This window comes from Streptomyces sp. NPDC014889, from assembly GCF_043081205.1.
In the GTDB taxonomy this organism is placed as follows: domain Bacteria; phylum Actinomycetota; class Actinomycetes; order Streptomycetales; family Streptomycetaceae; genus Streptomyces.
Genome location: NZ_JBIBWH010000017.1, coordinates 1 through 54,547, shown reverse-complemented (window position 1 = coordinate 54,547; position 54,547 = coordinate 1). Strand labels below are relative to the sequence as shown.

Here is a 54,547-nt window from a genome sequence, read left to right as displayed (position 1 = left end):
CCCCTGGGTCGGTTACGTCGCCCAGGACAAGCCGCTCTACCCCCAGCTCACCATCGCCGACACCCTGCGCATGGGCGCCGGGCTGAACCCGGGACGCTGGGACGCGGCCGTCGCCGAGCGGGTCGTCGCGAGCGGTGACCTGGACCCCGGCGCCCGGATCCGCACTCTGTCCGGCGGCCAGCGCACCCGGGTCGCGCTCGCCCTCGCCCTCGGCAAGCGGCCCGATCTGCTGCTCCTGGACGAGCCGATGGCCGACCTGGACCCGCTGGCCCGGCACGAGCTGATGGGCACGCTGATGGGACAGGCCGCCGAGTACGGCACCACCATCGTGATGTCCTCGCACGTCGTCGCCGAGCTGGCGGACTCCTGCGACCACCTGCTGCTGGTCGGCGGCGGCCGGGTCCGGCTGGCCGGTGAGATCGACGAGCTGCTCGCCGCCCATCTGCGGATCTCCGGCGCCGCCGCGGACGCCGACCTCGGCCCGCACACCGTGGTGGAGTCCCGGATCACCGGCCGCCAGCTCACCGCGCTGATCCGCCCCGCCGGACCGCTCGCCACCGGCTGGCGCGCCACCGCGCCCTCCCTGGAGGAACTGGTCCTCGCCCATCTGCGCAGCCCCGGCGCACCGACCCTGACCGAGGAGCGTGCCGCGTGACCGCCGCGACCCCGACCGCCCCGGCCGCCGACCGGCCCCGACTGACCCGCTGGCTGCTGCGGCTGCACCGCCCGGCGCTCTGCCTCTGGTCCGGCCTGGCGCTCGCCCTGGCCACCCTGCTGCTCGCCCTGGCAGGCCCGCTCGCGGACGCGGCGGCCGAGGGCTGGCGCCAGTACAACGCCTGCGCCATGTCCCCGCGGTGCAGCTACGGCCAGGACGCGATCCTGCGCTACAAGGACTACTACAACTACGCCACCATCGCGCTGAACCTGCTGCCCTTCGCGGTGGCCGCCTGGGCGGGCGCCGCGCTGACCGGCAAGGAACTGGAGTCCGGCACCGCCCGGCTGGCCTGGACCCAGGCCACCTCCCCGGCCCGCTGGCTGGCGGTACGGCTGGCCGTCCCGGCACTCGCCGTCGCCCTCTGCGCCGGGCTGCTGGGCTGGCTGCACCACCGCGCCTGGGCCGCGAGCGAGGGCCGGATCGACAGCGCCAAGGAGTGGTACGACCGCTTCACCTTCCACGCCAACGGGCCCACCCTCGCCGCACTCGCCCTCGCCGGACTCGCGGCCGGCGCCCTGGCCGGACTGCTGCTGCGCCGGGCGCTGCCCGCGCTGATCGTGGGCGTGCTGGTCACGGGGGGTGTGCGGGGACTGGCGGAGCTGGCGCTGCCCCATCTGTGGCCCGCGGTGACCCGCACCAGCGCCGTGGACAAGCTCGTGCCCGGCTCCGGTCTGGCGGTCGAGCAGGGCATGGTGACCCGGGACGGCGCCCATGTGCCGGTACCGTCGTGCAACACCCCCGTGGAGTGCGACGCGGCGTTCCGGAACTTCACCGGCCGCTACAACACCTTCCATCCGCTTTCCCACTTCTGGCCCCTCCAGCTCACCACCACCGCGCTCGCGCTGGCCGTCGCCGGGCTGCTGGCCGCGGGCTGCTTCCTGGCACTGCGCCGGGTGACGGGCGAGCTGCGGCCCGGGCGCACCGCGAAGGCTCCGAAGGGCACGGCGAAGGCACTGAAGACCGCCGCCTGACGCCTCTTCCGGCCGACACCCTTCTCCGGCCACGCCCTCCTCCGGCCGACCGGTCCCTCCTCCGGTCGGCCGACGCCCTTCCTCCCGCCGGGGCGGGACCGTACGCGAGCACTCGGACGGCGGTCGACCGCAATGGGCGGGTACACGGAAGGACGTGCCCTCCCAAAAATGCCCCGCAGGCCGCCGCCGGCCGTGGTATGAGACGCGTGGCCTTGTGGTCGTTCCGCTTGCGCTGATCGTCGTGATCACCACCGTCAACCTGGCCACTCCCGGCCACCCGCACGTCGGACCGCTCCTGATCGTCGCGCCGGTGCTCGCCGCGGTGACCCTGGGGCCGAAGCTGACCGCACTGACCGGAGTGCTGGCCCTGACGGACCAGCTGATCTTCGCCGTCCTTCTCAAGGACCTGCACTCGGCGCAGCGCATGGCGCAGATCTTCGCCGTGGTGGCGGCCTCGGCATTCGCCGCGCTTTTGTCCGGGATGCGGGAGCGGAAGGTACGGGAGCTGACGCGGGTGCGTCAGGTCTCCGAGATCGCCCAGAACCTGGTTCTGCGCCCACTGCCCCCGCAGATGGGGCCGTTGCGCCTGGCTGCGGTATACCTGGCGGCGGAGCGGGAGACACATATCGGCGGCGACCTGTACGCGGCCGCCCGCACCGCCCACGGCACCCGGCTGCTCATCGGGGATGTCCGTGGCAAGGGTCTGACCGCCGTGAGCGACGCCGCGCTCCTGCTGAGCGCCTTCCGAGGGGCCGCGCACCGGCAGACCGGCCTGGCGGAACTCACCGCCTACCTGGACGCGAGCGTGTGCTGGAATTTGGCCGAGCCCGGTGAGGACGAACTGGCGCAGGAGTGCTTCGTCACCGCGATGCTCGTCGACATCCCCGACCACGCCCCCTCGGTCCAGATCGTCCACTGCGGTCACCCCCCGCCGCTGCGGCTGCGCCAGGGACAGGCCACCGCGCTGTGCGCCGACCATGCGGGCCTCCCGCTCGGCTTGCAGCTGGGCAAGCCCAGTCACTGTGTCGACACGTTCGACTTCGGGCAGGGCGACCTGCTCCTGCTGTACACCGACGGCGTGGCCGAAGCCCGCAACTCCCGCGGTGACTTCTATCCTCTCGTCGAACGCACCGCGGCCTGGAGCGGGCAGCACCCCGAGGAGTTCCTGGAGCACTTGCGCACCGACCTGCTCGCACACGCGGGCGGCCGGCTGGAGGACGATGCCGCCATGATTGCCCTCGAACGCCCGCAGGAAGGATCCGGCGCAACAGCCGCGGCACCCCCTATAAGCCTCCGCGTGCTACCCCAAGCCGTCGGCACCGCTTCCTGGCAGCACCGCCGCCACCAGCCGTCGATTGTGGCGATCCGCTCGACCAGAGGCACCAGTCGACCCGCTCGCGAGGTCGATCATTCGGCCAGGCCCGGGTCGACCACGGCTGCCCCGGCGGCGAGTAGGCCCGGCAGCACCGTGTGCGACCGCTCCACCGGTGTGCCCGAGCCGAGCAGGTCGTGGCGGCATTGACCGCGAGCCGGCCAGGCGCCCTCGTTCTTGCCTCCGCCAACAGCCCCCGGAAGGGCATCTACGGCATCACGCGGGGTTCAACCCACTCCTCGCGCAGCATTCCAAAGAGCACGCGGTCGTAGCGCTCCCCCTCCACCAGCACAGCCGACCGGCGGCGGCCTTCCTCGCGGAAGCCCAGCCTGGTGAAGGCGCGCACGGCGCGCTCGTTGCCGCTCCAGGTGTCCAGCTCCAGCCGGCTCAGGCGGTACGCGCCGAACAGGTGGCCCACGAGCAGACGCAATGTGTCGCTGCCGTGGCCGCGGCCCCAGAACTCCCGCTCGCCGATGGTGACTCCCAGCGTGGCCACTCCGACGTAGGGGTCGAGGTCCCGGTAGTCGGCCATGCCTATCACCTTTCCGCCTGCCAGGTCCTCGACCGTGAACACGGCCGACTCCCTCGGGCTCAGTCGCAGCATGGTGTCGAAGCCGAGACCGACCGCTTCCGCTGTGACCGGACCGAAACACGGGTCACCACCTGCGGCCCAGCGCACCACTTCTGGGTCGTTGCGCCACCGCACATGGTGCTCAGCGTCTTCGGAGCGCAGCGCACGCAGTCTTACCAGCTCTCCTTCGAACATTGAGCCACCCTAATCGATCATTCAGGACTGGCAGCGCGTACGCAGATGTCCACGGCCGGCTGTGACCGCCTGCGGCCACGCTCATGCCGCCCGGTCGGGCCCGTGCCGGACGGAGGTGCCGGTATGGGGCAGGCGGGCGGTGCGGACCTGCGAGAATGAGCGCCATGGCAGGGTCCGATCGTTTTGAGTCCGAGTCCGAACGCGTCACGCGACAGTTGCGCGACCAGATCCTCGACGGTGACCGTCGGCCCGGCAGCAAACTCGTCGAACGGGAGCTCGCCGCGGAACTCGGCGTGAGCAGGCTCCCGGTCCGGGAGGCGCTGAAGGCGCTGGTGTCGGAGGGACTCGTCACGCCGCGCCCCCGCACCTGGGCCGTCGTGCGCGAGTTCACCTCCACCGACATCTCCGACCTCGACGAGGTCCGCACCGCCCTGGAGACGCTGACGTTCCGGCTCGCGGCCCAGCGGCGCAACCGCGCCGGCCTGGAGAAGCTGCGCGCGGACCTGGACTCGGAGCTCGAAGCGGCGCGCCGGGGAGACGCCGTCAAGGCCCGGCGGGCCGCGGCCGACTTCCATGAGACCGTGACGGCGATGGCCGCCAACGAGCTGCTGAACGAGCTGGGCACCACGCTCCGAAGCCGTATGCGCTGGCTGCTGGCCCAGCACGACGACCTCGTGACCGTCGCGAAGGAGCACGAGGCGCTCTACGAGGCGATCGAGGACCGGGACGTGCCGAGGGTCGAGGAACTGGTCATGAAACACCTGGCCACCAGCCGGGACGTGGCGGCGACCCACCGCCGGCAGCCGCCGCGCTAGCCGTTCGGGTACGAATGGGGTGGGAGCTGGAGCAGGGAGCCGGGGCGTTCCAGGGTGCTGAGGTCGTCGGATGACCGAGATGAGGGGCGGATGGAAACGGTGCGGCGTGTGTCGGTCGTCGATGCCGTGATCACTGAGCTGCGGGCGGAGATCGCCCGGGGCGCGTGGCGGGTCGGCGAGCGGATCCCTCCGGAGGGCCGGCTCGCCGAGTCCCTCGGCGTGAGCCGGCTCTCGGTCCGCGAAGCCGTCCGAGTGCTGGTGCACTCCGACTGCTGACCACCCGCCAGGGCGTCGGCACGTACGTGACCGCCACCGACGAGGGCCAGGTCGCGCTCCGGCGCCACCTCGGCCGCGTGACGGCCGGCGACATCCTCGACGTGCGGCGCGGCCTGGACGTCGTCTCGGCCCGGCTGGCCGCCGCCGCGCGCACCGAGGAGGACCTCACCGCGCTCGGCCAGGCCATGGAACGGCGCACCGCCGCGGCGCGGGTGGCCGACCTGGACGCGTTCACCGACGCCGACGTCGACTTCCACCTGAGCGTCGCGGAGGCCGCGCACAACCCGCTGCTCGGGGACCTGTACCGGAACATGAGCGAGGCCCTGCGGGAGACCGTCAGGGCCGGCCGGTGCATGGACGAGGCCGGCGACGACCTGTACCACGGTGCTCTGTTCGAGGCGGTGCGCGCGGGCGACCCGGTCGCCGCGACCAGGGCGGCGCTGGCGATCCTCGAAGGGGACGCCGCCATCTGAGAACGGCCCGCGCCAACTCCGCGGGAGGGGAGAGGGCGACGTGCACCCCGCCGCCCCGGACCGCGCCGTGCGAAGCGCCCGGGACCGCCGACCGCGTGCCGACCGGCGCCGTCGGCCGGGCCCGGTGGGGGAGTGGAGGCGCGGGCTGTCCAAAATCGCCGATAATGGGGGACGAGCCTGTCGGGCGGCTCGGCCGTCAGCGAGGAGCGAGATGAACGGGTTCGACCCCGCCGGCGCCCTTGCCCTCGGCGCCGTGGCAGCCGCCGTGCTCGACGAAGCCGGGACCGTCGTGCGCTGGTCCCGCGCGGCGGCCGACCTGCTGGGAGACACGGCCGAACACGTCTGCGGCCGCCCGGTCGTGGACCTGCTCGCGGACGCCCCCGACCGGCCGCAGCCCTGCGCCTTCGCGGCGGACGGGTTTCCGGCCGTGGGCAGGACCCGGTTGCGGCACCGCTCCGGGGGTGCGGTGGAGGTCGCCTACCGGATCGAGCGCCTGGAGGGTTCCGCCGAGCTGCTGGCCCTGGCCGCGCCCGCGGCCGAGGCGGGCGAGCGGGAACGGGGACTGTCCCTGCTGCGCGCGCTCTTCTCCCAGGCCCGGATGGGGGTCACCGTCCGCGACACGGACCTGGCACTCGTACGGACCAACGTCACCTTCGAAACGCTCGGCGGACCTCCCGACGCCGTCGGCGTGGACATGGGGGAGGTGGCTGACGCCAGGAGCGCCGAAGCCGCCGAGGCGGCCCTGCGCCGGGTGCTGGAGACGGGCATCCCGCTCATCGGGGAGGCGCAGGAGGTGCACTCACCGCACCTGCCCGGGCGGCACAGGACGCTCTCCCTGTCCGCCTTCCGGCTGGAGGACGCGCACGGGGAGCCCGCCGGCGTCGTCACCCTGGTCACCGACATCACCGAGCAGCAGCGGACCCGCCGCCACCTGGACCTGCTGCGCGACGCCTCCACCCGGATCGGCGGCTCACTGGACGTCACGCAGACCGCGCAGGACCTGGTCGACGTCCTCGTCCCCGCTCTCGGGGACCTCGCCTGGGTGGAGCTGGCGGAGCCGGTGATCGAGGGGGACGAACCGGCCAACGTGCTCGGCGGCGCCCGGCTGAGCTGGCGCCGGGTGGCGGTCGCCTCGGCCGCCGGGCCGTGGCCCTCCCGGCTGCTCCAGAAGGGCGCGGTGGCGCCTCCGCAACCGGACATGCCCACTCTGCTCGCCGTCCAGCGCGGCGAGGTCATCGTCGCCGACGGCGAGACCCTCAGCGCCATGTTCGGCGAGCCGCACCTGATCGAGTTGCTGGTGCCCGACAACGCGCGCTGGATCGCCGTGGCGCCGCTGGCCGCACGCGGCACGGTGCTCGGCGTCGTCGGGATCTGCCGCACCGGACAGGGCGAGCCCTTCGACGAGGACGAGGGCGACCTGCTGAAGAAGATCGCGTCCAGGGCCGCGCTCAGCGTCGACAACGCCCGCCGTTACACGCGGGAGAGCCGTGCGGCCGTCGCGCTGCAAAGGCGCCTCCTGCCGCGCGCGACCACCGAGACTCCGGCCGCCGAGACCATCGGCGTCTACCGGCCCGCGGGCGGCGGGGCGGAGATCAGCGGCGACTGGTTCGACGTCCTCTCGCTGCCCTCGCTGCGGGCCGCGTTCGTCGTCGGCGACGTCTTCGGGCACGGTCTGCACGCCTCCGCCACCATGGGCCGGCTGCGCACCGCCGTGCAGACCCTGGCCGACCTGGAACTCGACTGCGACGACCTGCTCACCCACCTCGACGACCTGGTGCAGCGGCTCGCGGGCGAGGCCGCCCCCGAGAACCGGGACACCGTCGGCGCCACCTGCCTGTACGCGCTCTACGATCCGGTCGCCCGCCGCTGCACCCTCGCCAGCGCGGGGCATCCGGTGCCCGTCGTCGTCCCCTGCGACGGTCCGGCCCGGCCGGTGGACCTCTCCCCGGGCCCGCCCCTGGGCGTCGGCGGCATGCCCTTCGAGGCCGTCACGCTCGATCTCCCGCCCGGCAGCGTCCTCGCCCTGTACACCGACGGACTGATCAAGGGCGCCGACGGCGACACCGACGCCGGACTGCGCCGGCTGACCGACCGCCTGGCGGCCTGCTGCCGTCCCGGCCGGCCCCTGGATGAGCTCGGCCGGGTACTCCTCGCCGACCTCGACGGCCATCCGCCCAGCGACGACGTCGCGCTGCTGCTCGTCCGCACCCGCGGGGTCCCCGTGGACTGTGTCGCCGACTGGGAGTTCCCCGCGGATCCCGCCAGCGTGGCCGACGCCCGGCAGGCCGCCACCCGCCAGCTCGCCGAGTGGGGGCTCGACGACATCGCGTTCAGCACCGAACTCGTGGTCAGTGAACTGGTCACCAACGCCATCCGCTACGCCGGCGGCCCCGTCGGGCTGCGGCTGATCCACGAGGACGTCCTGGTCTGCGAGGTCAGCGACCCGAGCAACACCCAGCCCCGCCTGCGCCGCGCCCGCACCACCGACGAAGGGGGCCGGGGCCTGTTTCTCGTGGCCCAGCTCAGCATCCGCTGGGGCAGCCGTTACGGCCGGCGCGGGAAGACCATCTGGACCGAGCAGGCGATCAGCCCGGGCCCGGACCGGCTCATGTTCTCCTCCGTGCTTCCGATCTGACCGGGTACCAGCACCGACGAGGCCGCGGGGCGTCGTCCGGCACCCGCGGGGCGGCGCGTTGCCGCGCCTGCCGGTGCCCCTTCGCCCGGCGTCGTACGGTGTGGGCATGGCCCCTCCGCTTCCGGGTCCGCTGGAGCATTTGGCACCGCTGCTCAGCCACTACGGGTACTGGGCCGTGGGCGGCGTGATCCTCGTGGAGGACTTCGGCGTCCCCGCGCCCGGCGAGACGATCCTGATCGCGGCCGGGGTGTACGCCGGGGCCGGACAGCTCGACGTCGCGGCCGTGGCCCTGATCGCGTTCGCCGCGGCCGTCGTCGGCGACAACATCGGCTACCTCGTCGGCCACCTCGGCGGACGGCCCTTCGTGCACCGCTGGGGCCGGTACATCTTCCTGACGCCGGAACGGTTCGCGGCGGCGGAGCGGTTCTTCGGCCGGCACGGCGGCAAGATCGTCGTGGTGGCCCGGTTCATCGAGGGCCTGCGCCAGGCCAACGGCATCATCGCGGGGACCACGGGCATGCACTGGCTCCGCTTCCTGGCCTTCAACGCGCTCGGCGCGGCGCTGTGGGTCGGCGTGTGGGTGGGCCTCGCCTACGCGGCGGGCACGCACATCGGCGCGGTCTACGACGAGATCAGCCGCTATCAGCTGTACGTGCTCGTCGCGCTCGCGGTCCTCGTGGTCGCGCTGATCGCGTGGCACCTGCTGCGGCGCAGGCGGCGCCGGAACTGACGGCGGCGTGCGCGCTGCCGCGCGGGCGCACGTGATCCCCGCGGGGACAGATGGCCGGCACCCGCACCCACACCGGCCGCGGGTGTCAGCGGCCGTCCCGGCCCGTGGGCTCGTTGAGCGTGCCGGTGTCCCGCCGGCCGCCGAAGCGGCGCGGGGACCGGTGCACGTGCCGGTGGTGCGACGCCGCGCCGGCCATGAGGCTCGCGCCCAGGCAGAAGAGCAGAGCGAGGGCGAGGCCGGCGCTGAAGACTTCGAGCGTGTTCATGGTGGCGATGTGGTTGCCGAGCACCGACACCGGGTAGTGCGGGCCGCCGGACAGGTTGTCGGCGATGGCCAGACCGGTGAAGGCAGCCGTCGCCGCGAGAAGGAGCAGGCCGATGAGCAGCATGGAAGTCATCCCCTCGAAGAGTCCCCGGAGAGTCACTCATCGAGGCGGGTACCCAGCGCTCCACCGGCCAGGCGACCCGTCCGGGCTCTTCGAGTGCCGCGCCGCCCGGACCGCGACGCACACCGCCCAGGAGCCCGGCGGTGTGCGTCCGGCGACGGTGTCCGTCAGGCGGTCAGCACCTTCTCCAGGGAGGCGAGCGCCGAGCGCAGTTCCTCCTCGGTGATCGTCAGCGGCGGCGCCAGCCGGATCGTGGAACCGTGCGTGTCCTTGGCCAGAACGCCCTCCCGCATCAGACGCTCGCCGATCTCCCGCCCGGTGCCGATCGCCGGATCGACGTCCACGCCCGCCCACAGGCCCCGCGAGCGGAAGCCGACGACACCCCGGCCGACGAGCTGGACGAGCCCCTCGTGCAGCACCTTGCCCAGCTCCGCCGCCCGGAGCTGGAACTCGCCCGTCTCCAGGAGCTCGACCACCGCCGTACCGACCGCCGCGGCCAGCGGGTTGCCGCCGAACGTCGACCCGTGCTCACCCGGCCGCAGCACCCCGAGCACCTCCCGGGACCCGACGACCGCGGACACCGGCACGATGCCGCCGCCGAGCGCCTTGCCCAGCAGCAGGACGTCCGGGACGACGTCCTCGTGCTCGACGGCGAGCGTGCGCCCGGTGCGGCCGAGGCCCGACTGGATCTCGTCCGCGACGAACAGGCAGCCCTTGCGGCGGGTCAGCTCCCGCACACCGGTGAGGTAGCCGTCGTCGGGGATGAGCACGCCGGCCTCGCCCTGGATGGGCTCGATCAGCACCGCCGCCGTCGTCTCGTCGATCGCCGCCTCCAGGGCCGCGAGATCGTTGTACGGGACGACCCTGAAGCCCGGCGTGAACGGCCCGAAGCCCGACCGTGCCGTCTCGTCCGTGGAGAAGCTGACGATCGTCGTCGTACGGCCGTGGAAGTTGTCCGCCGCGACCACGATCGTCGCCCGGTCGGCCGGGACGCCCTTGACCTCGTACGCCCACTTGCGGGCGACCTTGATGCCGCTCTCCACCGCCTCGGCGCCGGTGTTCATGGGCAGCACCATGTCCTGCCCGGTCAGCGCCGCCAGCCGCTCCGCGAACTCGGCGAGACGGTCGTTGTGGAACGCCCGCGAGGTGAGGGTGAGCCGGTCGAGCTGGCGGTGGGCCGCCTCGGTCAGCGTGGGGTGGCGGTGACCGAAGTTCAGTGCCGAGTAGCCGGCCAGCATGTCGAGGTAGCGGCGTCCCTCGACGTCCTCCACCCAGCTCCCTTCGGCGCGGGCCACGACCACGGGCAGCGGATGGTAGTTGTGCGCGAGGACCGGCTCCTCGGCCTCGATCAGCTCCGCGGAGGTACGGGTACGGGCGGGTGCGGTCATCAGCGGATCTCCTGGGTGCAGCACTTGATTCCGCCGCCGGCCTTGTGGAACTCGGACAGGTCGACGGGGACGGGGACGTAGCCGCGGTCGGCGAGCTGTTCGGCCAGGGCGGTGGCCCCGGGCGAGATGAAGACGTGGTGGCCGTCCGAGACGGAGTTCAGGCCGAAGGCCATGGCGTCCTCGCGGGTGGCGATCAGCGCGTCCGGGTACAGCCTGGCGAGCACCTCGCGGCTGCCCGGCGAGAACGCGTCCGGGTAGTACGCGATGTTCCCCTCGCCCTCGTCGTCGAGGACGAACAGCGCCGTGTCCAGATGGTAGAAGTACGGGTCCACCAGGGTCAGGCCGATCACCGGGGCGCCGAGGAACTCCTGCGCCTCGCGATGAGCCTCACGGGTGGTGCGGAAGCCGGTGCCGGCGAGGATCCAGCGGCCGGCCGGTACGAAGTCGCCCTCGCCCTCGCACACCGACTCGGGGCGGTAGACGTCGAAACCGGCCGACTTGAACCACGTGTCGTAGGGAAGGGACTCCGGACGGCGCTCGGGCGCGCGGAACAGGGAGCCGAAGACGCGGCCGTCCACGACCACCGCCGCGTTGGCGGCGAAGACCATGTCGGGCAGTCCCGGCACGGGCTCCACGGTGTCGACGGTGTGGCCGTGGGCGCGGTAGACGCGTGTCAGCTCGTGCCACTGCTCCTGGGCCAGGGACACGTCCACGGGGACGTCGGGATGCATCCAGGGGTTGATCGCGTACTGCACGGCGAAGTGTCTGGGTTCGCAGACGAGGAAGCGCCGCCGGCGCGGCACACGGGATTCGGGCACAGAGGGGTTCCTCCGCTTCCTGGGTGTCGACTGGGTTGGCACAAAGGTAGGAAGTGGCGAAGACGGACGACAAGAAACAAAAGCTGCGCGTTGGAGCAGCGATGCTGCGTCTTTCGGGGCCTCAGCGCACGTCTGATGCGTCCGGCGGGGCAGGCTGGCTGGCGCCCGCCTCAGGACTGTCCGGCAGCAGGTGGGACAGCACCATCACGCTGATCGTCTTGCGGATGAACGGCTCGGTACGGATGCGTTCCAGCACCTCCTCGAAGTGCTCCACGTCCCGCGCCCGCACGTGCAGCAGCGCGTCCGCGCCGCCGGTCACCGTCATCGCCGCAGTGATCTCCGGATGGTGGCGCACCACCTCGGCCAGCCGCCGTGGCGGGGCCGCGCCCTCGCAGTACACCTCGACGTACGCCTCCGTGCGCCAGCCCAGCGCGGCCGGTTTCACCGTGGCCGTGAACCCGCTGATCACGCCGGTCTCGCGCAGCCGGTCCACGCGCCGCTTGACGGCCGTCGCGGACAGGCCGATGGCGGCGCCGATCTCGGCGAAACTGCTGCGGGCGTTCGCCATCAGAGCGGTGAGGATCTTCCGGTCGAGTTCGTCGAACGGTGCCGGCCTGCTGTTCATGGCCGCACTGTATCCAGCGCGGACGCCGGTGCCCGGCACATGTCACACCGTGCTTTTCGCCCCTACACTCCACGTTCATGCTGCGCGCCCTCGCCGTCGACGACGAACGCCCCTCGCTCGAGGAACTGCTGTACCTCCTGAACGCCGATCCCCGGATCGCCGGCGTGGAGGGCGCCGGCGACGCGACCGAGGCGCTGCGCCGCATCAACCGGGCGCTGGAGTCCGGCCCGGACGGACCCGACGCGATCGACGTCGTCTTCCTCGACATCCACATGCCGGGCCTCGACGGCCTCGACCTGGCCCGGCTGCTCAACGGGTTCGCCCAGCCGCCGCTGATCGTGTTCGTCACCGCCCACGAGGACTTCGCCGTGCAGGCCTTCGACCTCAAGGCCGTCGACTACGTACTCAAGCCCGTCCGCAAGGAACGCCTCGCCGAGGCCGTACGCCGCGCCGCCCAACTGCGTGGCGCCGCCCCGCGGATACCCGTCAGCGAGCCCGACCCCGACCATCTGCCCGTCGAACTCGGCGGGGTGACCCGCTTCGTGGCCGTCGAGGACATCACCCATGTCGAGGCGCAGGGCGACTACGCCCGGCTGCACACCGGCAGGGGCAGCCACCTCGTGCGCATCCCGCTGTCCACCCTGGAGGAGCGCTGGCGCGCCCGCGGCTTCGTCCGCATCCACCGCCGGTACCTGGTGGCCCTGCGCCACATCGGTGAACTCCGCCTGGACGCGGGCACGGTGAGCGTCCTGGTCGGCACCGAGGAACTCCAGGTCAGCCGACGGCACGCGCGGGAACTGCGCGAGCTCCTGATCCGCCGGACCGCGCGCTAGGGGGTGCGTACGTCATGCCGCAGGACCCGACCGAACGCCGTGTCGTCGTCACCGGCCCGCCCCGGCGCACCCGCCGGGCCCCGGTCCACTACCGTCCGCGCACGGAGATCGACGAGCAGACCACCCTCGGCCACACCTATGTCCGCTCCCTGATGCGCAGCCAACTGCGTGCCGGCCTCACGGTGTTCGCGGTGCTCGTGCTTCTCGTCGGCCCGCTGCCGCTGGTGTTCGCCGCGGCCCCCGACGCCCGCCGGCTGAAGTGGGCGGTCCTCGGCTTCGGCCTCTACGCCCCGCTGGTGCTGCTCGCCCGCTGGTACGTGCGCCGCGCCGAGCGCAACGAACGCGACTTCGTACGGCTCGTAGGAGACCGCTGACCGTCGTGAACTCCGCCTACACCGTCCCCGCCGTCGCCCTCGTCGTGGTGGCCACGGTCCTCGTCGGCGCCTTCGGCCTGCGCATCTCCCGCACCACCTCGGACTTCTACGTCGCCTCCCGCACCGTGGGCCCGCGCCTGAACGCGGCCGCCATCAGCGGGGAGTACCTCTCCGCGGCCTCGTTCCTCGGCATAGCCGGACTGGTGCTCGTCCAGGGCGCCGACATGCTGTGGTACCCGGTCGGCTACACGGCCGGCTATCTGGTCCTGCTGCTGTTCGTCGCCGCCCCGCTGCGCCGGTCCGGGGCCTACACCCTGCCCGACTTCGCCGAGGCCCGGCTCGCCTCCCAGGGCGTGCGGCGGCTCGCGGGCGCCTTCGTCGTCGGCGTCGGCTGGCTGTACCTGCTGCCGCAGCTCCAGGGAGCCGGACTCACCCTGGCGGTTCTGACCGGGGCGCCTGACGCGCTCGGCGCGGTGATCGTCGCCGTCGTCGTGGTGGCCATCGTCGCGGCGGGCGGAATGCGCAGCATCACCTTCGTCCAGGCCTTCCAGTACTGGCTGAAACTGACCGCTCTGCTCGTCCCCGCCCTCTTCCTCGTCCTCGCCTGGCAGGGCGACGGGGCACCACACGCCTACGACGAGCCGGCCGCCTTCCGCGAACAGCGCACCGTGCGCGTCGCGGAGACCCTCGACCTCAGGCTGGAGCGCCCGCTCACCGTCACCGTGACCGGCACCGTCGACGGCCGGGCCCACCGCGAGCGGCAGGTGAGCCTGCCGGCCGGGACGCACCGCGTCGACGGCGGCACCCGGCTCACCTTCGCCCGGGGCGCCCAGGTCCCGGTGGCCGCCGCACACGGCGGCAGCGGCGGCATGTCCACCTCACTGGCGGCGGGCCGCGAGGAACGCCCGCTGTACGCCACCTACGGGCTGATCCTCGCCACCTTCCTCGGCACCATGGGCCTGCCGCACGTCGTCGTCCGCTTCTACACCAGCCCGCACGGCGTGGCCGCCCGCCGCACCACGGTGGCCGTGCTCGGCCTGATCGGCGCCTTCTACCTGCTGCCCCCGGTGTACGGCGCCCTCGGCCGCGTCTACGCCCCCGAACTCACCCTCACCGGCAGCGCGGACGCCGCCGTGCTGCTGCTGCCCGACCGGGTGATCGGCGGACTCGGCGGCGACCTGCTGGGCGCGCTGGTCGCGGGCGGCGCGTTCGCGGCGTTCCTGTCGACCGCCTCCGGCCTGACCATGGCGGTGGCCGGGGTGCTCACCCAGGACGTGCTGCCCTCCCGCGGCGTACGCCACTTCCGGCTCGGCACGGTGCTCGCCATGGCCGTACCGCTCGCCGCGAGCGTCCTGGTCGGCGGGCTGCCCGTCGCCGACGCCGTCGGGCTCGCCTTCGCGGTGTCCGCGTCCTCGTTCTGCCCGCTGCTCGTCCTCGGCATCTGGTGGCGGAGGCTCACCCCGCCCGGCGCGGCCGCCGGGATGCTGGCGGGCGGCGGCGCCGCGCTCGTCGCCGTCGCCGTGACCATGGCAGGCTTCCCCGGCAACGGGCCGCTGCACTCCCTGCTCGCCTGGCCCGCCCTGTGGTCGGTGCCGCTGGGCTTCCTCACGATGGTGCTGGTGTCCCTGGCCACGCCCGGCCGGGTGCCGGCCGGGACGGCCGCCGTCCTGGCCCGGTTCCACCTGCCCGAGCAGCTCCGGGCGGAGGTGACGGGATGAGCGGCTTCCTCGCCGGGCTGTGCGTGGCCGCGCTGCCGCTGCTCGCCGCCGGATACTGGCTCGGCCGCCGCACCGCCCGCCCGCAGAGCCTCGGCGGGCTCGGCACCCCCGTCGAGCACGCCACCTTCCAGACCCTGCACGCCGCCTCGCTCGCGGCGCCCCCGCTGCGGGCCGGGCTGACGGAGGAGACCGCCCGCAAGTCGGCCCGCCGGCTGCGCTCCCTGCTCGGCACCGATGCCCTGTGCCTCACGGACGACGAGCGGGTCCTCGCCTGGGACGGCGTGGGCGGCCACCACCGCACCGAGATCATGGAACGCCTCGCCGGGCCCCTGGAGACCGGCCGCGGCGAGGCGTTCCGGCTCACCTGCCGTACCCCGGACTGCCCCGTGCGCTGGGCCGTCGTCACCCCGCTCACCGTCGACGACCGGGTCCACGGCGCCCTCGTCGCCTGCGCGCCCCGCGAGTCGGCCGTGCTGGCCCGCGCCGCGGCCGAGGTCGCCCGCTGGGTCTCCGTGCAACTGGAGCTCGCCGACCTCGACCGGTCCCGCACCCGGCTCATCGAGGCCGAGATCAAGGCCCTGCGCGCGCAGATCTCCCCGCACTTCATCTTCAACTCGCTCGCGGTGATCGCCTCGTTCGTCCGCACCGACCCCGAGCGGGCTCGGGACCTGCTGCTGGAGTTCGCCGACTTCACCCGCTACTCGTTCCGCAGGCACGGCGACTTCACCACGCTCGCCGACGAACTCCACGCCATCGAGCACTACCTCGCGCTCGTACGGGCCCGCTTCGGCGACCGCCTGTCGGTCACCCTCCAGATCGCGCCCGAGGTGCTTCCCATCGCGCTGCCGTTCCTGTGCCTGCAACCGCTGGTGGAGAACGCCGTCAAGCACGGCCTCGAGGGCAAGACCGGCACCTGCCACATCCGGATCACCGCGCGGGACGCGGGCGCCGAGGCGGTGGTCGTCATCGAGGACGACGGCGCCGGCATGGACCCCGGCCTGCTGCGCCGCATACTCGCGGGCGAGGACAGCCCCTCGGGCGGCATCGGCCTGTCCAACGTCGACGACCGGCTCCGCCAGGTCTACGGCGACGACCACGGACTCGTCATCGAGACCGCGCAGGGCGCGGGCATGAAGATCAGCGCCCGGCTGCCGAAGTACCAGCCGGGCGTCCACTCGGCGACGCGGCTCACCGGGGAGTGAGCCCCCTCAGGTGCCGCGGGTGACCACAAGACCCAGCGTCACCAGGCCCAGCACGACCCAGCCGAACCACAGCCAGCCGTTTCCGCCGAGCGCCACCGTGTAGGCCGTCACCGCGACGAGCGCGCCGACGGTGAGCGCCCCCATCGTCTTCGTGGAACCGTCCGTGGAACCGTGCATCGCGGCACCCTCCTCCTGGTCCGTTCCCTCCATGGTGCCCCGGTTCGGCCCCTTGGCATCCCCTACAACAGGCCGCTTCCACGCTCACCCCCACCCCAGGCCACCGCCCCGGGCCGGATTTCCGGGGCCCGGCAGCGCCCGGAGCCGGGCGACGGCGGCCGGGCACGGGCCGCGGCGGGGCCTCCGGAAGGCGACGCGGGACTGCCGGCCGGGAGCGAGGGGTCCGCGGGGGACCGGCACGGACCTCGGCGGCGAGCCGCAGGCCCGGGCGGTGTGCCGAGGCCCCACGGCCGGTCGCCGCCAGGAACCCGAGCAGCAGCTCGGCGTCGCGGACGATGGAGTCGGCGCGGAAGTGCCCGCGGTACCCGGCCGTGGCTTCGGGGGAAGGATGGACCGCGAGGGTGTGCCGGTCGGCGGGGGTGGACCGACCGCGGCGTCGGGCCGGGCTCTCGCGGCTGATGGCCCGCTGCGCCGGGCGGCGGGCCGGACGGGGCGCCGGCCGGGGCCGCGGGTCCGCGTGGACGTGAATGGTCCGGGGGGCGCGGCAGAGATGCCGCGCCCCTGGGCCGTCCGGATGCTGCCGGGCTCAGTTGCCCCGTGCGTTCAAGGACGCCAGGTACGCGTTGTACGCCTCGAGTTCCTTGTCGCCGTCGCGGTCCGCGGCGCGGTCCTTGCGGCGGGCCTGGCGCTGTTCGGAGCTGTACCACTGGAAGAGCAGCGCGAGCAGCACCAGGACCGAGGGGATCTCGCTGAACGCCCAGGCGATGCCGCCGGCCGCGTTCTGGTCGGTCAGGGCGTCGATGCCGAGGGAGGCGGGCGGGTTCATGAACGTGCCGACCATGGGCGTGGTCCCCATCATCAGCGCGATGCCGAAGAACGCGTGGAACGGCATGCCGGCGAACAGCTCCAGCATCCGCATGAGATAACCAGGCCGGTTCGGGCCCGGGTCCACGCCCATGATCGGCCAGAAGAACACCAGGCCCACCGCGAGGAAGTGCACCATCATCGCGATGTGCCCGGCCCGCGAGCCCATCAGGAAGTCGAAGATCGGAGTGAAGTACAGGGCGTACAGGCTCGCCACGAACACCGGGATGGTGAAGGCGGGGTGCGTGACCACCCGCAGGTACCGGCTGTGCAGCAGCACGAGGAGCAGCTCACGCGGCCCCTTGCGGCCCCGCCCGGCCACCGGCAGCGCGCGCAGCGCCAGCGTGATCGGGCCGCCGAGCAGGATCAGGATCGGCGACAGCATGCTGATGATCATGTGCTGGACCATGTGCACGCTGAACATGACCATGCCGTAGTCGTTCAGCTTGGTGCACATCACCAGGGCCACGGTCAGCACACCGATGACGTAGGCCACCGTCCGGCCCACCGGCCAGGCGTCCCCGCGCCGCCGCAGCCGCACCACACCCCAGCCGTACAGGCCGAGCCCCAGCAGGCAGGCGACCAGGAAGAACGGGTCCGGAGACCACTCCAGACCGCGTCCCAGCGTGAACGGCGGCAGATCGTGCATCATGCCGTGCCCGCTGTGATCCATCCGCCGGCTCCTGATTCGTGGGGATTGTGCGCTGTCTGTCCACAGCTGTCTGTCCGCACCCAGACTAGAGCCGCCCCCGGCCGCGTCTGCGACCGGGGGCGGTGGGGACGTGCCGCGTGTTCTACAGCACGCACTCCGCCTCGGCGTACCGCTCCGCGGGGACCGTCTTGAGGGTCGCCACCGCCTCGGCCAGGGACACCATCACGATGTCCGTGCCGCGCAGCGCCGTCATCCGGCCGAACTCCCCGCGGTGCACCGCCTCCACGGCGTGCCAGCCGAAGCGGGTCGCCAGCACCCGGTCGTACGCCGTCGGCGTGCCGCCGCGCTGCACGTGCCCGAGGATCACCGGCCGGGCCTCCTTGCCGAGCCGGTCCTCCAGTTCGAGGGCGAGCTGCCGGGCGACGCCCGCGAACCGCTCGTGGCCGTAGACGTCCTTGCCGCCCTCGTCGAAGTCCATGGAGCCCGCCCTGGGTTTGGCGCCCTCCGCGGCCACGACGATCGCGAACCGCTTGCCCGCCGCGAACCGCTCGCCGACCTTCGCCGCCAACTCCTCGATGTCGAAGGGGCGTTCGGGGACGACGATGGCGTGGGCGCCGGCGGCCATGCCGGAGTGGAGCGCGATCCAGCCGGTGTGACGGCCCATGACCTCCACGATCAGCACCCGCTGGTGCGACTCGGCGGTGGTCTTCAGCCGGTCCAGGGCCTCGGTGGCGACGGTCACGGCGGTGTCGAAGCCGAAGGTGAGGTCCGTGACCGCGATGTCGTTGTCGATGGTCTTGGGCACGCCGACGATCGGCAGGCCGTTGTCCGAGAGCAGCCGGGCCGCCTTGAGCGTGCCCTCACCGCCGATCGGGATGATCGCGTCGAGCCCCAGTTCCTCGACATGGCCCCTGGCCCGCTGCACGCCGTCCCGCAGATGCTCGGGACGGACCCGGGAGGAGCCGAGGATGGTCCCGCCGCGGGCGAGGATGCCGCTCACCGCGTCGAGGTCGAGCTTGAGGTAGTCGCACTCCAGGAGACCCTTCCAGCCGTCGCGGAAGCCGATGACCTCGTCGCCGTGATCGACGACGGCACGGTGCACGACGGACCGGATGACGGCGTTCAGGCCGGGACAGTCGCCGCCGGAGGTGAGGACGCCAATGCGCATAGCCCGAATAACCTTCTCAACATGGGCGCGGGGACCGGACCACACTGTCCGGTCGGTCCCCGCCACCCTAGCGGCACCGGGCGGTGGGGCCGAACCGTGCGTCCGCCTGCTGGACGGGCCCGCTCACCTGTGCGGACACCGTGTCAGACGGGCTCTCGCCGGGGCCGTCCCCGCGGGCCGCCGCGGCCCTGTTCCGGCGCGCGCGACGGTCCCGCACGGGGTGCTGAGCGGCCGTTCCTACGCGGGCTGCTGCTGCGCCGCCGCGATGCGCTCGTTGCGCAGCGCCTCGTACCAGTGGTCGTCGATCGGCGGCAGCGCGTTCACGTCGAGCGCCAGCTTCAGCAGCAGGTCCGCGATCAGCGGGTTGCGGGCCAGCACCGGCCCGTGCATGTACGTGCCGAAGACGGTGTCGTTGTACGCGCCCTCCGTGCCGTCGCCCGTGCCGTTGCCCCGGCCCATGCGGACCTGCGCGAACGGGCGGGCGGTGGGGCCGAGGTGGGTGACGCCCTGGTGGTTCTCGAATCCGGTCAGCGGGGGCAGGCCGAGCCGCGCGTCGACGTCGCCCAGCACGTCGCCCACGCACCGCTCGCCCTCACCGCGCACCGACACGACGTCGAGCAGACCGAGCCCCGGCTCGCGCTGGCCGAGGTCGTTGACGAACTCGTGGCCGAGGATCTGGTACCCGGCGCAGACCGAGAAGACGATCGCGCCGTTCTCCACCGCCTTGTGCAGACCGCCGTCGCGGCGCAGCCGCTCCGCCGCCAGCCGCTGCGGCCGGTCCTCGCCGCCGCCGATCAGGTAGATGTCGCCGGAGGTCGGGATCGGCTGGTCGCTGCGCACGTCGAGACGGGCCACGTCCAGGCCGCGCTGGCGGGCCCGGCGCTCCACCACGAGGGCGTTGCCCTGGTCGCCGTACGTGCTGAGCAGGTCCGGGTAGATCCACACCAGCCGCAGTTGGTTGTCGCTCATGAAGTGGTCGTCCTTTGTGGTCAGTTGCCGACGCGGCGGCGCAGGTCCTGGAACGCGGTGTAGTTGGCGATGACCTCGATCCGGCCCGGCGGGGCCTGCTGCACGGCCTGGTCCAGGCTCTCGCAGACCTGGAACTGCTGGCCCGCGACCTCCAGACGCACCGCGAGGTCCAGCTTCCGGTCCCCGAGCACGAAGAGCGGGTGACCGGTCAGCCGCGTGTAGTCGACGTCCCACAGCCAGGAGGTGTCGGTGCCGTCGGCGCTGCGCGCGTTGACCGACAGGATGACCGGGGTGGGCGGCGGGTCGATCAGGGAGAACGTCTCCAGCCAGCCGGCCGGGTTCTTCGCCAGCAGCAGGCGCAGGTCGCGGCCCTGGAACTGCACGACGTCGTAGCGGCCGGCGACCGCCTGCACCTGGTACATCCGCTCCAGGGCGACCTGCGGCGGCACCCCGAAGACGGCGGCGACGGCCGCCGAGGAAGCGGCGTTGGCCTTGTTGGCGCGGCCCGGCAGCTGCAGGTGGATCGGCCAGGCCGAGCCGTGCGGGTCGAGGACGTGGTCGCCGGACAGGGCCCAGGTGGGGGTGGGCCGGCGGAAGCCGCACTCGCCGCAGTACCAGTCGTCGCCCGGGCGCTGCATCACTCCGCCGCAGGCGGGGCAGGACCAGGCGTCGTCCTTCCACATCTGCCCGGCCGCCACCCAGACCACGTTGGGGGACGAGGACGCCGCCCACACCACCAGCGGGTCGTCGCAGTTGGCGACGAGCACGGACTTGGAGCCGCTGAGCGCCTCACGCCAGTTCTCGGCGAGCATGCGGGTCTCGCCGGCCCGGTCGAGCTGGTCGCGGGAGAGGTTGAGCAGCGCGATGCACTTGGGGTCGGTGTCACGGGCCACGCCCGCGAGGTACTTCTCGTCGACCTCTATCACGCCGAACTTGGCGTCCGAGCCGCCGGCCAGCGCCGAGGTGATGCCCGCGGGCATGTTCGCGCCGAGCGCGTTGGAGACGACCGGGCCCGCGGCCCGCAGCGCCTCGGCGATGAGCCGGGTGGTGGTGGTCTTGCCGTTCGTCGCCGAGACCAGGATCACGTCCAGGTGCTGGGCGAGCCGTGCGAGCAGATCGGGGTCGAGCTTGAGGGCCACCCGACCGCCGATCACCGAACCGCTGCCGCGTCCCGCTGCACGCGATGCCGCGGCGACCGCCTTGCCCGCGGTCACGGCCAGCTTGGCCCGCGGCGTGAGCGGGTCCGAGTTGCCTGCCATCAGTTCTCGATCCTCCTTGCGTACGCGCCGCGTCCTGGGTCATCCGGCAACGTGGTGTGGACCTCAGCCTATCGAGATCCGTTGACGCTCCCGAATCCCGGCCCATGCCGACGCGGCAGGCAGGGGCACAGGGAACCGTACCCTTGCCGCCATGCGACACGGCTCGATCCCGGGCGCCCGCGGGCGCGTCCGGCCCCTTTCCCTGCTCGGCAGCCCCGTTCTGCACGCCCCCTGCGAGGAGGTCACCGACTTTGGTCCCGAACTGTCCCGGGTGGTGGAGGACTTGTTCGCGACCATGTACGCGGCGCGCGGCGTGGGCCTCGCCGCGAACCAGATCGGGCTGCCGCTGCGGGTCTTCGTGTACGACTGCCCGGACGACGAGGACGTGCGCCACCTCGGCCATCTGGTCAATCCGCGGCTGGTGGAGGCGGACGGCGTGGTGATCCGCGGGCCGGAGGGCTGTCTGTCCCTGCCGGGCCTGGAGGCGGGGACGGAACGCCACGACCACGCGGTCGTCGAGGGCTTCACGGTGACCGGGGAGCCGGTCACCGTGCACGGGACGGGGTTCTTCGCGCGCTGCCTCCAGCACGAGTGCGACCACCTCGACGGCCGGGTCTACGCCGACCGCCTCACGGGATGGCGGCGCGGCCGGCTGCTGCGGCAGGCCGCGCGGGCAGCGTGGGGGCGGTGAGCCGCCGCGCGGGGCCGCGGGGACGATGAGCCGCCGCCCGGGAACCGCGCACCGCCGGCTGCCCGAGCGCGGCGAGGACGGCGACCGGGCCGAAGCGCCGTACGGCCGCGTCCCGTGGCGCCGCCACATGGTGACGGGTGCCCGGCGGCGCGGTCGTGTCCCGTGGTGGCGTCGTGTGGTGGCGGGTGCTGCGTGGCGTGGTTGTGTTCCGGTGGCGCCGTAGGGCGGTGGGCGCTGCCTCGTACGGTCGTGCCGCGCGATGGTGGCGCAGGGCGGCGGGCGCGGCGCGGTCGTGTCCCGTGGCGCCGCCACATGGTGACGGGTGCCCGGCGGCGCGGTCGTGTCCCGTGGTGGCGTCGTGCGGTGGTGGATGCTGCGTGGCGTGGTCGTGTTTCGGTGGCGTGTCCGGTCGCGGGTGCCGCGTCGCGTGGTCGTGTTCTGGTGGCGCCGTACCGTGTCGGGCGCCGTTCCCGCCGGTCAGAACCCGGGGCCGCCCACCTTGTCGCCGACCGCCGCCAGCCGTCCCCACAGCAGGTCCGCCAGGCTGCGGACCAGTTCCGCCCGCGGGCACGGCCGCTCGCCCAGCCACCAGTCGCCGGCCGCGTGCATCATGCCGACGATGCCGTGGCCCCACACACGGGCCAGTTGCTGTCCGGACGGTCCCAGGTCCAGCCGCTCCTCGATGACCCGGGCCAGCTCCTCGCCCATGCGGCGCAGCAGCGGGGCGGAGTGCTTGCCGACGTCGAAGCCCTGGCCGCCCTCCGCCGGGTGCATCAGGAAGCGGTAGACCTGCGGGCGGGCCTCGATGGCCGCCAGGTAGGTGTCCAGCGTCGACTCCACGCGTTCCCGCCGTTCCGCGGGGGCGTCCAGCGCGGCCCGCAGGGAGTCGAGCAGGGCGTCGGTGTGCCGCTGGGCGAGGGCGGCGTACAGCCCGCCCTTGTCGCCGAAGTGGCGGTAGAGGATCGGCTTGGTGATGCCGGCCTCGGCGGCGATGGCGTTCATCGACGCGTGCGGGCCGTCGCGCAGCACCACCCGGTCGGCGGCCTCCAGCAGCTCGCGCCGTCGGCGGTCGGCGGACCGCTGCTGATCGCTCCGCTGCCTGGTGTCCATGAGATCTCCCCACCCGTGCTGGTTCGGTGACGCCTGCGCAAAGTAACACTGACGGGGCCGGATGCCTCGAACGGGCTGCCGGGGAACCGTCGGGAGTTGACTTTCTCTACCGGTCGGTAACACAGTACGGTTACCGCAAGTAACACGCAGGTGTGCGCTGGAGGGGACATGGCCGAGTTCACCATGGAGCTCAACGACGAGCAGAAGGAGGTCAGGGACTGGCTGCACGGCTTCGCGGCCGATGTGATCCGCCCCGCCGCCGCCGAGTGGGACGAGCGCGAGGAGACCCCCTGGCCGGTCATCCAGGAGGCCGCCAAGGTCGGCATCTACTCCCTCGACTTCTACGCCCAGCAGTACTTCGACGCCACCGGCCTCGGCATCCCGATGGCCATGGAGGAGCTGTTCTGGGGCGACGCCGGCATCGCCCTGTCCATCGTCGGCACCGGCCTCGCCGCCGTGGGCGTCCTCGCCAACGGCACCGAGGAGCAGATCGGCACCTGGATCCCGCAGATGTACGGCGACCCGAGTGATGTGAAGGTCGCCGCCTTCTGCTCCTCCGAGCCCGACGCCGGCTCCGACGTGGCCTCGATGCGCACCCGCGCGGTGTACGACGAGGCCAAGGACGAGTGGGTGATCAACGGCACCAAGACCTGGGCGACCAACGGCGGCATCGCCAACGTGCACGTGGTGGTCGCCTCCGTGGACCCCGGACTCGGCTCCAAGGGGCATGCCTCCTTCATCGTCCCGCCGGGCACACCGGGACTGACGCAGGGCCAGAAGTTCAGGAAGCACGGCATCCGCGCCTCGCACACCGCCGAGGTGGTCCTGGACGGCGTACGGGTCCCCGGGTCCTGCCTGCTCGGCGGCAAGGAGAAGCTGGACGAGCGGCTCGCCCGCGCCCGGGAGAAGGCCCGCAAGGGCGGGGACCGGGTCAAGAACGCGGCGATGGCCACCTTCGAGGCGTCCCGGCCCGCCGTCGGCGCCATGGCGGTCGGCACCGCCAGGGCCGCCTACGAGGTCGCCCTCGACTACGCCAGGACGCGCGAGCAGTTCGGCCGGCCGATCATCGACAACCAGGGCGTCGCCTTCCAGCTCGCCGACATGCGCACGCAGATCGACGCCGCCCGGCTGCTGGTCTGGCGGGCCTCGTGGATGGCGATCAACGGCAGGCCGTTCGAAGCCGCCGAGGGCTCGATGTCCAAGCTGTTCGCCAGCGAGACCGCGAAGAAGGTCACGGCCCAGGCCATCCAGATCCTCGGCGGCAACGGCTACACACGGGAGTACCCGGTGGAGCGGATGCACCGCGACGCTGCGATCTACACCATTTTCGAAGGGACCAGCGAGATCCAGCGGCTGGTGATCTCCCGCACGATCTCGGGCATGCCGATCCGCTGACGGTGCCCGACGCCGGAAGGCTAACGGTGCCGCAACGGCGTCAGTTGCTCGATGTCGTAGCGCTTTCTGAGGGCCTCGATCGCCGCGTGGTCCGGCGGGCCCCCGTTCCCCAGGATCTCCAGCAGTTCCTCGAAGTACCGCTCGTGGTCCGGCGGCGGAGACGCCTGGAAGAACATCTTGGCAGGGGTGTCGGTGGGGTTGGCGAAGGCGTGCGGGCAGCCCGGCGGGACGACGATGACCGTCCCCGGGGTCGCCCGCACCACACGGTTGCCGGAGGAGGACTCCCACCGCTGCCAGTGGTCGGGGGTCCGGATCCGCGGCTCGAAGGCGAGCACGTCCAGCTCGCCCTCGAGCACGTAGAACAACTCCTCGCTGCGCGTGTGCACATGGGCGCCGACGTCGAAGCCCGGGGGGACCTCCACCTCGAAGGTGGAGGCCGCCCGCGAGTGCGTGCCGGTCACCTTGAACGTCACCCGCTGGGCCGGCGCCTCGACGATACGGCCCTGGCCCGGCGGTACGAGCAGTCCTTCCGTGGACATGGCCGGATCACCACGCCACCGGCAGGGCCTCGGGCCCGCGGATCGGCGCGCCCTGCCTGAAGGGCACTTGTTCCGGGGGCACCGCGAGCCTCATGTTCGGCACCCGGTCCAGCAGGGCGTCGATCAGCAACTCCGCCTCCATCCGGGCCAGTGGGCCGCCCGGGCAGTAGTGCGGGCCGAAGCCGAAGGCCACGTGCGGGTTCGGGCTGCGCGCGAGGTCGATCGTCCGGGCGTCGGGGAAGACGTCCGGGTCGCGGTTGGCGGCCAGGTACGACACGTAGACCGCGTCGCCCGCCCGGATCCGCACTCCGTCGATCTCCACGTCCTCCAGGGCGATCCGGGACAGCCCGACCACGTTGCGGTGCGGGATGTAGCGCAGCAGCTCGTCGACGGCCCGAGGGCGGATGTCCCGGTCCGCGCGCAGCCGGTCGGCCAGCTCGGGACGGGCCAGCAGGAGGTAGAACATCTGCCCGTTGTTGCAGGTGACCGCCTCGCTGCCGATCTGGAGCAGGACCGCTAGCCCCACGGCCTCCTGCAGGCCGACCTCTCGGCGTGCCACGGCGGTCCCGAGCAGCGAGGCGATGTCCTCCCCCGCGCTGTCCGCGCGGGCGTCGAGGAGTTCGGCGAAGTACGTGCCCATCTCCTCCTTGGCCTGCTCGCTGACGGCGGCGCCGTGCGGGGAGGACAGGATCAGCCGGGTCCAGGCGTGCACGCCCTGCCGGTCCGCGGCCGGCACACCCAACACCTCGCAGATCACCGCGACCGGGAACGGGCTGAGCACCTCGGCGGTCAGGTCGGCGGGCGGGCCGTTGGCGAGCAGGTCGTCGACCAGTTCGTCCAGCATCAGGCGGGCGCTGTCCCGGACCCGCTCGACACCGGGCGCGGTGAGGGCGGGGGCGACCGCGCGGCGCAGCCGGGTGTGGTCGGGCGGGTCGAGGAAGCCGACCGCGCCGCGGGACGGGACGATGTGCGGGGCCGGCGGGGTGACCTGCCGGTCGAGGACCGCCTCGCGGCTGAACCGGGGGTCGTCGGTGACCGTCCGCACGTCCTCCACGCGGGTCACCAGCCACCCCCAGCCCTCGCCGCCCGGCAGCTCGACGCGGGTGACCGGGCCCTGCTCCATCAGCGCGGAGAGCACCGGGTCGAAGGCCACGCCCGGCAGGTCGAGCGCCGGCCACGGCCGGACCGGCGGCACCGCCTTGGTGCGCGCCTCCTCGACGAGCGTCTCCTCGGTCATGCGCCGCCCCCGGTCTGCCAGCAGCCGAGCGACATCTCGGCGGTGATGCCGGGGCCGAACCCGGCGAGCAGTCCGCGCGACTCGTCCTGGGGGCCGCCTTCCTCGAACAGCCGGCGCAGCGCGTCCAGGACGACGGCGCTGGCGATGTTGCCGTACTCGGTCAGCGTGGCCCGGCTGAACCGGAACGCGTGCGGTTCGACGTTCAGGAACTTGCTCAGGTCGTCCAGGATGCGGGGGCCGCCCGCGTGGATGACGTAGAAGTCCAGGTCGGACGCGTCCCAGCCGTGCACTCCGGCCAGGTCCTGGAGGGCCGGGGCGAGTGGCTCCATGGTGGCGGGCACCCGCTTGTCCAGCAGGAAGTGGAAGCCGGTCGCCCGGACGTCGTAGGCGATCCACTCCTCCGTCTTGGGGATGAGGTAGGAGCCGTTGCGCTCCAGCCGGACGCCGGTGCCGCCGGTGCCGCGGACCACGGCGGCGGCGATGCCGTCGCCGAACAGGCCGTTGGAGAGCAGGGAGCCGACGCCGAGGTCGGTGGGCTGGTAGCACAGCGAGCAGAACTCGCAGGCGACGATGAGCGCGTTGGCGTCGGGGTAGGCCGTGCAGAAGTCGTGGGCCCGGTTGATCGCCGCGCCCCCGGCCGCACAGCCCAGCTGGGCTATGGGGATCTGACGGGTGGTCGACTCGAACTCCATCGTGTTGATCAGCCACGCGGTGAGCGAGGGCATCATGAAGCCCGTGCACGAGACGTAGATGATGACATCGATGTCCCTGGTGCGGAGCTCGGCGTCGTCGAGCGCGCGCTGGATGACGGCGGGGACGCGGGCCTTCGCCTCCTGCTCGTAGAGCTTGTTGCGCTGCTCGAAGCCGGGGTGCTTGAGGGTCTCCTCGATGGGCTGGACGATGTGCCGGGTCTGCACACCGGTGTTCTCGATGAGCCGGAGGGCCAGCGGGAGTTGCGGGTGGTCCGCGTGGCGGGAGCGCGCGAGCTCCAGCGTCTCCTCCATCGTGATCACGTGCTCTGGAACGGACACCGAGGGTCTGCACAAAGTCGCCATGAGCCGTGCCTGCTTTCGCCTTCCGGAAGGCCGGTTGCCCCCCGGTCAGAGGGTGGTGCACCCAGAAGGGTGGTCCATCTACGATCACCCGGAGGAGCGACGATCTTCTCGCGGAACTACTCCAATCCGGCGACGCCGCCGATCTCACGGCGCTCGCCCCCGGCGGTCGGCGGCCCCCCTCGCACGCACCCATAACCCATGGTCACAGCCCTGCGACCGCCCCGCCCGGCACCCCGTCCGACCCGCGCCACCGCCCCCACCACACGAAGATCGCCCCCGCGCCCCTCACACCGCCCCGGCCGACCGCCGCCGTCCACCTTCAGGAGTACGCGGCGATCCGCCCGGAAGTAGCCACCGCCCGTGCCGAACGGCACCGCGGGTAGCGCGCCCGGACACGACCGCCCGCCGGGCCCCGGCGGCGAGTCCGGTGCGCCGGGTGAGCCTGTCGGCTGGAGGCGCGTTCGCTGCTGCGGGCGAGGCGAGGCGAGGGCAGGGGGCGCGCTGGGCGAGGCACGCTGAAGCGGCTGCCGGGCCGCGGCGGTCGGTCCGGTGCCGTGTCGTCGGCGTAGTCGGCCCAGTCGGTCCGGTTCGGCCGGTCAGCCGGAGGTGGGGCCGCTGCTGTGGGCGATGCAGGCCACGTCGATGCGGTCGGCCAGCTTGGCCAGTTCGATGGTCAGGGCGGCCACCGTGTCCTCGTCGAGGCCCTCCTGGCCGGCCTCCACCAGGCGCAGCCACCGGCCGCCGACCGTGCGCAGCAGCTTGCTCACGTCGGCCGCCGCCACCTGCAAGGTACCGCGGTCGTCGACGATCAGAGGCAGAGTCACTTCGCGGTTCACAAAGGGGATCGTAGCCGCGGAAGTGTCACGCCCCGTGCCACACGGTGGTGATGTTGCAGAACTCGCGGATTCCGTGCCCGGACAGCTCACGTCCGTACCCCGACCGCTTCACTCCGCCGAACGGGAACGCCGGGTGCGAGGCGGTCATCCCGTTGAAGTACACCCCGCCCGCCTCCAGGTCCCGTACGAAGCGGTCGACCTCGGTCTCGTCCTCCGTCCAGACGTTCGAACTCAGCCCGAAGAGCGAGTCGTTGGCGATGAGAATCGCCTCGTCGAGATCGGTCGCCCGGTACAGCGTGGCCACCGGACCGAACGCCTCCTCGCGGTGGATGCGCATCTCGCGGGTGATGCCGGCCAGCACGGTCGGCGGGTAGTACCAGCCGGGCCCGTCGGGCCGTTCGCCACCGCACAGCACACCGGCCCCGCCGCGGCGCGCGTCGTCGACGAGTTCCTCCAGATCGGCCCGCCCGCGCTCGCTGGACAGCGGCCCGACCTCGGTGTCCTCCCGCAACGGATCGCCGATCCTCAGCGCCCTCATACCGGCCACGAAACGCTCGGCGAAGGCGTCGTGGACGTCCGTGTGCACGATGAACCGCTTCGCCGCGATGCAGGACTGGCCGTTGTTCTGCACCCGCGCGGTCACCGCGACCTCGGCGGCCCGGTCGATGTCGGCGGACGGCATCACGATGAACGGGTCGCTGCCGCCCAGCTCCAGCACCGTCTTCTTGATCATTTCCCCGGCGGTGGACGCCACCGCCCGCCCGGCCGGCTCGCTACCGGTCAGGGTGGCCGCCTTCACCCGCTCGTCGCGCAGGATGTCGTCGACCGCCGCCGAGCCGATCAGCAGGGTCTGGAAGCAGCCCTCGGGGAATCCCGCCCGGTGGAACAGGTCCTCCAGGTACAGAGCCGTCTGCGGCACGTTGGAGGCGTGCTTGAGCAGGCCGACGTTGCCCGCCATCAGCGCGGGCGCGGCGAAGCGGACCACCTGCCACAGCGGGAAGTTCCAGGGCATGACGGCCAGCACCGGCCCGAGCGGCCGGTAGCGGACCAGGGCGCGGGAGGCCCCGGAGTCCTTCACGTCCGAGTCGGCGGGCCGCTCGTCCGCGAGCAGCTCCTCGGCGTGCTCGGCGTACCAGCGCATCGCCTTGGCGCACTTCGCCGCCTCCGCGCGCGCCTGCTTGACCGGCTTCCCCATCTCCGTGGTCATGACACGGGCGATGTCCTCCTGGTCCTCGTCGAGGAGAGCGGCGGCCCTGTTCATCAGTCGGGACCGCTCGGCGAAGGCCGTCGTCCGGTACGTACGGAACGTGGCCTGCGCGAGCTGGAGCCGGCGCTCGATCTCCTCCTCGCCCAAGGCCTCGTACGTCTTGAGCGTCTCGCCGTTGGCCGGGTTCACCGTGGCGATGGACATGACTGACCTCCCTGGGGGCGGGCTGTGCTTCGACCTTCCCGCGCCGCGATGCCGATTGCAACGCGTGAGGCCCTCGTCAGAGCGAGTGCTCGGCCAGGCGGTCGAGAAACGCGCTCTGGGCCGTGACGATCACCTGGCGGGCCCGGTCGAGACCGAGCCACGCCACCCGGTCGAGCTCGGGGAACTCCTGCGTGCGCCCCGACCGCGGCGGCCACTCCATGAGGAACGTGCCGGGGACGACCGCCGCCGGGTCGAGGTCGCCCTCGACGGCCCAGGCCGTGACCGTCTTGCCGTTCGTCTGCCGGACCTCGCCCAGCGGCAGGGCCGCCCCGTCCGGAGGCGGCAGCCCGAGCTCCTCCTCGAACTCGCGGCGGGCAGCCTCCCAGGCGGGTTCCTCCGGTTCGTACTCGCCCTTCGGGACCGTCCACGCCCCCGCGTCCCGCCGGGCGAAGAAGGGCCCGCCCATGTGTCCGAGGAGGACCTCCAGGCCGTCGCCGGAGCGCCGGAACAGCAGCAGACCGGCACTGCGCCGGCCGCGCCGGGCCTCCCGCCGGGCGGTCATGGCGCGATCTCCGGGTGCGCAGCCAGCAGCGTCGTGACGGTGTCGGCGTCCTCGGGGCGCTTGTCCTCGCGGTAGCGCACGACCCGGGCGAAGCGGAGGGTCACGCCCGCCGGGTAGCGGGTGGAGCGCTGCAGGCCGTCGTAGGCGATCTCGACGACGAGTTCGGGTCGTACGGTCACCACCCAGCCGTCGTCCTCGACGGCGAGCCCGCGCAGCCGCTCGGTCTGCCAGGCGAGCATCGCGTCCGTCATGCCCTTGAACGTCTTGCCGAGCATCGCGAAGCCGCCGTCGGCGGTGCGCGCGCCGAGGTGCAGGTTGGACAGCTTGCCGGTGCGGCGGCCGTGGCCCCACTCGGCGGCCAGGACCACCAGGTCCAGGGTGTGCACGGGCTTCACCTTGAGCCAGGACGCGCCGCGCCGGCCCGCGCTGTAGGCGGCGCCGAGGGCCTTGACGACCACACCTTCGTGGCCGCGCCGCAGGGTCTCGGCCAGGAACCGTTCGGCCTCGCCCACGTCGCCGGGACCGGACACCAGGGTGCGCCTGACCCGCATCGGCTCCGGCACCAGACGGGCCAGCTCGGCGTGGCGCTCGGTCAGCGGCAGGTCGAGCAGGTCGCGGTCGCCGACCGACAGCGCGTCGAAGAAGACGGGGGAGACCGGGACGGCCTCGGCGGCCGTCACCACGTCGACCCGCGAGCCCACGCGCCCGGCGGTCTCCTGGAACGAGCGGGGCCGCCCGTCCGCCCGGAGGGAGATGACCTCGCCGTCCAGGATGAACCGGTCGCCGCGCAACTCCCTCGCCACCGACGTCAGTTCCGGCAGCCGGTCGGTGATGTCGTCCAGGGTGCGGGTGTGCACCCGTACGGTGTCGCCGTCCCGGTGGACCTGCACCCGGATGCCGTCGAGTTTCTCCTCGACGGCGCACGCGCCGAGCTTCTCCACCGCCTCGGCCACGGAGGAGGCGCTGTGCGCCAGCATCGGCAGGACCGGACGGCCGACGGTGAGCCGGAAGCGCTCCAGTGCCGGCGGGCCGTCCGCGAGCAGCGCCTGCGCCACCGTCTGCAACGATCCGGCCAGCATCACCGCCCGCCGCACGTCCGCCGGGGGCGCGCCCGTCGCCCCGGCCAGCGCATCGACGGCGATGGCGTCCAGCGCGCCCTGCCGGACCTCCCCGGTCAGCAGCCCCAGCAGGAACCGCTGTTCGTCCTCGGTCGCCGCGCCCATCAACTCACCGACGAGCCGGGAGCGTTCGGCCTGCGAACCGGGGCCGGAGACCTTGCCGAGCTCGCTCAGCCGGGCATCCACCTCGCGCACGGTGAGCGACGCCTCGGCGGCAGGGGCGACCCGGCGCCCGAGCACCTTCCAGCCCACCCCGAGCCGCCCCTGCGGCAGCCGTCCCGCCAGATACGGGATGACGACCGGCACGTCCTCGGCCCCCGCCTCCCGGAACAACTCCGCGAGCAGAGCCGTCTTCCGGGACCGCGCCGAGGCCGCGGCCACCTCCCGCGACACCTGAGCCAACCGGGCAAGCAACATGCAGCCATGGTGCAACGCAGGGCGCCGCCTTACACCCGGGCACCGACCTTTAGCCGGGCGCGTCCCGGTTCAAGGGCGTCGCCGTTCACGGGGGCGCCCGCCCGTACGTGGGCAACCCGGTCGTGGGCCGCCGCCCACCCGCAGGGCGACGCCCGCAGGTCAAGCGCCGGCGGCGTACGGGTTCCTCTGCACGCGGGCGTCGGCCGCAGCGCGCGCTGCCGTGCACGCGTGCGCTGCACCGTGCGCACGGTGCTGTCTTGCACCCGGGCACCCTCGCCTACCCGGGCGCGGCCTGGAGCCGGGCGCGGCCCGGTCCAAGGGCGGGGGCCCGCCCGCGGGCCCCCGCCCACCTTCAGGGCGGCACCGGAGCGCCGGGTGCCGCCCTGAACGTGGGCGGCGCCCGGCGCTCCGGTGCCGTTCTACGCCCCGGCGGCGCTCTGCGTCGCCACCGCTGTGTCCAGGTCCGTGAACAGCAGTTCGCCGTTGATCGCCGCGCCCGCGCGGTAGCCGCGGCTGGCCGCGTTGATCACCTGTTCGGCGAAGCCGCTCGCGTTGCCGGCGGCCCAGAGGCCGGGGACGGTCGTCAGGCCCCGCTCGTCGATCACCGGGAATGCGCCGAAGGGCGTTTCGTGCAGCTCGGCGCCCAGTTGCCGCAGGAGGTCGGTCCGGGGCAGAGCGCGCGGCGCCACGAACAGCGCCTCGCGGGCGTGCGTCGTGCCGTCGTCGAGGCGGATCCCGGTCAGCCGGTCCGCCTCGACGACGATCCCCGTCACCTCGCCGGGCACCACGTGGACGCCGGCCGCGGCCAGTCGGCGCAGGTCGTCGTCGTTCAGCTGGTCCTCGCCCACCCGGTGCAGGAACAGCGTCACGTCCTTGGACCACTGGGTCACCATCAGCGCCTGGTGGACGCTCAGCGGAGTCGTGGCGAGCACGCCGAAGGCTTGGTCGCGCACCTCCCAGCCGTGGCAGTACGGGCAGTGCAGCACGTCACGGCCGAAGCGCTCGGCGAGTCCCGGGACCGTCGGGAGCTCGTCCTTCAGGCCGGTGGCGACGACCAGCCGCCGGGCGTGGACCGTACGCCCTCCGGCCAGCGTCACGTCGAACTCCCCGTCGGCGTCCCGGACCGCTTCCACCGCCCGGTCCCGGACCGATTCGACCCCGTACCGTTCGATCTCCTCGCGGCCGGCGGCGAGGAACCGCGCCGGGGACATGCCGTCCCGGGACAGGAAGCCCTGCATGTGCGCGGACGGCGCGTTGCGCGGCTCGCCCGCGTCGACGACCAGCGTCCGCCGCCTGGCCCGGCCGAGCACCAGCGCGGCGGACAGTCCCGCCGCGCCGCCCCCGACCACGACGACCTCGTACTTCTCGTTCTTCACGGTCATGTGACCACCTCCACTGAGAAAGTCGTCCGTGCGGTGCCGGATTGACAAACGCATTTGCCGGTTCCGCAAGCAGGGCGGCAGTATCGACGCATGAGCATCGAGGACGTTCTCGCCGACGTGGGTCCCCGCCTGCGCCGGATACGCAAGGAACGGGAGGTCACCCTCGCCGCCCTCGCGGAGGCGACCGGGATCTCCGTCAGCACCCTGTCGCGCCTGGAGTCGGGCCTGCGCAAACCCAGTCTGGAGCTGCTGCTGCCGATCGCCCGGGCCCACCGGATGCCGCTGGACGACCTGGTCGGGGCCCCTCCGGTGCGCGATCCGCGGGTACGGGCCGAGCCGATCGTGCGCGGCGGCCGCACCCACTGGCCGCTGACCCGGCAGCCCGGCGGCCTCCAGGCGTTCAAGGTGCTGGAACCCCGGCGCAGACTCGAACCGGACCCGCGCACCCACGAGGGCTACGAGTGGCTGTACGTGCTGTCCGGCAGGCTGCGGCTGGTGCTCGGCGGCCACGACGTGGTGCTCACGGCCGGAGAGGCGGCGGAGTTCGACACACGCGTGCCGCACTGGTTCGGCTCGACGGGGGAGGGGCCGGTGGAGTTCCTGAGCCTGTTCGGACCGCAGGGGGAGCGCATGCACGTACGCGCCCGGCCGGCGCGCAGCGCAGAGGACGGCTGACCACGGGTGATTCCCTGATGAGCAAGCGACCGCTTAGTATGCAACCGACCCCGGTCACACGAGGCGACGACGCGGTCCCCCTGGAGGCGGCACATGCAGGCATGGCGAGTGCACGAGAACGGCGAGCCGGGCGAGGTGATGCGGCTGGAGGAGACTGAGCCGCCCACCCCGGGCGAGGGCCGGACCCTGCTCAAGGTGCGTGCCGCGAACGTCAACTTCCCGGACGCGCTGCTGTGCCGCGGCCAGTACCAGGTCCGGCCGCCCCTGCCCTTCACCCCGGGCGTGGAGATCTGCGGCGAGACGGAGGACGGCCGCCGGGTGATCGCCAACCCGGAGCTGCCGTACGGCGGTTTCGCCGAGTACGCCGTCGCGGCCACCGACGCCGTACTGCCCGCCCCCGACGCGCTGGACGACGCGGAGGCGGCCGCCCTGCACATCGGCTACCAGACGGGCTGGTTCGGCCTGCACCGCCGGGCGCGCCTGGAGGCCGGCGAGACCCTGCTCGTCCACGCCGCCGCCGGGGGCGTCGGCAGCGCGGCCGTGCAGCTCGGCAGGGCGGCCGGCGCCCGCGTCATCGGTGTCGCCGGAGGCGCCGCGAAGGCCGCGGTGGCCCGCGAACTGGGCTGCGACGTGGTGATCGACCGGCACACCGAGGACGTCGTCGCCGCCGTGAAGGAGGCGACGGGCGGCCGGGGCGCGGACGTGATCTACGACCCGGTCGGCGGCGCGGCCTACGCCCAGTCCGCCAAGGCCGTCGCCTTCGAGGGCCGGATCCTCGTCGTCGGCTTCGCCGGCGGGACCGTCCCCAGCCCGGCGCTGAACCACGCACTCGTCAAGAACTACTCGATCGTCGGCCTGCACTGGGGCCTGTACAACACCAAGAACCCCCAACTGGTCCGGCACTGCCACGAGCAGCTCACCGAGCTGGCCGCCAGGGGCGTGATCAAGCCGCTGGTGAGCGAGCGGGTGCCGCTGGCCGGGGCCGCGGCGGCCGTTCAGCGGGTCGCCGACGGAGCCACCACCGGCCGCGTCGCCGTACTGCCCGCCCTGAGGAAGGGAGCCGCCGCATGACCGAGGCCGAGGAACTGCGCCGCCGCGCCGGCGAGTTGCTGGCCGCCCACCCGCCCGCCACCACCGGCAGGACCGACTTCCTCAGGGCCCGGTTCGACGCCGGGCTCGCCTGGGTGCACTACCCGCCGGGCCTCGGCGGACTCGGCGCCGCCCGCTCCCTCCAGGCCGTCGTGGACGCCGAGTTGGCGGCGGCGGGCGCGCCGGACAACGACCCGCGCCGCATCGGCATCGGCCTCGGCATGGCCGCGCCGACCATCCTGCGCCACGGCACCGAGGAGCAGAAGCAGCGCTTTCTCAGGCCCCTGTGGACCGGGGAGGAGGTCTGGTGCCAGCTCTTCAGCGAACCGGGCGCCGGATCCGACCTCGCCGCCCTCGGCACCCGGGCGGTCCGTGACGGCGACACCTGGGTGGTCAGCGGCCAGAAGGTGTGGACCTCCAGCGCCCACCTCGCCCGCTGGGCCATCCTCATCGCGCGGACCGACCCCGACCTGCCCAAGCACCAGGGCATCACCTACTTCGTGTGCGACATGACCGACCCCGGCGTCGAGGTGCGGCCGCTGCGCCAGATCACCGGAGAGGCCGAGTTCAACGAGGTCTTCCTGACGGGCGTGCGCATCCCCGACGCCCACCGCCTCGGCGAGGTCGGCGACGGCTGGCGGGTCGCCCGGACCACGCTCATGAACGAGCGCGTGTCCATCGGCGGAATGCGGCTGCCCCGCGAGGGCGGCATGATCGGCCCGGTCTCGAGAATCTGGCGCGAGCGGCCCGAGCTGCGCACCCACGACCTGCGCCAGCGGCTGCTGAGGCTGTGGGTGGAGGCCGAGGTCGCGCGCCTGACCGGCGAGCGGCTGCGCCAGCAGCTCGCCGCGGGCCAGCCCGGCCCCGAGGGCTCCGGAATGAAACTCTCCTTCGCCCGCCTCAACCAGGAGATCAGCGGCCTGGAGGTGGAACTCCGCGGGGAGGAAGGGCTGTTGTACGACGACTGGACCATGCGCCGTCCCGAACTGGTCGACTTCACCGGCCGTGACGCCGGCTACCGCTACCTGCGCGCCAAGGGCAACAGCGTCGAGGGCGGGACCAGCGAGGTCCTGCTGAACATCGTCGCCGAGCGGGTCCTCGGCCTGCCCACCGAGCCGCGCACCGACAAGGACGTCGCCTGGAAGGACCTCGCCCGATGAGCACGGTGAGCATGACGAGTGCCGAACCCGACCTGCTGTACTCGGAGGAGGAAGAGGCGCTGCGCGCCGCCGTCCGGGACCTGCTCACCGACCACTGCGCACCGTCAGATGTGATCGCGCGCGCCGAGTCGGACGCCCCGCACGACCTCGCGCTGTGGAAGACCCTCGCCGACGACATGGGCCTGGCCGGGCTGCTGGTGCCCGAGGAACACGGCGGCCATGGCGCCACCCACCGCGAAGCGGCCGTCGTGCTGGAGGAGTTGGGGCGCGCGGTGGCTCCCGTCCCGTACCTCACCAGTGCCGTGGTGGCCACCGAGGCGCTGCTGGCCTGCGCGGGCGATGCCGCCACCGGGCTGCTGTCCCGCCTGGCGTCCGGTCGCGCGATCGGCGCCCTGGCGGTCGGGCTGCACACCGTGCCGGGGGGCGCCTTCAGGACCGTACGCCTGGAATCCCGGCTGCTGTACGGGGAGTTGACCGGCATCGCGGACGCGGCGGTCGCCGACGTGCTGCTGGTGCCCGCCGAGGACGGCGGGCTCCACGCCGTCGACGCGGACGACGTCACCCTCACCCCGCAGGTGTCGCTCGACCTGACCCGCCCGCTCGCGACCGTCTCCTTCGACGCCGTACGGGGCCGCCGGCTGGGCGACGCCGGACCCGCCGTGCGCCGGGCGCTGCGCGCCGGCGCCGGACTGCTCGCCTCCGAACAACTCGGCCTCGCCGACTGGACGCTGACCGAGACCGTGCGCTACCTCAAGGAGCGTACGCAGTTCAACCGGCCCGTCGGCGGCTTCCAGGCGCTCAAGCACCGGCTCGCCCAGGTGTGGCTGGAGGTGGCCGGGCTCCGAGCCGCCGCCCGGTCCGCGGCCGACGCGCTCGCCGGTCGGGAGGACGCCGGCGTGGCGGTCGCCGTCGCCCAGGCCTACGCGGCGCCCGTCGCCGTCCATGCCGCCGAGGAGGCACTGCAACTGCACGGCGGCATCGGCATGACCTGGGAACATCCGGTCCACCTGTATCTGAAGCGGGCCAAGGCGGACTCGATCGCGTACGGCACCGCGGGCGCCCACCGTGAGGCGCTGGGCCGGCTGGTCGGCCTCGAAGCGCCCTGACGTCCGGCCGGGCGTCAGGGGCGCAGGCTGCCGACGATCTGCGCCGTGGCCATCAGGCCCTCGTGAATGGTGGGCGCCATGCTCGTACCCGCCAGGAAGAAGCCGAGCATGACGCAGACCAGGGCGTGCGAGAACTTCAGCGCGCAGTTGCGCACGAAGATCACCGCAAGGACCAGGAGCAGCAGCACCACAGAAATGGAAATGGCCATCGTCGTCCTCCTCCGCCACGCCCACTTCGCGGCTTTCGGCCGCAAGTGTGGCGTAGCGGAGGGTCGGGCCGGGCGGTAGACGTGTCCTCCGAACGTGTGGTTCTGCCGCCGTTCCGGAATCGCCTCCTGTGGTCCGAGCGTGATGCCGGGAGCGGGGCTCAGGCCTCGATGAGGCGGGAGCGGATGAGGAAACGCACTCCCTCGGGCGCCTCCAGGGAGAAACCGCTGCCCCGCCCGGGCACCACGTCCACGATGAGCCGGGTGTGACTCCACACCTCGAACTGGCTGCGCGACATCCAGAACGGCACCGGCCGGTCCACCCCCTCGACCTCCAGCTCGGCCAGCAGCACGTCCGAGCCGCCGGTACGGAACTCGCCCGCCGGATAGCACATCGGCGCGCTTCCGTCGCAGCAGCCACCCGACTGGTGGAACATCAGCGGCCCGTGCCCCTCGGTCAGCCGCCGCACCAGGCCGGCCGCGGCGGGCGTGAACTCCACGCGCGGGATCTCCTCGTACATCGTCGCCGTCCTTCGCCGCCCCGGAAAAGCCCCGGAAGAAGAAGCCGGACCCAGCCAAGCAGCCATGAGGTTGCGACAAGGTTGCACGGCGCACGCGCCCCCGGGCCCGCCGTACACGCTCGGGCCGCCGTGCCCCGTCGCGACGCGCGCGTACCGGCGATCGCTGACATGCTGAGCGGGAGAAGCGCTGCCCATGACATGACCGGTGGTGGTGAGCGCGGTGTCCGAACGCGGCGACAACAGTCCGGGGCCGACGGCCGCGAGTGTGGATCCCCTGGGGGACCCGTTTCTGCGGACCCGTTTCGCCGTGCCGGTCCCGCCGGTCACGTTCCTGCGCCGGCAGCGCCTGGTCGAGCATCTGGACCGGGCGCCGGCCACGCCGCTGACGATGGTCAACGGCTGCGCGGGAGCGGGCAAGACGCTGCTGGTCGCCGACTGGGCCGCCCAGCTGGACCGGCCGGTGGCCTGGCTCACCGCGGGCGCCACCGACCAGGCCCCCGGCGTCTTCTGGGCCTACCTCCTCGAAGCCCTGCGCGCCAGCGGGGCGCACGAGGTCCGCGACGTCGGCTGTCCGGCCGAGGCCGGCATGGTGGACCACGGCCTGCTCGCCCGGCTCGCTGCGCGGCTGAACAGCCGCGACCGGCCCGTGACCGTCGTCCTCGACGAGTACGACCGCGTGACCGCCCCGGAGATCGCCGATCAGCTCGGTTTCGTCCTGCACCACGCCGGACGGGGCCTGCACCTGGTCCTCGTCACCCGCACCGAACCCACGCTGCCCCTGCACCGCTACCGCGCGGACGGCACCCTGACCGAGATCAGGGACGCGGAACTCGCCTTCACCCCCGAAGAGGCGGCGACCCTGCTGGAACTGCACGGGCTGCGGCTCGGCGGCGACGCGGCCCGCGCGCTCGTCGAGCGCACCGGCGGCTGGGCGGCGGGCCTGCGGCTGTGCGCCCTGGCCGCACAGCAGAGCAGCGACCCGGAGACCTACCTCAAGGAGTTCGAGGCCGGACAGAGCACGATCGCCGACTTCCTGCTGGCCGAGGTGCTCAAGAGACAGCCGGCCCCGACCCAGGACCTGCTGCTGCGGGTCAGCGTCCTGGACCGGTTCTGCCCGGACCTGGCCAACGCGCTCGCCGGGCGCCGGGACGCCGAACCCATCCTGGCCGGGCTGCACCGGGCGAACGCGTTCGTCGAGCACCTCGGCCACTCCTGGTACCGCCTCCACCCCCTCTTCGCCGAGATCCTCGCGGCGCACCTGCGGGTCCGGTTCCCCAGCCTGGAGACAGAACTGCACCGCAGGGCCGCCCAATGGCTGCGGCACACCGGACCGCTGCCCGAGGCGCTCGCACACGGCGCCGCCGCCGGCGACTGGCGGTTCACCGCCCGCACCCTGGTGGACGACCTCGCGATCGGGCAGTTCTTCACCGGCCTGCGCTCCGGGGACGTGGGAGAACTGTTCTCCCGGATGACGCCCGAGACCACCGGTCCCGAGGCCGATCTCGTCCGCGCGGCGCGCGAACTGTCCGACGGCGACCTCGGGCACGCCCTCCCGCACCTGGAAAACGCCCGACGGGAGCTGGCCCGCGCCGGTTCCGCCAGGGCGGAGGCCCGGCTCGGTCTCGCCCTCCTGGACACCCTCGCCGCCCGGCTGACCGGCTCCCCGGACCAGGCGGAGAACGCCGCCCGGACGGCGCGGGAACTGCAACAGGACCTCCCCGCCGAACTCCTCGACCGGCACCCCGAACTCGCCGCCCTGCTGCAGACCCACCTGGGCGCCGCCCGTCTGTGGGCGGGACGCTTCGAAGACGCCGGGGCCGCGCTGTCCGCCGCGGCGGCCGGCTCCGACGGGGCCACGGCACTGCCCCGGGAGGACTCCCTGAGCCTGCTCGCGCTCATCGACTGCCTGACCGGCTGGCCCACGCGCGCGGAACGCCGGGTCCTGGCGGCGCTCGCCGACGCGGAACGTTTCAGCCTGGCCGAGCCGACCGGTTCCGGACTCGGCCATCTGGTCCTGGCCGCGTTGGCCGTCGACCGTGACGAACTGCGGGAGGCCCAGGCCCTGTTGAACCGGGCGACGGCCGAGCGGCCGGTGCCGTGGGATCCCGTGACGGCCGCCGGTCTGGTCATCGCGCGGGCGCGGCTCCACCTGGCGCGCGGAGAGGCCAGGGCCGCCCTGGAGACCGCGGAGTCGGCCGTCCCCGCCGTCGTGGCCTCACCCTGGGCCGAGGCGCACACCGCGCTCGTCGTCTCCGCCGCCCACCTCGCCGAGGGCCGCCCCGAACCGGCCGTGAAGGTGCTGCGGGACACCGTGGGCCAGGACGCCGCCTGCACGGTGGCGGCCGCCCGCGCCCACCTCGCCGCCGGCGATCCGGGCACCGCCCTCGACCTGCTCGACGCGCTTCCAGCCGGGCAGCGCGCCGGTCCCGCCGTCACGGTACGGGCCCTCCTGGTGCGTGCCGAGGCCACCGGCCGGCAGGGCGACCACGTCTCCGCGCGCCGGCTGGCGACCCGCGCGCTGCTGGACGCCCGGAACGAACGGCTGCGGCGCCCCTTCCACGAGACCGGCCCCTGGCTGCGCCGCCTGCTGGACACGGACGGGTTCCCCCGGCTGTCCGGACGCCCGGGCCCCCGGTCCGGGACCGGGCCGGACCCGGGCCGCCCGCCCGCCCTGGTCGTCGACCGGATCAGCGACCGCGAGCGGGACGTGCTCCAGCGGCTCGCGCAGATGATGACGACGGAGGAGATCGCCGCGGACCTGTTCGTCTCGGTCAACACGGTCAAGACCCACCTCAAGAGCGTGTACCGCAAGCTCGGCGTCAACCGGCGCAACGAGGCGGTGCACCGGGCCCGCGAACTGCGCCTGCTGTGAACCGCCTGAGACGGGTCCACACCGACTACACCGGCGGGGTGTACGGGTCCATGCTCGCCGCATCCGTGGTGGTCGGCGCCGGCGTTCCCGAGTACTTCCCGCGGCTGCGCCTGGCGCTGTTGCTGCTGCTCACCGGGGTGGTTTTCTGGCTCGGGCACGTGCACGCCCAGTTGTTCGGGGCCCGGCTGGCCCAGCGCCGCCCGGACCGCGGCACCGTCCTGCACGTGTGCCGCGACGAGTGGCCGATCGCCCAGGCGGCCCTGCCGCCGGCCCTCGCGCTCGCCGTCAGCCCGCTGTTCGGCCTGGACCTGCCGGGCGGGCTGTGGCTGGCGCTCGCCGTGGCCGTGGCCGGCCAGGTGGGCTGGTCGGCGGCCGCGGCACGCCGGGCGGGAGCCTCCTGGGTCCTGGTGGCGGGGACGGCCGCGGTCAACCTGGTGATCGGGCTGCTGATCCTCGCGCTCAAGGTCGTCCTCACCCACTGAACCCACGGACACGGTCCGCACCCGCCCGCCGTATCACCTGCGCCGGGTGAGGCCCGGCGGCACGGCCGGGCGGACCCTCGGACAGGGGGAGTGGTACGCCCGTCCCCAGGCCACCGTGGGAGCGGCTGATGCGCTACGAGATCCGCGTCGACGGGCTCATGTCGGAGACGCTGACCAAGGCATTCCCGGAGCTGGACCATGTGGTGATGTCCGGTCAGACCGTCCTGTTCGGACCCGTGGTGGACGAGGCGCACCTGTACGGGCTGCTGGCCCGCTGCCAGTCACTGGGCCTGCGGGTCCTGGAGATGCGCCGCATACCGGAGTGAGCCTGTGCGCTACCCGGGCGGCCGGTCACGGTGCTGCTGGCGCAGACCCGCCTGGATGGCGCCCGTCAGCACGCGCGCGGCGACACCCACGAGCAGCAGCCCGCCGGTCATCTGGAGCATGCTCAGCACCCGCCCCGTCTGCGACCGCGCCGTGATGTCGCCGTACCCGACGGTGGTGAACGTGGACAGCGCGAAGTACAGGGCGTCCGTCCTGGTCAGCGGCTCGGTGAAGGAGTCCGGGTCGGAGTGGTCCAGGAGGTAGTAGGCGCCGGCGAACAGCAGCAGGAAGAGCGGAAGCGTGATCGCCAGCGCCTCCACGGCCTTCAGCCGGGGGTACGGCGAGCGGGTGATGGCCCACACCTCCCACGCGAAGAACAGCGCGACACCGAGCAGCCCGAGGCCGAGCAGGGCCGCCGTCATGCCCGTGGCCCGGCCGTCCAGGGGCAGCAGGTAGTACGCCGTCACCAGACCGGTCGTCACGAGCACCGAGCGGGCGAGCACCATGACGGTCGCCGACCGGGGCACTCGCCGCTCCCGGTCCCGCCGTGGCGGGCGCCTCCCCGCGGGGTCCGGGGTGCGGCGAGCTGCCGGGTCGCTCATCTCGGGTCCCTTCGGTTCCGCCGCCCGGGGAACGGGCGCCGTCCGGGAAAGCCGTCCGCGAAACGGGGGCAGGTCCGCATCCAGATCATCGCGGCGGCGCGGCGGACGGATCACCCCCCATGGGTGACCCGTGGGACACCACTCCGCGGGACGCTGGCGTACGGGTCCCCACACACCGTCCCGTCGGCGGTCCGGCAGACCCGCAACCGATCCCCGCGAGGAGGAGCCATGACCGTGTCGCGTGGTTCGGCAGCGCGTGCCGGAGCGGAGCACAGGCCCGGCGGGACGGGCCACCACCCGGACGGCGACCCGGCCGACATGCTGGCCGGACTCGGCAACTCGTGGTCCTGGCTGCTGGGCTCGGCGCTGGCCACACTGGTGCCCGGCATCATCGTGCTCGCCTGGCCGAACGAGACCCTGCACATCCTGGCGATCGTGATCGGGCTGTACCTGCTGGTGACCGGCGCGTTCCGGTTCGTCGCCGCGTTCTCCCGGGAGGAGCACGGCGAGCGCCTGGCGCGGCTGCTGGTCGCGGTGCTGTTCGTCCTCGCCGGGGTGCTCTGCCTGAGGCACCCCTTGCAGACCATCGCCGCGCTCTCGCTGATCGTCGGGATCGTCTGGCTGCTGTCCGGCATGCTCACCGCCTACGCGGCGCTCGCCCTCCGGGGCCTGCCGCACCGCGGCGTCCTCCTCGGCGCGGCGGCGCTCGGCATCGTCGCGGGCATCGTGGTGCTGGCGCTGCCCGCACAGTCGGCCCTGGTGCTGACCCGGCTGCTCGGCGTATGGCTCGTGCTGCTCGGCCTGGTCGAGCTGGGTGTCGCCTTCGCCTGGCGGTCGGCTCTGCGCAGGGGCGCCACGGGGACCCCGTCAGGCCCCGCGGCCACGGTCTGAGCCCGTAAGCCCCGTACGCCGCCCGTCGTGTCGGCAGCGACGCCCCAGGAGGATCCATGGCTCCCCCAGACGCCCCCGTCCCCGCGTCCCCGGGCGGCGCGGGGGAGCCGCGGCGCTCCCTGACCCCCGCGGAGTTCGCCGAGTACGAACGGCTCCGCCGGGCGGCCACCGTCAAGCACCGGAGGCTGCGCCGGGCGGGCGCCACCGTCCTGCTGGTGGTGACGCTGGTGTTCGCCCCGCTGGCCGTCGTCGCGGCCTGGGTGCACGACACGGTCGGCGACACCGACCGCTACGTCCAGACCGTCACCCCGCTGGCCCACGAACCGGCCGTGCAGAACGTCGTGACCGACCGGCTGACCAAACGGGTCGTGGGCAACATCGACGTCAACGCGATGACGGCGTCGCTGGCCGACGTCCTCAGGAAGTCCGGGGCGCCGCCGGGCGTCGTCGACGACTCCACCGTGCTGACCGGACCGTTGCGCGGCGCCATCACCGACGCGGTGCACCGCGTCGTCGGACGCGTCGTCACCAGCGGCGCCTTCGAGGACGTCTGGGTGACCGCCAACCGGCGGGCGCAGACGGCGCTGATGAACGTCCTCACCGGCAGCCAGAAGGGCGCCCTGCGGGCACAGGGCGAAGACGTGAACCTGGACATCGGGGTCGTCGTCGACCAGGTCAAGCACGAGTTGGAGCACGCCGGCTTCAAGAGGGCCTCCGTCATCCCCGCACCCGACCGTACGATCACGCTGCTCAGGGCCGAGAAGCTGAACAAGGCCCAGGACGCCATGCGGCTGCTCGACATCGTCGGCGTCTGGCTGCCCGTCGCCACCGTCGTGCTCGCCGCGCTGACCGTGTGGACGGCTCCCTCGCACCGGTTGATGCTGCAGATCACGGCCATCGGCGTGGGAGTGATGATGATCGTCCTGCTCGTCGCGCTGGCCGTGGCCCGCCGGGTCTACCTCGGGTCCGTCCCGCCGGCCACCCTGCCCCCCGACGCCGCCGCGGTCGTCTACGACACCCTGGTGCGGTTCCTCCGTGACAGCGCGCGCACCCTCCTGGTCGTCGCCGTGGTCACGGCGCTCGCCGCCTACCTGTACGGTCCCGGACGCGTGGCGCGCGGTGTGCGGAGACTGTCCGGGCGGAGCACCACCGCCGCGGGCGAGGCGCTCGGCCGCGCCGGGGTGCGCACGGGTGCGGCCGGACGCTGGCTGGACGCCCACCGGAAGTGGACCACCGGCGTCGTCATCGCGGCCGGCGGCCTCGCCCTGGTGCTCTGGAACCGGCCCACGGCCGCGGTCGTCGCACTCGTCCTGTGCGTCGTCCTCGCCGTTCTGATCCTCGTGGCCGTCCTCGCCTCCGCCACTGGTCCCGGCGAGTCCGCGGGGCCCGGCGGCACGCACCCCGCGACGTCCTGAGCCCCTCGCCCCTCGCCCCCGTGCGACCGGGGCGGCGCCCCACGGTCACCCGCATCGGGTGAGGCGCCCGTGTCGTGCCCTGCGCACGCTGGCAGGGGCAGAGAGCGCAGCCGGGCACAGGCCCGGAACGGAGAGAGAAATGAGCACGCAGATGAACCTCGCGTACGACTACCCGCTGTTGAGCGCCTTCTGGACGATGCTGTGGTTCTTCCTGTGGATCATGTGGTTCGTCCTGCTCTTCCGGGTCGTCCTCGACATCTTCCGCGACGACGGCATGAACGGCTGGGCCAAGGCCGGGTGGCTGGTGTTCTGCATCGTTCTGCCGTTCCTCGGCGTCCTCGTCTACGTCGTCGCCCGCGGCAAGAGCATGAGCCGCCGGGAGATCGCGCAGGCGCGGCAGCAGCAGGACGCCTTCAACGCCTACATCCGGCAGACCGCGGCCGGGGGCGGAGGCGGAGGCGGGTCCAAGGTCGACGAACTCGCCCGGCTGTCCGACCTGCGCGCCCGCGGAGACATCACCGACGAGGAGTTCGCCCGGGCCAAGGACATGATTCTGACCGGCGGTGTCCCCGAGGGTCGCGCCACCTCCGTGACGTCCGCCCCCGAGGGCCCCGACAGCTCCGTCAGCTCCACTCCCGGCCGTCGATGAGCACGCCGGACGAGACGAAACGAGGGAGAAGATGACCGCGACCCACACCGCACGGCAGCATCCGGCGAAGCAGGCATGGGCCACCGGCCTGACGGCCTTCGCCGCCGTCATGCTGATGATCGCCGGAGTGCTCGACATCTTCCGCGGGATCATGGGCATCGCCCACGACGACGTCTTCGTCACCACGCGCAACTACGTCTTCCAGTACGACCTCACAGGCTGGGGCTGGATCCACCTCGTCCTCGGGGTGCTCGCCGTGATCATCAGCATCGGGCTGTTCCAGACGGCGATGTGGGCGCGCGTCGCCGGGGTGGCCATCGCCGGGCTGATCATCCTCGCCAACTTCCTGTCCCTGCCGTACTACCCGGTCTGGTCGGTCGTGATGATCGCGTTCTCCGGGTTCATCATCTGGGCCCTGTGCGTGCTGCGGCCCGAGGAGGCACCGTCCCCGCGCAGCACCGCCGCGTCCTCCTCCACTCCCACATCCTCCACCACTTCCGAGACCGCCCCGCCGCGCACCCCGTGAAGGGCATCCGAGCGGAGCGGCGCGGCCCGGGCGGACGTCTCCCGGGCCGCGCCGGCGCGGCCCGGGAAACGTTCCTGGACCGTCCCTAGACCGGCCAGTGGTATCCGAGGGAGAAATTGACCGCGGCCGCGTACGCGAGGTACATCAGCCAGAGGCCGGTCGCGAGGTGGAAGAATCCCAGCGCGCGTTCGCCCAGCTTCATTTGGATCGAGGCGAAGAAGTCGCTGAAATAAATCGCGAAAAGCCCGAGGAAAAGCAGTCCCACCGGCCATTCGCCGATCTTGAAGAACACCGTGGCGCCCATCGCGGAGATCACCATGAAGGCGACGCACATGCCCGCGTTGGTTCGGGGGTCGTTTTCGCGATAACGGTTCCAGCCGATCGCGAACCAGTGAATTCCGTACGCCGAGAATGCCAGCGCCGCCATGTAGAGCGGTGGCGTCTTGGTGAACACCTGGAACCAAGTCAGCCCGATGAACAGGATGATACCTGCGACGAACTGACAGAGGCCGGGAAGCCAGACACCCCAGACGCCGAGCCCACGGTCCACCGCATCGTTCTTTCGCGGATAACCGAACAGCTCGTGCGGACCGTAGATCAGATATCCGGTGCCGAGGCCGAAGAACCCGAGCGCCAACGGTGGAAACGCCGAGGCGGGGAAAGTCACGTCCATGTTCTCCTCCTTCGAAGAAGAAACCGAAAAGGAGGGCGCGTGGGTGGACCGGGTCACCGGGCTCGGGACACACCACAGTTCAATTGTCCGCCGACAACCGCGCGTCTGCATCCCGGGCGCCAGGGCGTCCCGATCCGCGTCCCGTGGCGGGCCGGCCGTCCCGGGATGCGCCGCGGCTACCGGCGCGTAACGTGGAAAGGGTCACGTGGAAAACGGCGATGCAGGAAACAGATAGACCTGGCGGGAGGGATTCTCATGGGTGCAGCACCGGAGACCCTGCGGAAGGCCGAGCTGACGGAGGAGCAGCGACGCGCCGGCGAGCGTGAGTGGTTCCTCGACGCCGACACCGGGGAGCTGAAGCCGGAGAAGAACCCCGACCGCGACGAGCAGACCGGGCCGGGCCCGGTGCGCGTGGCTCGCTGGACCTTCGATTGACCGCTCCGCCCGAGGACCGCGTCTGGGCGCGCCACCAGCGGCGCAGGGGAGCGGCGCTGATCGTCGGCGCGGGAGCGGTCGGCGGCTTTCTCGCCGAGGAACTCGCCCGGATCGGGTTCAGCCCGCTCGGGCTGGTCGATCCCGACACCCTCGCGGTGGAGAACCTGATCCGGCACCCTCTCGGGGCCCCGGCCCTGGGGCAGCCCAAGGCGCCGGCGCTGGCCGGGAAGATCCGTCGCGACTTCCCCTCCTGCGACGCCACCGGCCATCACGCGGACTTCCTCGAACTGCCCGCCGAACAGCAGCGGTCGCTGGTGGGCGGTGCGAACGTGGTGGTGGCGGCCACCGACTCGGCCGTGTGCCAGCGTCACGTCAACCGCGTGGCCCTCGCGGTGGGCAGGCCCGCCGTCTATCCGGCGGTCTGGGTGGACCCGAGGATCCGTGACGCCGAGGTCGGCGAGATCCTGTGGGTGCTCCCCGGCAGGCGCACCCCCTGCTACGAGTGCGCGGTGGCCTTCCGGCAGGGGACCGCCGACACTCAGGCGGCCCGCGGCGCCCGGGTCGACATCCAGCTCGTCGCCCTGGCCACGGCCCAGGTCGTGACCGCGCTGGCGCACCCCGGCGACGACCGCTCGGCGATCCTCGATCCGCGGCGCACCGCCATCTACCTCCACGGACTGACGCCCACTTCGCCGGGCGTCCGGGCCACCTTCCCCACCGCGGGCCTGAGCAGCCAGAACGTCCGGGTCCCCTTCCCGTCCCGGCCGTGCGCCGTCTGCCACGGCTGGCGCCACGTGGCCTCCTCCCCGGCATCGGCCGCGGCGGGAGCGGGCGGTCGGCCCGGCGACGAGGAGGACCGGGGACGCGGTTGGCCCGTCTTCGCCGCCATCGTGCTGTGCATCGTGGTCCTGTTCATCGTCTCGGTCGCCCACGGCAGGCACATGTAGGACCCGGTGACTCCGAGAGCGCGCTCATTCAAAGACGCCCCACTTTCGGCACCCCGGGGCCGGGGTACCCGATGAGCCGGTAAGCGGGCGGATGCGGTGGGGAGGAGCAGTCGGTGAGTGGAAAGCAGGTTGTGGAGCGGGTGGAGAGTGCCGTCTACACCGTTCCGACCGATGGGCCCGAGGCGGACGGGACCCTTGCCTGGGACAGCACCACACTCGTCCTCGCCACCGTCCGCTGCGGCGACGTCAGCGGGCTGGGGTACACCTACGCCCCCGCGGCGGCGGCGGGCGTCATCGACGAACTGCTGGCCGGCGTGGTCACCGGCGCCGGAGTTCTCGACGTGCCGTATCTGAACGAGAGCATGCAGCGTGCCGTGCGCAACGCCGGTCTGCCCGGTATCGCGGCGCAGGCCGTCTCCGCCGTCGACATCGCCCTGTGGGACGCCAAGGCCCGGCTGCTCGGCCTGCCCCTCGTGCACCTCATCGGCACGGCGCGCGACGACGTGCCCGTGTACGGCAGCGGGGGCTTCACCACCTACGACGACGAGCGGCAGGACCGGCAACTGCGGGGCTGGGTCGAGGAGGAGGGGATTCCCCGCGTCAAGATCAAGATCGGGGAGTCCTGGGGGCAGCGGGAGAAGCGCGACCGGCAGCGCGTGGCGCGGGCCCGCGCCACCATCGGCGAAGCGGCCGACCTGTACGTGGACGCCAACGGCGGCTACAGCGCCAAGCAGGCCGTGCGGGTGGCCGCCGCGCTCGCCGACGAGGGCGTGACATGGTTCGAGGAACCCGTCTCCTCGGACCACCTCGGCACGCTCGCCGCGCTGCGCGCCCGGATCACGCCCGACCTCGCCGCGGGGGAGTACGGCTACACACTCCCGTACTTCGCCCGCATGCTGGCCGCCGGTGCCGTCGACTGCCTCCAGGCCGACGTCACCCGGTGCGGCGGCATCACCGTCTGGCTGCGCGCCGCCGCCCTGGCCCAGGCGCACGGCCTGGACATCTCCGGCCACTGCGCACCGCACGCCCACGCGCACGTCGCCGCCGCGGTCCCCAACCTGCGGCACCTGGAGTGGTTCCACGACCACGTCCGCATCGAGCGGCTCCTCTTCGACGGCGTACTGGACCCCGCGGGAGGCGCGCTCGCCGTCGGCCGTGACGGAGCGCCCGGCCTGGGACTCACCCTCGACGCCGGGCGCGCGCGCCCGTACCGCGCGCGGTGACGGCTCGCGCCGTCGGCCTCAACTGGTCGCCAGCACGATCGCCATCGCCAGCAGACCGATGGCGATGAGCGCGACGACGATCCAGATCGCGGTGAGGGGCGCGGCCGCCCATCCCTTGCTCAGAGCCTCGCGCTCCGGGGCGCCGAGCCCGGACACACCGGACTCGGCGGGAGGCGTGGCACCCGGGGCCATGGCGGTGTCCTCCGGCAGGGCCAGACCCTCCACCGGGCGGCCGTGTTCCTCGGCCGCCGGGTCGCTCTCCGTGCCCGGCCGGCGCGGCTCCTCCGGTGCCGCCCCGGGTGCCGGCGGATCGCGGCGGTCGGCGTGCGGGCGGCCGGCCCGGTATGCGTGCTTCGCGTTCATGACCTCAGCCCTTCGTCAGTGGGGATCCGCGGACCAACTCCGTGGACCAACTCCGCGGACCGGCTCCGCTACGCGGCCCTCGCCCGGGCCAGGACGTCGTCGGCGAGCGGCTTGTCCAGCGCGGCATGGACCAGCCCGTCGGTGAACCGGGCCAGTTCGCGTTTGCTCACCAGATGCGCGAGGCGCTCGGGCGAGGTGGGCAGACCGAGCCGCTTGGCGCCGTCCCGCGCCTTGCGGTCCACATAGGGCTCGAACTCCGGCCAGACCGTCTGGACGGTCCGCAGGAAGATGTCGACGCCCGTCGGCCCGAGCTCGGGTACGTCCCGGAGCGCCTTCTTCGGATCGTCCTCCTCGCGCAGCCTGCGCAGATCGCCGCCGTACCGCTCCAGCAGCAGTTCCGCGCCCTCGCCCAGCATGGTGGCGGTCCGCTCGTCGTAGCGCCGGTACCCGCCCTCGCCGAGCGCGTCCACGCGCTGCTGCCACGACGCCTTCGCCATCGAGCGCGCGTCGCGCAGGCCCGCCTCGAAGAGCGCCCGTGCGGCGGCCACCGCGATGTCCGCCCTGATCCGGGCGCTGAGCAGGACGGCCAGGACGAGTGTCTGATAGAGCGGGCCGGGCGTGTTCCGCAGCCTGACCCCCGCCTGGGCCAGATAGGTGGAGTCCTGCCGGTCGAGCAGTGCCCGCACGACCGCCCTCTCGGTGCGTTCGGGGGATTTCTTGCTGGTCGTGGAGCTCATGACGCCTCGCTACGTCGGCTACGTCGGCGAAGCCCGGGTACGGCCCCGGGGGACGAAGGGCGGGTTTCACGAGTGCGGCGGCCGGAAACCCGCCGGTTCCGCACGGCCGTGCGAGGGGAACTCGGCCGCCCATGAACGAGGACACAGGAATCCGGGGCTCCTACTGGATCGAGACCGCGCCCCCAGGGGATCCGGCACCCCCTCCGCCCGGTGACATCACCGTGGAGGTCGCCGTGGTCGGCGGCGGCATCGCCGGACTCAGCACGGCCTGGGAGCTGGTACGGGAGGGACGCGAGGTGGCCGTCCTGGAGGCCGACCGCATCGCCGCCGGGGTCACCGGATACACGACGGCCAAACTCACCGCGCTGCACACCCTGGTCTACGACCACATCCGCCGTACCCGCGGCCCCGAGGGCGCGAGGCTGTACGCGCGCTCCCAGACCGAGGCCGTCCGGTACGCGGCCGGCATCGTCGAGGAACTCGGCATCGAATGCGAGTGGGAGGAGGCCGCCGCCTTCACCTACGCGGAGAGCCCCCGGCACGTGGAGAAGCTGCGGGCGGAGGCGGACGCGGCGCGCGAGGCCGGCCTGCCCGCCGAGTTCGTCACCGGGACGGAGCTGCCGTTCCCGGTCGCCGGCGCCGTCCGGGTCGCCGACCAGGCGCAGTTCCACCCCCGCAAGTACCTGCTGGCGCTCGCCGACGACCTGCGCCGGCGGGGAGGCTCCGTGTACGAGGGGACACGCGTCGTGGGCCTCACCGAGGGCGAGCCCTGTGTCCTGACGACCGACGCGGGCGTGTCGGTCCGCGCCGACGAGGTGGTGATCGCCACGCACTACCCCGTCTTCGACCGCGCCCTCCTCTTCGCCCGGCTCTCCCCGCGGCGCGAGCTGGTCGTGGCCGCGCCGCTCGCCGAGGAGCGGGCCCCGCGCGGCATGTACATCACGCCCGAGCAGAACACACGGTCCGTGCGCACCGCACCGTACGAGGACGGCCGGCGTCTGCTGATCGTCACCGGCGAGCACTTCGCCCCCGGGGCCGCCGACGTCGAGGAGCGGTTCACCCGGCTGACCTCGTGGGCCGACGAGCGTTTCCCCGGGCTCACGTTCACCCACCGGTGGGCCACCCAGGACAACGACTCCACCGACTCGGTGCCCCTCGTCGGACCGTTCCATCCCGGCAGCCGTCACACCTGGGTGGCCACCGGGTTCGGCGGCTGGGGCCTGAGCGGCGGCATCATGGCGGGCCGCCTGCTCAGCGAACTCGTCGGCGGCCGCACGGTCGAGTGGAGCGGCCTTTACGATCCTCGCCGCCTGGCCACCGTGGTCCGCGAAGGAACCTCGTTCCTGAAGCATCAGGCCCACGTGGCCAAGCACTTCGTCGGCGACCGGCTGCCGTCCCTGACGGAACCGGCGCTGAAGGACGTCCCCCGGGGCGAGGGCGCCGTGGTCCGCGTGAACGGACGGCAGTACGCGGTCCACCGTGACGAACAGGGCCGGCTTCAGGCGGTCTCCGCCCGCTGCACCCACCTCGGCTGCATCGTGTCCTTCAACAGCGCCGAGCAGGCCTGGGAATGCCCGTGCCACGGCTCCCGCTTCGCTCCGGACGGGCGGATCCTCCAGGGCCCCGCCGTGCACCCGCTCAAGAGGCGGGAGATCTGAACACGAGGATTCGGCGCGGCCGGGACGTAGGAACCGGGCTCGGGGGTAGCCGGAAGCAGGGCCGCAGTGCAGATGAGGAGGGGCCGGTGCCGTCAACGGGTACAGCGGGGAACGGAGTCACACTGGGGGCCGAGGAGGAGTACGTCCTCCTCGATCCTCGCAGCGGGCTGCCGGTGCCCTCGGCGGCGAAGGTCGAGGACGCCGCCGACGTGGAACTGGGGTCGGCCGGCGGGGACGTCGAGCGTGAGCTGCTTCAGGCGCAGATCGAGGTGGCCACACCGGTGTGCGGCGAACTGGAGGAGCTGGCCGAACATCTGACGCGACTGCGGGACGGCATGCGCAGGGCGGCGCTGCGCAGCGGCTGCCTGGCCGCCGCGACCGGTGCCGCGCCGCTGGCCGGCGACACCGCCGTGCCCGTCACGCCGAAACAGCGCTACGAGGACATGCTCAGTGAGGCCGCGCTGCTGGTCGAGGAGCAGCTGATCTGCGGGATGCACGTCCATGTGGCCGTCCCCGGCCGCTCCCTCGGCGCCGGTGCGCTGGCCCGGATACGGCCCTGGCTGCCGGTGTTGGTGGCGCTCGGCGCCAACTCCCCGTTCTGGCAGGGCAAGGACACCGGGTTCGCCAGTTGGCGCACGGTGGTGTTCGGGCGATGGCCGGCCAGTGGATCCCCGCCGTTCGCCGAGGACGCGGCACAGTACGAGCAGCGCGTCGAGGAACTGCTGGCGACCGGTGTCGTCCCGGACCGGCACCAGCTCTACTGGCACGCCCGGTTGTCCGACACCTACCCGACGCTTGAGGTGCGCGCGGCGGACGTGCAGCTCGACGCCGACAGCGCGGTCACCCTCGCCGGCCTGATCCGGGGCCTGGTCGCCACCGGCCTGGACGAGGCACGCGCCGGAGAAGGGGCGCCGAACCCGCCGGCCGGCATCCTGACCGCCGCGGGCTGGCACGCGGCCCGCCACGGTCTGACCGACGTGCTGGTCGATCCGCGCAGTGGCAGGCCCGCGCCGGCCGGGCGGGTCGCCGAGAGGCTGTACGACCATGTCGCTCCCGCGCTGCGCCGCTTCGGCGACCACGGCCGGGTCGCCGAAGGCCTGCACAGGCTGCTGGACGGCGGCACGGGAGCGGTCAGGCAGCGCGCCGCCGTCCGCAGCGGCGGCCTCCCGGCACTGCTGGACCTGATGACCGCAGGCACCGCCGGCCGGCCCTGAGCGACTGGCAAAGACGGCGGTGACCGCCGTCTCCGCCCTGGCCGCGACGCTGCCCACAAGGCCGCCGGTGCGGTCAGATCCCTTCGAGCTTCCGCCGCGCCGGGCCCAGTGCGTGGCCCCGGCGCAGCGCGGGCTGCCAGGGATCGTCGCCCTTCAGACGGGCGTCGATGGTGGCCGACGTCCAGCGTTGCGGGCCGAGTTCGGGGTTGTCCAGTTCCGCCCAGCTCAGCGGCGTGGCGACGGGGGCGCCGGGCAGCGCGCGGACCGCGTACGGGGTGACGCTGGTCTGGGCGTAGGCGTTGCGCTGGACGTCCAGGTACAGCCGGCCCTTGCGGGCCTGCTTGCGCGGCGCGGTGGTGAGTTGGCCGGGGTGCCGGTCGGCGAGTCTATCGGCGACGTCGCGGGCGAACGCGCGCACCTCGTCGAACGCCGCGTGGCGGTTCAGCGGGACCAGCACGTGCAGCCCGCGGGAGCCCGTGGTCATCAGGCCGGAGGGCAGCCCGAGTTCGTCGAGCAGCTCGTGCAGGAGGGCGGCGGCCTCCCGCACGGGAGCGAAGTCCCCGTCGGGGGGGGGTCGAGATCGAAGACCAGCCGGTCGGGGTTGTCGGGGCGGTCGGCCCTGGACAGCCAGCGGTGCGGGGTGACACACGCCTGGTCGACGAGGTAGAGCAGGCTCGCCAGGTCGTCGCAGACCGGATAGGCGACGGTGCCGCCCTCCTTGGGCAGTTCACAGCGGTGGACCCAGTCGGGGAAGTAGTCCGGGGTGTCCTTCTGCATGAACCGGCCGCCGGCGATTCCGTCCGGGTACCGCTCCAGCATCAGGGGGCGGCCCCGCAGATGCGGCAGGATGCGCCGGCCGACGCGGCGGTAGTAGCCGGCCAGGTCGGCCTTGGTGATGCCGTCGTCCGGGAACATGTCCTTGTCGGCCCGCTTGATCTCGACGGTACGGTTGCCCGCCTGGATCTCGGCCGTGGTCATGGCGCACCTCGCTCACGCATAGTGTCGGGTCACTCCTTCTCGCCCTCCAGCGCGGCGACCTGGCCCAGGGTGTGCCCGGAGCGAACCGACCGGGCTCGACGGGGATCGGGCGTGTGCTGCTGGGCGCCCTCGGTTTCACGGGACTTGACCAGCAGCCACGCCTCACGTTCGCCCCCGTCGCCCCGGCGGAACCGGGTGAGCGCCCAATCGCCGTGCAGTTTGCTGCCGTTGAGCCGGAACGACGCGTGGCCGCGCTCCAGCGCCTCGGCGAACGGGACCTCCCGGCCGCGCTTGTCGGTGCTGCGGTTGCGGAAGGTGCCCTCGTCCCAGATGATCACCGTGCCGGCGCCGTACTCGCCCTCGGCGATGACGCCCTCGAAGTTCCGGTATTCCAGCGGGTGGTCCTCGGTCGGCATCGCGAGCCGCTTGTCGTGCGGGTCGCCGGACGGTCCCTTGGGGACCGACCATGACTTGAGCACCCCGTCGGCCTCGAGCCGGAAGTCGAAGTGCATGGTGCTCGCGTCGTGGATCTGCACCACGAACCGCGGCTGCGGACCGGACTCGGACCGGTCCTCACCGCTCGGTTCCCGTGTCGCGTGGAAGTTCCGTTTCCGGCGGTACTCCGCCAGCGTGTCCGAGGCGGGCATGGTCCTTCCTTCCTCGCGTCCGGGGTCGCCGGGACGTCACTCCGCTCCTGTGCCGGCTCCGGCCGTGCTGCTCGCGGGCTCGGCGGGGCCGGGTTCTACGAAGCTGTAGGGCGGCAGCGGTCCGTTCACCCGCAGTTCCAGGTGGGGCAGGTCCTTGCGGGCCCGTTCGACCGCGGTCACGAACTCCTGTGCCGCCTCCCGCTCCACCAGGAACGA

General features: G+C 72.9%; 56 protein-coding genes and 2 pseudogenes (1 of these 58 cut by a window edge). 30 read left to right on the top strand and 28 right to left on the bottom strand.

Annotated features, from left to right (window positions below):
* The 3 genes from ACF09J_RS29620 to ACF09J_RS29610 form a co-directional block, all read left to right on the top strand.
* On the top strand, positions 1-655 hold the 3' portion of the coding sequence (locus ACF09J_RS29620; protein WP_392308524.1) for an ABC transporter ATP-binding protein. The gene continues 227 nt to the left of window position 1, outside the view; 655 of the gene's 882 nt are visible here — the last part of the coding sequence; the start codon falls outside the window, past its left edge; the stop codon is at positions 653-655.
* Positions 652-1,686, top strand: coding sequence for an ABC transporter permease (locus ACF09J_RS29615; RefSeq protein ID WP_392308523.1), 1,035 nt, complete (start codon positions 652-654; stop codon positions 1,684-1,686). The genes ACF09J_RS29620 and ACF09J_RS29615 overlap by 4 nt, the downstream gene beginning before the upstream one ends.
* 214 nt (positions 1,687-1,900) lie before the next feature.
* Complete coding sequence (locus ACF09J_RS29610) at positions 1,901-3,208, top strand: PP2C family protein-serine/threonine phosphatase (protein WP_392308522.1); 1,308 nt, start codon at positions 1,901-1,903, stop codon at positions 3,206-3,208.
* A 58-nt stretch (positions 3,209-3,266) separates the two neighbouring features.
* Here the strand turns inward: ACF09J_RS29610 and ACF09J_RS29605 are convergent, their stop codons facing one another.
* Positions 3,267-3,824, bottom strand: coding sequence for a GNAT family N-acetyltransferase (locus tag ACF09J_RS29605; protein WP_392308521.1), 558 nt, complete (start codon positions 3,822-3,824; stop codon positions 3,267-3,269).
* Positions 3,825-3,988: 164 nt separating this feature from the next.
* Here ACF09J_RS29605 and ACF09J_RS29600 point away from each other — a divergent pair, with 164 nt between their 5' ends.
* The 5 genes from ACF09J_RS29600 (at position 3,989) to ACF09J_RS29580 (ending at position 8,753) form a co-directional block, all read left to right on the top strand.
* Positions 3,989-4,639 (top strand): GntR family transcriptional regulator, encoded by a 651-nt coding sequence (locus tag ACF09J_RS29600; protein WP_392308520.1) that lies wholly within the window; start codon positions 3,989-3,991, stop codon positions 4,637-4,639.
* A 108-nt stretch (positions 4,640-4,747) separates the two neighbouring features.
* On the top strand, positions 4,748-4,915 hold the full coding sequence (locus tag ACF09J_RS29595) for a GntR family transcriptional regulator (RefSeq protein ID WP_392308519.1): 168 nt from the start codon (positions 4,748-4,750) through the stop codon (positions 4,913-4,915).
* A 26-nt stretch (positions 4,916-4,941) separates the two neighbouring features.
* Complete coding sequence (locus ACF09J_RS29590) at positions 4,942-5,388, top strand: FadR/GntR family transcriptional regulator (RefSeq protein ID WP_392308518.1); 447 nt, start codon at positions 4,942-4,944, stop codon at positions 5,386-5,388.
* A gap of 211 nt (positions 5,389-5,599) precedes the next feature.
* On the top strand, positions 5,600-8,023 hold the full coding sequence (locus ACF09J_RS29585) for a SpoIIE family protein phosphatase (protein ID WP_392308517.1): 2,424 nt from the start codon (positions 5,600-5,602) through the stop codon (positions 8,021-8,023).
* 106 nt (positions 8,024-8,129) lie between these two features.
* Positions 8,130-8,753 (top strand): DedA family protein, encoded by a 624-nt coding sequence (locus tag ACF09J_RS29580; protein WP_392308516.1) that lies wholly within the window; start codon positions 8,130-8,132, stop codon positions 8,751-8,753.
* A gap of 85 nt (positions 8,754-8,838) precedes the next feature.
* Here ACF09J_RS29580 and ACF09J_RS29575 read toward each other — a convergent pair whose 3' ends face one another.
* From ACF09J_RS29575 to ACF09J_RS29560, 4 genes are all read right to left on the bottom strand, one after another.
* The gene (locus tag ACF09J_RS29575) at positions 8,839-9,150 is read right to left on the bottom strand and encodes a hypothetical protein (protein ID WP_392308515.1); all 312 of its coding nucleotides are present in this window, start codon (positions 9,148-9,150) and stop codon (positions 8,839-8,841) included.
* A 155-nt stretch (positions 9,151-9,305) separates the two neighbouring features.
* On the bottom strand, positions 9,306-10,526 hold the full coding sequence (gene rocD, locus ACF09J_RS29570) for an ornithine--oxo-acid transaminase (RefSeq protein WP_392308514.1): 1,221 nt from the start codon (positions 10,524-10,526) through the stop codon (positions 9,306-9,308).
* Positions 10,526-11,344, bottom strand: a complete 819-nt coding sequence (ddaH, locus tag ACF09J_RS29565; protein WP_392308513.1) for a dimethylargininase — start codon at positions 11,342-11,344, stop codon at positions 10,526-10,528. Before ddaH ends, rocD begins: the two co-directional genes overlap by 1 nt.
* 121 nt (positions 11,345-11,465) lie before the next feature.
* Positions 11,466-11,969, bottom strand: a complete 504-nt coding sequence (locus ACF09J_RS29560) for an Lrp/AsnC family transcriptional regulator (RefSeq protein ID WP_392308512.1) — start codon at positions 11,967-11,969, stop codon at positions 11,466-11,468.
* A 77-nt stretch (positions 11,970-12,046) separates the two neighbouring features.
* Between ACF09J_RS29560 and ACF09J_RS29555 the strand changes: the two genes are divergently transcribed.
* Genes ACF09J_RS29555 through ACF09J_RS29540 form a run of 4 tightly spaced genes read left to right on the top strand, consistent with a single transcriptional unit; the run spans position 12,047 to position 16,096 of the window.
* Positions 12,047-12,802 carry a LytR/AlgR family response regulator transcription factor gene (locus ACF09J_RS29555; RefSeq protein WP_392308511.1) on the top strand — a complete coding sequence of 252 codons (756 nt, stop codon included), beginning with the start codon at positions 12,047-12,049 and terminating at the stop codon, positions 12,800-12,802.
* A gap of 14 nt (positions 12,803-12,816) precedes the next feature.
* Positions 12,817-13,176, top strand: a complete 360-nt coding sequence (locus ACF09J_RS29550) for a hypothetical protein (protein WP_392308510.1) — start codon at positions 12,817-12,819, stop codon at positions 13,174-13,176.
* A gap of 5 nt (positions 13,177-13,181) precedes the next feature.
* Positions 13,182-14,894 carry a cation acetate symporter gene (locus tag ACF09J_RS29545; RefSeq protein ID WP_392308509.1) on the top strand — a complete coding sequence of 571 codons (1,713 nt, stop codon included), beginning with the start codon at positions 13,182-13,184 and terminating at the stop codon, positions 14,892-14,894.
* On the top strand, positions 14,891-16,096 hold the full coding sequence (locus ACF09J_RS29540; RefSeq protein WP_392308508.1) for a sensor histidine kinase: 1,206 nt from the start codon (positions 14,891-14,893) through the stop codon (positions 16,094-16,096). Before ACF09J_RS29545 ends, ACF09J_RS29540 begins: the two co-directional genes overlap by 4 nt.
* 6 nt (positions 16,097-16,102) lie before the next feature.
* Here ACF09J_RS29540 and ACF09J_RS29535 read toward each other — a convergent pair whose 3' ends face one another.
* The 5 genes from ACF09J_RS29535 to ACF09J_RS29515 form a co-directional block, all read right to left on the bottom strand.
* Positions 16,103-16,273 carry a hypothetical protein gene (locus ACF09J_RS29535; RefSeq protein ID WP_392308507.1) on the bottom strand — a complete coding sequence of 57 codons (171 nt, stop codon included), beginning with the start codon at positions 16,271-16,273 and terminating at the stop codon, positions 16,103-16,105.
* Between the two features lie 586 nt (positions 16,274-16,859).
* Positions 16,860-17,810 carry a cytochrome c oxidase assembly protein gene (locus tag ACF09J_RS29530; protein WP_392308506.1) on the bottom strand — a complete coding sequence of 317 codons (951 nt, stop codon included), beginning with the start codon at positions 17,808-17,810 and terminating at the stop codon, positions 16,860-16,862.
* Between the two features lie 121 nt (positions 17,811-17,931).
* Positions 17,932-18,957, bottom strand: coding sequence for a 6-phosphofructokinase (locus ACF09J_RS29525; protein WP_392308505.1), 1,026 nt, complete (start codon positions 18,955-18,957; stop codon positions 17,932-17,934).
* A 237-nt stretch (positions 18,958-19,194) separates the two neighbouring features.
* Positions 19,195-19,926 carry a type 1 glutamine amidotransferase gene (locus ACF09J_RS29520; protein WP_392308504.1) on the bottom strand — a complete coding sequence of 244 codons (732 nt, stop codon included), beginning with the start codon at positions 19,924-19,926 and terminating at the stop codon, positions 19,195-19,197.
* 20 nt (positions 19,927-19,946) lie between these two features.
* Positions 19,947-21,185: a MurT ligase domain-containing protein gene (locus tag ACF09J_RS29515; RefSeq protein WP_392308503.1), complete on the bottom strand. Its 1,239-nt coding sequence runs from the start codon at positions 21,183-21,185 to the stop codon at positions 19,947-19,949.
* Between the two features lie 151 nt (positions 21,186-21,336).
* On the opposite strand from ACF09J_RS29515, the gene def reads away from it, so the two are divergent.
* Positions 21,337-21,876, top strand: coding sequence for a peptide deformylase (gene def / locus ACF09J_RS29510; protein ID WP_392308502.1), 540 nt, complete (start codon positions 21,337-21,339; stop codon positions 21,874-21,876).
* Positions 21,877-22,353: 477 nt separating this feature from the next.
* Here def and ACF09J_RS29505 read toward each other — a convergent pair whose 3' ends face one another.
* Entirely contained in the window at positions 22,354-22,986 is a 633-nt protein-coding gene (locus ACF09J_RS29505) for a TetR family transcriptional regulator (protein ID WP_392308501.1), read from the bottom strand.
* A 168-nt stretch (positions 22,987-23,154) separates the two neighbouring features.
* Here ACF09J_RS29505 and ACF09J_RS29500 point away from each other — a divergent pair, with 168 nt between their 5' ends.
* The gene (locus ACF09J_RS29500) at positions 23,155-24,381 is read left to right on the top strand and encodes an acyl-CoA dehydrogenase family protein (RefSeq protein ID WP_392308500.1); all 1,227 of its coding nucleotides are present in this window, start codon (positions 23,155-23,157) and stop codon (positions 24,379-24,381) included.
* 20 nt (positions 24,382-24,401) lie between these two features.
* Here ACF09J_RS29500 and ACF09J_RS29495 read toward each other — a convergent pair whose 3' ends face one another.
* The 8 genes and pseudogenes from ACF09J_RS29495 to ACF09J_RS29460 all read right to left on the bottom strand — a co-directional run bounded on the left by ACF09J_RS29495 (position 24,402) and on the right by ACF09J_RS29460 (position 32,938).
* Positions 24,402-24,920 (bottom strand): cupin domain-containing protein, encoded by a 519-nt coding sequence (locus tag ACF09J_RS29495; RefSeq protein WP_392308499.1) that lies wholly within the window; start codon positions 24,918-24,920, stop codon positions 24,402-24,404.
* A gap of 7 nt (positions 24,921-24,927) precedes the next feature.
* On the bottom strand, positions 24,928-26,157 hold the full coding sequence (locus tag ACF09J_RS29490; RefSeq protein WP_392308498.1) for a cytochrome P450: 1,230 nt from the start codon (positions 26,155-26,157) through the stop codon (positions 24,928-24,930).
* Positions 26,154-27,221 (bottom strand): annotated as a pseudogene (locus ACF09J_RS29485) (type III polyketide synthase); the annotation flags it as partial. The gene ACF09J_RS29490 and the pseudogene ACF09J_RS29485, both read right to left, overlap by 4 nt.
* 587 nt (positions 27,222-27,808) lie before the next feature.
* Complete coding sequence (locus ACF09J_RS29480; protein ID WP_392308497.1) at positions 27,809-28,048, bottom strand: DUF6213 family protein; 240 nt, start codon at positions 28,046-28,048, stop codon at positions 27,809-27,811.
* Between the two features lie 25 nt (positions 28,049-28,073).
* Positions 28,074-29,459: an NADP-dependent succinic semialdehyde dehydrogenase gene (locus tag ACF09J_RS29475; RefSeq protein WP_392308496.1), complete on the bottom strand. Its 1,386-nt coding sequence runs from the start codon at positions 29,457-29,459 to the stop codon at positions 28,074-28,076.
* 76 nt (positions 29,460-29,535) lie between these two features.
* Positions 29,536-30,021: an NUDIX domain-containing protein gene (locus tag ACF09J_RS29470; protein ID WP_392308495.1), complete on the bottom strand. Its 486-nt coding sequence runs from the start codon at positions 30,019-30,021 to the stop codon at positions 29,536-29,538.
* A complete protein-coding gene (locus ACF09J_RS29465; protein WP_392308494.1) occupies positions 30,018-31,556 on the bottom strand; it encodes an ATP-dependent DNA ligase in 1,539 nt (512 codons plus the stop codon). The genes ACF09J_RS29470 and ACF09J_RS29465 overlap by 4 nt, the downstream gene beginning before the upstream one ends.
* A gap of 419 nt (positions 31,557-31,975) precedes the next feature.
* The gene (locus ACF09J_RS29460; RefSeq protein WP_392308493.1) at positions 31,976-32,938 is read right to left on the bottom strand and encodes an NAD(P)/FAD-dependent oxidoreductase; all 963 of its coding nucleotides are present in this window, start codon (positions 32,936-32,938) and stop codon (positions 31,976-31,978) included.
* Positions 32,939-33,028: 90 nt separating this feature from the next.
* On the opposite strand from ACF09J_RS29460, the gene ACF09J_RS29455 reads away from it, so the two are divergent.
* The 4 genes from ACF09J_RS29455 (at position 33,029) to ACF09J_RS29440 (ending at position 36,968) form a co-directional block, all read left to right on the top strand.
* The gene (locus ACF09J_RS29455) at positions 33,029-33,613 is read left to right on the top strand and encodes a helix-turn-helix domain-containing protein (RefSeq protein ID WP_392308492.1); all 585 of its coding nucleotides are present in this window, start codon (positions 33,029-33,031) and stop codon (positions 33,611-33,613) included.
* Positions 33,614-33,706: 93 nt separating this feature from the next.
* The gene (locus tag ACF09J_RS29450) at positions 33,707-34,684 is read left to right on the top strand and encodes an NADPH:quinone oxidoreductase family protein (RefSeq protein WP_392308491.1); all 978 of its coding nucleotides are present in this window, start codon (positions 33,707-33,709) and stop codon (positions 34,682-34,684) included.
* Entirely contained in the window at positions 34,681-35,862 is a 1,182-nt protein-coding gene (locus ACF09J_RS29445) for an acyl-CoA dehydrogenase family protein (RefSeq protein ID WP_392308490.1), read from the top strand. The genes ACF09J_RS29450 and ACF09J_RS29445 overlap by 4 nt, the downstream gene beginning before the upstream one ends.
* Positions 35,859-36,968 carry an acyl-CoA dehydrogenase family protein gene (locus ACF09J_RS29440; protein ID WP_392308489.1) on the top strand — a complete coding sequence of 370 codons (1,110 nt, stop codon included), beginning with the start codon at positions 35,859-35,861 and terminating at the stop codon, positions 36,966-36,968. Before ACF09J_RS29445 ends, ACF09J_RS29440 begins: the two co-directional genes overlap by 4 nt.
* Before the next feature lie 14 nt (positions 36,969-36,982).
* Here the strand turns inward: ACF09J_RS29440 and ACF09J_RS29435 are convergent, their stop codons facing one another.
* Positions 36,983-37,177 (bottom strand): hypothetical protein, encoded by a 195-nt coding sequence (locus ACF09J_RS29435; RefSeq protein WP_392308488.1) that lies wholly within the window; start codon positions 37,175-37,177, stop codon positions 36,983-36,985.
* Positions 37,178-37,335: 158 nt separating this feature from the next.
* Positions 37,336-37,695, bottom strand: a complete 360-nt coding sequence (locus ACF09J_RS29430) for a DUF779 domain-containing protein (RefSeq protein ID WP_392308487.1) — start codon at positions 37,693-37,695, stop codon at positions 37,336-37,338.
* A 205-nt stretch (positions 37,696-37,900) separates the two neighbouring features.
* Between ACF09J_RS29430 and ACF09J_RS29425 the strand changes: the two genes are divergently transcribed.
* The 3 genes from ACF09J_RS29425 (at position 37,901) to ACF09J_RS29415 (ending at position 41,375) form a co-directional block, all read left to right on the top strand.
* Positions 37,901-40,567: a LuxR C-terminal-related transcriptional regulator gene (locus tag ACF09J_RS29425; RefSeq protein ID WP_392308486.1), complete on the top strand. Its 2,667-nt coding sequence runs from the start codon at positions 37,901-37,903 to the stop codon at positions 40,565-40,567.
* 50 nt (positions 40,568-40,617) lie between these two features.
* On the top strand, positions 40,618-41,049 hold the full coding sequence (locus ACF09J_RS29420) for a hypothetical protein (RefSeq protein WP_392308638.1): 432 nt from the start codon (positions 40,618-40,620) through the stop codon (positions 41,047-41,049).
* A gap of 128 nt (positions 41,050-41,177) precedes the next feature.
* Positions 41,178-41,375: a hypothetical protein gene (locus tag ACF09J_RS29415; protein ID WP_100567356.1), complete on the top strand. Its 198-nt coding sequence runs from the start codon at positions 41,178-41,180 to the stop codon at positions 41,373-41,375.
* A 9-nt stretch (positions 41,376-41,384) separates the two neighbouring features.
* Here ACF09J_RS29415 and ACF09J_RS29410 read toward each other — a convergent pair whose 3' ends face one another.
* Complete coding sequence (locus ACF09J_RS29410; RefSeq protein ID WP_392308485.1) at positions 41,385-41,975, bottom strand: potassium channel family protein; 591 nt, start codon at positions 41,973-41,975, stop codon at positions 41,385-41,387.
* A 228-nt stretch (positions 41,976-42,203) separates the two neighbouring features.
* Here ACF09J_RS29410 and ACF09J_RS29405 point away from each other — a divergent pair, with 228 nt between their 5' ends.
* The 4 genes from ACF09J_RS29405 (at position 42,204) to ACF09J_RS29390 (ending at position 45,456) form a co-directional block, all read left to right on the top strand.
* Positions 42,204-42,866 (top strand): HdeD family acid-resistance protein, encoded by a 663-nt coding sequence (locus tag ACF09J_RS29405; protein WP_392308484.1) that lies wholly within the window; start codon positions 42,204-42,206, stop codon positions 42,864-42,866.
* A 56-nt stretch (positions 42,867-42,922) separates the two neighbouring features.
* Positions 42,923-44,281, top strand: coding sequence for a hypothetical protein (locus ACF09J_RS29400; RefSeq protein WP_392308483.1), 1,359 nt, complete (start codon positions 42,923-42,925; stop codon positions 44,279-44,281).
* 139 nt (positions 44,282-44,420) lie between these two features.
* Positions 44,421-44,930, top strand: a complete 510-nt coding sequence (locus ACF09J_RS29395) for an SHOCT domain-containing protein (RefSeq protein ID WP_392308482.1) — start codon at positions 44,421-44,423, stop codon at positions 44,928-44,930.
* Between the two features lie 31 nt (positions 44,931-44,961).
* Positions 44,962-45,456 (top strand): hypothetical protein, encoded by a 495-nt coding sequence (locus ACF09J_RS29390; RefSeq protein WP_392308481.1) that lies wholly within the window; start codon positions 44,962-44,964, stop codon positions 45,454-45,456.
* A gap of 85 nt (positions 45,457-45,541) precedes the next feature.
* Here the strand turns inward: ACF09J_RS29390 and ACF09J_RS29385 are convergent, their stop codons facing one another.
* Positions 45,542-46,129, bottom strand: a complete 588-nt coding sequence (locus tag ACF09J_RS29385) for a hypothetical protein (protein WP_392308480.1) — start codon at positions 46,127-46,129, stop codon at positions 45,542-45,544.
* A gap of 255 nt (positions 46,130-46,384) precedes the next feature.
* On the opposite strand from ACF09J_RS29385, the gene ACF09J_RS29380 reads away from it, so the two are divergent.
* The 3 genes from ACF09J_RS29380 to ACF09J_RS29370 all read left to right on the top strand — a co-directional run bounded on the left by ACF09J_RS29380 (position 46,385) and on the right by ACF09J_RS29370 (position 48,734).
* Positions 46,385-46,564: a hypothetical protein gene (locus tag ACF09J_RS29380; protein ID WP_392308479.1), complete on the top strand. Its 180-nt coding sequence runs from the start codon at positions 46,385-46,387 to the stop codon at positions 46,562-46,564.
* Positions 46,561-47,511, top strand: a complete 951-nt coding sequence (locus ACF09J_RS29375; RefSeq protein ID WP_392308478.1) for a HesA/MoeB/ThiF family protein — start codon at positions 46,561-46,563, stop codon at positions 47,509-47,511. Before ACF09J_RS29380 ends, ACF09J_RS29375 begins: the two co-directional genes overlap by 4 nt.
* Before the next feature lie 113 nt (positions 47,512-47,624).
* A complete protein-coding gene (locus tag ACF09J_RS29370) occupies positions 47,625-48,734 on the top strand; it encodes an enolase C-terminal domain-like protein (protein WP_392308477.1) in 1,110 nt (369 codons plus the stop codon).
* 18 nt (positions 48,735-48,752) lie between these two features.
* On the opposite strand, the gene ACF09J_RS29365 is transcribed toward ACF09J_RS29370, so the two are convergent.
* Positions 48,753-49,097 (bottom strand): DUF6480 family protein, encoded by a 345-nt coding sequence (locus tag ACF09J_RS29365; protein ID WP_392308476.1) that lies wholly within the window; start codon positions 49,095-49,097, stop codon positions 48,753-48,755.
* 68 nt (positions 49,098-49,165) lie between these two features.
* Positions 49,166-49,834, bottom strand: coding sequence for an endonuclease (locus ACF09J_RS29360; RefSeq protein WP_392308475.1), 669 nt, complete (start codon positions 49,832-49,834; stop codon positions 49,166-49,168).
* A 131-nt stretch (positions 49,835-49,965) separates the two neighbouring features.
* On the opposite strand from ACF09J_RS29360, the gene ACF09J_RS29355 reads away from it, so the two are divergent.
* Together ACF09J_RS29355 and ACF09J_RS29350 are read left to right on the top strand one after the other, a co-directional pair.
* Positions 49,966-51,492, top strand: coding sequence for an FAD-dependent oxidoreductase (locus tag ACF09J_RS29355; RefSeq protein ID WP_392308474.1), 1,527 nt, complete (start codon positions 49,966-49,968; stop codon positions 51,490-51,492).
* Between the two features lie 86 nt (positions 51,493-51,578).
* Entirely contained in the window at positions 51,579-52,706 is a 1,128-nt protein-coding gene (locus tag ACF09J_RS29350) for a glutamate--cysteine ligase (protein ID WP_392308473.1), read from the top strand.
* 73 nt (positions 52,707-52,779) lie between these two features.
* On the opposite strand, the pseudogene ligD reads toward ACF09J_RS29350, so the two are convergent.
* From ligD to ACF09J_RS29335, 3 genes and pseudogenes are all read right to left on the bottom strand, one after another.
* Positions 52,780-53,684, bottom strand: a pseudogene (gene ligD / locus ACF09J_RS29345) (non-homologous end-joining DNA ligase).
* Between the two features lie 29 nt (positions 53,685-53,713).
* Positions 53,714-54,331: a DNA polymerase ligase N-terminal domain-containing protein gene (locus ACF09J_RS29340; protein WP_392308472.1), complete on the bottom strand. Its 618-nt coding sequence runs from the start codon at positions 54,329-54,331 to the stop codon at positions 53,714-53,716.
* Positions 54,332-54,367: 36 nt separating this feature from the next.
* The coding region (locus ACF09J_RS29335; protein WP_392308471.1) for a GvpL/GvpF family gas vesicle protein at positions 54,368-54,547 on the bottom strand (180 nt) is incomplete at its 5' end.

Bases quoted from the DNA above. Each gene is read 5' to 3' on its own strand.
- ACF09J_RS29495 (WP_392308499.1), bottom strand. From the start codon at position 24,920: ATGTCCACGGAAGGACTGCTCGTACCGCCGGGCCAGGGCCGTATCGTC.
- ACF09J_RS29505 (WP_392308501.1), bottom strand. From the start codon at position 22,986: ATGGACACCAGGCAGCGGAGCGATCAGCAGCGGTCCGCCGACCGCCGA.
- ACF09J_RS29515 (WP_392308503.1), bottom strand. From the start codon at position 21,185: ATGGCAGGCAACTCGGACCCGCTCACGCCGCGGGCCAAGCTGGCCGTG.
- ACF09J_RS29365 (WP_392308476.1), bottom strand. From the start codon at position 49,097: ATGAACGCGAAGCACGCATACCGGGCCGGCCGCCCGCACGCCGACCGC.
- ACF09J_RS29475 (WP_392308496.1), bottom strand. From the start codon at position 29,459: ATGTCCATCGCCACGGTGAACCCGGCCAACGGCGAGACGCTCAAGACG.
- def (WP_392308502.1), top strand. From the start codon at position 21,337: ATGCGACACGGCTCGATCCCGGGCGCCCGCGGGCGCGTCCGGCCCCTT.
- ACF09J_RS29385 (WP_392308480.1), bottom strand. From the start codon at position 46,129: ATGGACGTGACTTTCCCCGCCTCGGCGTTTCCACCGTTGGCGCTCGGG.
- ACF09J_RS29395 (WP_392308482.1), top strand. From the start codon at position 44,421: ATGAGCACGCAGATGAACCTCGCGTACGACTACCCGCTGTTGAGCGCC.
- rocD (WP_392308514.1), bottom strand. From the start codon at position 10,526: ATGACCGCACCCGCCCGTACCCGTACCTCCGCGGAGCTGATCGAGGCC.
- ACF09J_RS29500 (WP_392308500.1), top strand. From the start codon at position 23,155: ATGGCCGAGTTCACCATGGAGCTCAACGACGAGCAGAAGGAGGTCAGG.
- ACF09J_RS29390 (WP_392308481.1), top strand. From the start codon at position 44,962: ATGACCGCGACCCACACCGCACGGCAGCATCCGGCGAAGCAGGCATGG.
- ACF09J_RS29445 (WP_392308490.1), top strand. From the start codon at position 34,681: ATGACCGAGGCCGAGGAACTGCGCCGCCGCGCCGGCGAGTTGCTGGCC.
- ACF09J_RS29360 (WP_392308475.1), bottom strand. From the start codon at position 49,834: ATGAGCTCCACGACCAGCAAGAAATCCCCCGAACGCACCGAGAGGGCG.
- ACF09J_RS29555 (WP_392308511.1), top strand. From the start codon at position 12,047: ATGCTGCGCGCCCTCGCCGTCGACGACGAACGCCCCTCGCTCGAGGAA.
- ACF09J_RS29400 (WP_392308483.1), top strand. From the start codon at position 42,923: ATGGCTCCCCCAGACGCCCCCGTCCCCGCGTCCCCGGGCGGCGCGGGG.
- ACF09J_RS29470 (WP_392308495.1), bottom strand. From the start codon at position 30,021: ATGACCGCCCGGCGGGAGGCCCGGCGCGGCCGGCGCAGTGCCGGTCTG.
- ACF09J_RS29525 (WP_392308505.1), bottom strand. From the start codon at position 18,957: ATGCGCATTGGCGTCCTCACCTCCGGCGGCGACTGTCCCGGCCTGAAC.
- ACF09J_RS29580 (WP_392308516.1), top strand. From the start codon at position 8,130: ATGGCCCCTCCGCTTCCGGGTCCGCTGGAGCATTTGGCACCGCTGCTC.
- ACF09J_RS29540 (WP_392308508.1), top strand. From the start codon at position 14,891: ATGAGCGGCTTCCTCGCCGGGCTGTGCGTGGCCGCGCTGCCGCTGCTC.
- ACF09J_RS29415 (WP_100567356.1), top strand. From the start codon at position 41,178: ATGCGCTACGAGATCCGCGTCGACGGGCTCATGTCGGAGACGCTGACC.
- ACF09J_RS29530 (WP_392308506.1), bottom strand. From the start codon at position 17,810: ATGGATCACAGCGGGCACGGCATGATGCACGATCTGCCGCCGTTCACG.
- ACF09J_RS29410 (WP_392308485.1), bottom strand. From the start codon at position 41,975: ATGAGCGACCCGGCAGCTCGCCGCACCCCGGACCCCGCGGGGAGGCGC.
- ACF09J_RS29355 (WP_392308474.1), top strand. From the start codon at position 49,966: ATGAACGAGGACACAGGAATCCGGGGCTCCTACTGGATCGAGACCGCG.
- ACF09J_RS29460 (WP_392308493.1), bottom strand. From the start codon at position 32,938: ATGACCGTGAAGAACGAGAAGTACGAGGTCGTCGTGGTCGGGGGCGGC.
- ACF09J_RS29455 (WP_392308492.1), top strand. From the start codon at position 33,029: ATGAGCATCGAGGACGTTCTCGCCGACGTGGGTCCCCGCCTGCGCCGG.
- ACF09J_RS29575 (WP_392308515.1), bottom strand. From the start codon at position 9,150: ATGACTTCCATGCTGCTCATCGGCCTGCTCCTTCTCGCGGCGACGGCT.
- ACF09J_RS29430 (WP_392308487.1), bottom strand. From the start codon at position 37,695: ATGTACGAGGAGATCCCGCGCGTGGAGTTCACGCCCGCCGCGGCCGGC.
- ACF09J_RS29380 (WP_392308479.1), top strand. From the start codon at position 46,385: ATGGGTGCAGCACCGGAGACCCTGCGGAAGGCCGAGCTGACGGAGGAG.
- ACF09J_RS29600 (WP_392308520.1), top strand. From the start codon at position 3,989: ATGGCAGGGTCCGATCGTTTTGAGTCCGAGTCCGAACGCGTCACGCGA.
- ACF09J_RS29450 (WP_392308491.1), top strand. From the start codon at position 33,707: ATGCAGGCATGGCGAGTGCACGAGAACGGCGAGCCGGGCGAGGTGATG.
- ACF09J_RS29585 (WP_392308517.1), top strand. From the start codon at position 5,600: ATGAACGGGTTCGACCCCGCCGGCGCCCTTGCCCTCGGCGCCGTGGCA.
- ACF09J_RS29405 (WP_392308484.1), top strand. From the start codon at position 42,204: ATGACCGTGTCGCGTGGTTCGGCAGCGCGTGCCGGAGCGGAGCACAGG.
- ACF09J_RS29535 (WP_392308507.1), bottom strand. From the start codon at position 16,273: ATGCACGGTTCCACGGACGGTTCCACGAAGACGATGGGGGCGCTCACC.
- ACF09J_RS29440 (WP_392308489.1), top strand. From the start codon at position 35,859: ATGAGCACGGTGAGCATGACGAGTGCCGAACCCGACCTGCTGTACTCG.
- ACF09J_RS29465 (WP_392308494.1), bottom strand. From the start codon at position 31,556: ATGTTGCTTGCCCGGTTGGCTCAGGTGTCGCGGGAGGTGGCCGCGGCC.
- ACF09J_RS29560 (WP_392308512.1), bottom strand. From the start codon at position 11,969: ATGAACAGCAGGCCGGCACCGTTCGACGAACTCGACCGGAAGATCCTC.
- ACF09J_RS29520 (WP_392308504.1), bottom strand. From the start codon at position 19,926: ATGAGCGACAACCAACTGCGGCTGGTGTGGATCTACCCGGACCTGCTC.
- ACF09J_RS29340 (WP_392308472.1), bottom strand. From the start codon at position 54,331: ATGCCCGCCTCGGACACGCTGGCGGAGTACCGCCGGAAACGGAACTTC.
- ACF09J_RS29420 (WP_392308638.1), top strand. From the start codon at position 40,618: ATGCTCGCCGCATCCGTGGTGGTCGGCGCCGGCGTTCCCGAGTACTTC.
- ACF09J_RS29435 (WP_392308488.1), bottom strand. From the start codon at position 37,177: ATGGCCATTTCCATTTCTGTGGTGCTGCTGCTCCTGGTCCTTGCGGTG.
- ACF09J_RS29550 (WP_392308510.1), top strand. From the start codon at position 12,817: ATGCCGCAGGACCCGACCGAACGCCGTGTCGTCGTCACCGGCCCGCCC.
- ACF09J_RS29605 (WP_392308521.1), bottom strand. From the start codon at position 3,824: ATGTTCGAAGGAGAGCTGGTAAGACTGCGTGCGCTGCGCTCCGAAGAC.
- ACF09J_RS29490 (WP_392308498.1), bottom strand. From the start codon at position 26,157: ATGACCGAGGAGACGCTCGTCGAGGAGGCGCGCACCAAGGCGGTGCCG.